This is a genomic window from Pseudomonas sp. GZJR-8, assembly GCF_002916705.1.
GTDB lineage: Bacteria > Pseudomonadota > Gammaproteobacteria > Pseudomonadales > Pseudomonadaceae > Aquipseudomonas > Aquipseudomonas synxantha_A.
Window position 1 is genome coordinate 343435 of sequence record NZ_JXSI01000003.1, and the last position, 57671, is coordinate 401105.

General features: G+C 60.0%; 52 protein-coding genes and 1 tRNA gene (2 of these 53 only partly in view). 19 read left to right on the plus strand and 34 right to left on the minus strand.

The window, feature by feature from the left end:
- From mdoH to pip, 4 genes are all read right to left on the minus strand, one after another.
- Positions 1–749, minus strand: partial view of a glucans biosynthesis glucosyltransferase MdoH gene (mdoH, locus tag TK42_RS07815; RefSeq protein ID WP_103733948.1) — the beginning only. Its footprint begins 1822 nt before the window's first position; the window shows 749 of its 2571 coding nt (coding positions 1–749); the start codon lies at positions 747–749; the stop codon falls past the left edge of the window.
- Complete coding sequence (locus TK42_RS07820) at positions 742–2478, minus strand: glucan biosynthesis protein G (protein WP_032881138.1); 1737 nt, start codon at positions 2476–2478, stop codon at positions 742–744. The genes mdoH and TK42_RS07820 overlap by 8 nt, the downstream gene beginning before the upstream one ends.
- A gap of 266 nt (positions 2479–2744) precedes the next feature.
- Entirely contained in the window at positions 2745–3182 is a 438-nt protein-coding gene (dtd, locus tag TK42_RS07825) for a D-aminoacyl-tRNA deacylase (RefSeq protein WP_005783971.1), read from the minus strand.
- Positions 3179–4150, minus strand: a complete 972-nt coding sequence (pip, locus tag TK42_RS07830; RefSeq protein ID WP_005783969.1) for a prolyl aminopeptidase — start codon at positions 4148–4150, stop codon at positions 3179–3181. The genes dtd and pip overlap by 4 nt, the downstream gene beginning before the upstream one ends.
- 290 nt (positions 4151–4440) lie before the next feature.
- Here pip and TK42_RS07835 point away from each other — a divergent pair, with 290 nt between their 5' ends.
- Positions 4441–5826: a M10 family metallopeptidase C-terminal domain-containing protein gene (locus tag TK42_RS07835; RefSeq protein ID WP_158254342.1), complete on the plus strand. Its 1386-nt coding sequence runs from the start codon at positions 4441–4443 to the stop codon at positions 5824–5826.
- Between the two features lie 140 nt (positions 5827–5966).
- Here the strand turns inward: TK42_RS07835 and hutG are convergent, their stop codons facing one another.
- The 12 genes from hutG to hutC form a co-directional block, all read right to left on the minus strand.
- A complete protein-coding gene (gene hutG / locus TK42_RS07840; RefSeq protein WP_103733949.1) occupies positions 5967–6767 on the minus strand; it encodes an N-formylglutamate deformylase in 801 nt (266 codons plus the stop codon).
- Positions 6768–6778: 11 nt separating this feature from the next.
- Complete coding sequence (gene hutI, locus TK42_RS07845; protein ID WP_032878334.1) at positions 6779–7984, minus strand: imidazolonepropionase; 1206 nt, start codon at positions 7982–7984, stop codon at positions 6779–6781.
- Positions 7985–7999: 15 nt separating this feature from the next.
- On the minus strand, positions 8000–9409 hold the full coding sequence (locus TK42_RS07850) for an amino acid permease (RefSeq protein ID WP_032878336.1): 1410 nt from the start codon (positions 9407–9409) through the stop codon (positions 8000–8002).
- A gap of 158 nt (positions 9410–9567) precedes the next feature.
- A complete protein-coding gene (gene hutH / locus TK42_RS07855; RefSeq protein WP_103733950.1) occupies positions 9568–11100 on the minus strand; it encodes a histidine ammonia-lyase in 1533 nt (510 codons plus the stop codon).
- 32 nt (positions 11101–11132) lie between these two features.
- Positions 11133–12641 (minus strand): histidine ammonia-lyase, encoded by a 1509-nt coding sequence (hutH, locus tag TK42_RS07860; protein WP_032878339.1) that lies wholly within the window; start codon positions 12639–12641, stop codon positions 11133–11135.
- 121 nt (positions 12642–12762) lie between these two features.
- Positions 12763–13587: a glycine betaine/L-proline ABC transporter ATP-binding protein gene (locus TK42_RS07865; RefSeq protein WP_050549364.1), complete on the minus strand. Its 825-nt coding sequence runs from the start codon at positions 13585–13587 to the stop codon at positions 12763–12765.
- Positions 13584–14435, minus strand: a complete 852-nt coding sequence (locus TK42_RS07870; protein WP_032878340.1) for a proline/glycine betaine ABC transporter permease — start codon at positions 14433–14435, stop codon at positions 13584–13586. The genes TK42_RS07865 and TK42_RS07870 overlap by 4 nt, the downstream gene beginning before the upstream one ends.
- A 71-nt stretch (positions 14436–14506) precedes the next feature.
- Positions 14507–15472, minus strand: a complete 966-nt coding sequence (locus TK42_RS07875) for an ABC transporter substrate-binding protein (protein WP_103733951.1) — start codon at positions 15470–15472, stop codon at positions 14507–14509.
- A 69-nt stretch (positions 15473–15541) separates the two neighbouring features.
- Positions 15542–16987, minus strand: coding sequence for a cytosine permease (locus TK42_RS07880; protein ID WP_103733952.1), 1446 nt, complete (start codon positions 16985–16987; stop codon positions 15542–15544).
- Between the two features lie 78 nt (positions 16988–17065).
- A complete protein-coding gene (gene hutU, locus TK42_RS07885) occupies positions 17066–18736 on the minus strand; it encodes a urocanate hydratase (protein WP_032878345.1) in 1671 nt (556 codons plus the stop codon).
- A 406-nt stretch (positions 18737–19142) separates the two neighbouring features.
- The gene (locus TK42_RS07890) at positions 19143–19703 is read right to left on the minus strand and encodes a HutD family protein (RefSeq protein WP_078820072.1); all 561 of its coding nucleotides are present in this window, start codon (positions 19701–19703) and stop codon (positions 19143–19145) included.
- Entirely contained in the window at positions 19700–20410 is a 711-nt protein-coding gene (gene hutC, locus TK42_RS07895; protein ID WP_171905445.1) for a histidine utilization repressor, read from the minus strand. Before hutC ends, TK42_RS07890 begins: the two co-directional genes overlap by 4 nt.
- A gap of 147 nt (positions 20411–20557) precedes the next feature.
- Between hutC and TK42_RS07900 the strand changes: the two genes are divergently transcribed.
- The gene (locus tag TK42_RS07900) at positions 20558–21922 is read left to right on the plus strand and encodes a formimidoylglutamate deiminase (protein WP_103733953.1); all 1365 of its coding nucleotides are present in this window, start codon (positions 20558–20560) and stop codon (positions 21920–21922) included.
- A gap of 111 nt (positions 21923–22033) precedes the next feature.
- Here TK42_RS07900 and TK42_RS07905 read toward each other — a convergent pair whose 3' ends face one another.
- The 4 genes from TK42_RS07905 to TK42_RS07920 all read right to left on the minus strand — a co-directional run bounded on the left by TK42_RS07905 (position 22034) and on the right by TK42_RS07920 (position 26709).
- On the minus strand, positions 22034–22603 hold the full coding sequence (locus TK42_RS07905) for a lipocalin family protein (RefSeq protein ID WP_032878349.1): 570 nt from the start codon (positions 22601–22603) through the stop codon (positions 22034–22036).
- 30 nt (positions 22604–22633) lie between these two features.
- A complete protein-coding gene (locus tag TK42_RS07910) occupies positions 22634–22888 on the minus strand; it encodes a hypothetical protein (RefSeq protein ID WP_005783949.1) in 255 nt (84 codons plus the stop codon).
- Between the two features lie 176 nt (positions 22889–23064).
- Positions 23065–24075: a class 1 fructose-bisphosphatase gene (locus tag TK42_RS07915; RefSeq protein WP_032878350.1), complete on the minus strand. Its 1011-nt coding sequence runs from the start codon at positions 24073–24075 to the stop codon at positions 23065–23067.
- A gap of 183 nt (positions 24076–24258) precedes the next feature.
- A complete protein-coding gene (locus TK42_RS07920) occupies positions 24259–26709 on the minus strand; it encodes a glycogen/starch/alpha-glucan phosphorylase (protein WP_078820070.1) in 2451 nt (816 codons plus the stop codon).
- A 237-nt stretch (positions 26710–26946) separates the two neighbouring features.
- Here TK42_RS07920 and TK42_RS07925 point away from each other — a divergent pair, with 237 nt between their 5' ends.
- The gene (locus TK42_RS07925; RefSeq protein ID WP_003187815.1) at positions 26947–27381 is read left to right on the plus strand and encodes a YkgJ family cysteine cluster protein; all 435 of its coding nucleotides are present in this window, start codon (positions 26947–26949) and stop codon (positions 27379–27381) included.
- A 193-nt stretch (positions 27382–27574) separates the two neighbouring features.
- Here the strand turns inward: TK42_RS07925 and typA are convergent, their stop codons facing one another.
- Together typA and thiI are read right to left on the minus strand one after the other, a co-directional pair.
- Complete coding sequence (gene typA, locus TK42_RS07930) at positions 27575–29395, minus strand: translational GTPase TypA (RefSeq protein WP_005783945.1); 1821 nt, start codon at positions 29393–29395, stop codon at positions 27575–27577.
- Positions 29396–29534: 139 nt separating this feature from the next.
- Positions 29535–30989: a tRNA uracil 4-sulfurtransferase ThiI gene (thiI, locus tag TK42_RS07935; protein ID WP_005783943.1), complete on the minus strand. Its 1455-nt coding sequence runs from the start codon at positions 30987–30989 to the stop codon at positions 29535–29537.
- A 334-nt stretch (positions 30990–31323) separates the two neighbouring features.
- Here thiI and glnA point away from each other — a divergent pair, with 334 nt between their 5' ends.
- The 4 genes from glnA to ntrC all read left to right on the plus strand — a co-directional run bounded on the left by glnA (position 31324) and on the right by ntrC (position 36311).
- Entirely contained in the window at positions 31324–32730 is a 1407-nt protein-coding gene (gene glnA, locus TK42_RS07945; protein ID WP_005783941.1) for a type I glutamate--ammonia ligase, read from the plus strand.
- A gap of 205 nt (positions 32731–32935) precedes the next feature.
- Positions 32936–33472 (plus strand): chorismate mutase, encoded by a 537-nt coding sequence (locus TK42_RS07950; protein ID WP_103733954.1) that lies wholly within the window; start codon positions 32936–32938, stop codon positions 33470–33472.
- 320 nt (positions 33473–33792) lie between these two features.
- Positions 33793–34878 (plus strand): nitrogen regulation protein NR(II), encoded by a 1086-nt coding sequence (gene glnL / locus TK42_RS07955; protein ID WP_005783937.1) that lies wholly within the window; start codon positions 33793–33795, stop codon positions 34876–34878.
- Entirely contained in the window at positions 34875–36311 is a 1437-nt protein-coding gene (gene ntrC / locus TK42_RS07960) for a nitrogen regulation protein NR(I) (protein ID WP_003187806.1), read from the plus strand. Before glnL ends, ntrC begins: the two co-directional genes overlap by 4 nt.
- A gap of 449 nt (positions 36312–36760) precedes the next feature.
- Here the strand turns inward: ntrC and TK42_RS07970 are convergent, their stop codons facing one another.
- A complete protein-coding gene (locus tag TK42_RS07970) occupies positions 36761–37201 on the minus strand; it encodes a hypothetical protein (protein WP_078820069.1) in 441 nt (146 codons plus the stop codon).
- Here TK42_RS07970 and TK42_RS07975 point away from each other — a divergent pair.
- A complete protein-coding gene (locus TK42_RS07975) occupies positions 37200–37655 on the plus strand; it encodes a tRNA (cytidine(34)-2'-O)-methyltransferase (RefSeq protein WP_003171120.1) in 456 nt (151 codons plus the stop codon). The two genes, TK42_RS07970 and TK42_RS07975, sit on opposite strands and share 2 nt — an antisense overlap.
- A 127-nt stretch (positions 37656–37782) precedes the next feature.
- Here the strand turns inward: TK42_RS07975 and secB are convergent, their stop codons facing one another.
- From secB to TK42_RS07990, 3 genes are read right to left on the minus strand one after another with little or no spacing between them, the layout of a single operon-like run.
- Positions 37783–38262: a protein-export chaperone SecB gene (gene secB, locus TK42_RS07980; RefSeq protein WP_005783933.1), complete on the minus strand. Its 480-nt coding sequence runs from the start codon at positions 38260–38262 to the stop codon at positions 37783–37785.
- A gap of 42 nt (positions 38263–38304) precedes the next feature.
- A complete protein-coding gene (gene grxC / locus TK42_RS07985) occupies positions 38305–38559 on the minus strand; it encodes a glutaredoxin 3 (RefSeq protein ID WP_078820067.1) in 255 nt (84 codons plus the stop codon).
- 1 nt (position 38560) lies between these two features.
- On the minus strand, positions 38561–38974 hold the full coding sequence (locus TK42_RS07990) for a rhodanese-like domain-containing protein (protein WP_003187796.1): 414 nt from the start codon (positions 38972–38974) through the stop codon (positions 38561–38563).
- Between the two features lie 151 nt (positions 38975–39125).
- Here TK42_RS07990 and gpmI point away from each other — a divergent pair, with 151 nt between their 5' ends.
- From gpmI to TK42_RS08010, 4 genes are all read left to right on the plus strand, one after another.
- On the plus strand, positions 39126–40652 hold the full coding sequence (gene gpmI, locus TK42_RS07995; protein WP_078820066.1) for a 2,3-bisphosphoglycerate-independent phosphoglycerate mutase: 1527 nt from the start codon (positions 39126–39128) through the stop codon (positions 40650–40652).
- A 258-nt stretch (positions 40653–40910) separates the two neighbouring features.
- Positions 40911–42206, plus strand: a complete 1296-nt coding sequence (locus TK42_RS08000) for a murein hydrolase activator EnvC (protein WP_005783927.1) — start codon at positions 40911–40913, stop codon at positions 42204–42206.
- Between the two features lie 30 nt (positions 42207–42236).
- Positions 42237–43544, plus strand: a complete 1308-nt coding sequence (locus TK42_RS08005) for a S41 family peptidase (protein ID WP_005783925.1) — start codon at positions 42237–42239, stop codon at positions 43542–43544.
- A gap of 2 nt (positions 43545–43546) precedes the next feature.
- On the plus strand, positions 43547–44320 hold the full coding sequence (locus TK42_RS08010) for a divergent polysaccharide deacetylase family protein (RefSeq protein ID WP_103733955.1): 774 nt from the start codon (positions 43547–43549) through the stop codon (positions 44318–44320).
- 143 nt (positions 44321–44463) lie between these two features.
- On the opposite strand, the gene TK42_RS08015 is transcribed toward TK42_RS08010, so the two are convergent.
- The 7 genes from TK42_RS08015 to TK42_RS08045 form a co-directional block, all read right to left on the minus strand.
- On the minus strand, positions 44464–45219 hold the full coding sequence (locus TK42_RS08015) for an ABC transporter substrate-binding protein (protein ID WP_103733956.1): 756 nt from the start codon (positions 45217–45219) through the stop codon (positions 44464–44466).
- A gap of 66 nt (positions 45220–45285) precedes the next feature.
- Positions 45286–46056, minus strand: coding sequence for an imidazole glycerol phosphate synthase subunit HisF (gene hisF, locus TK42_RS08020; protein ID WP_003171107.1), 771 nt, complete (start codon positions 46054–46056; stop codon positions 45286–45288).
- Positions 46057–46065: 9 nt separating this feature from the next.
- Positions 46066–46803, minus strand: coding sequence for a 1-(5-phosphoribosyl)-5-[(5-phosphoribosylamino)methylideneamino]imidazole-4-carboxamide isomerase (hisA, locus tag TK42_RS08025; RefSeq protein ID WP_003171106.1), 738 nt, complete (start codon positions 46801–46803; stop codon positions 46066–46068).
- A 39-nt stretch (positions 46804–46842) separates the two neighbouring features.
- Positions 46843–47100, minus strand: coding sequence for a DUF2164 domain-containing protein (locus TK42_RS08030; protein WP_032878360.1), 258 nt, complete (start codon positions 47098–47100; stop codon positions 46843–46845).
- Entirely contained in the window at positions 47101–47739 is a 639-nt protein-coding gene (hisH, locus tag TK42_RS08035; protein ID WP_005783914.1) for an imidazole glycerol phosphate synthase subunit HisH, read from the minus strand.
- Positions 47739–48335, minus strand: a complete 597-nt coding sequence (gene hisB, locus TK42_RS08040) for an imidazoleglycerol-phosphate dehydratase HisB (RefSeq protein ID WP_003187781.1) — start codon at positions 48333–48335, stop codon at positions 47739–47741. The genes hisH and hisB overlap by 1 nt, the downstream gene beginning before the upstream one ends.
- 232 nt (positions 48336–48567) lie before the next feature.
- Positions 48568–50229, minus strand: coding sequence for an OFA family MFS transporter (locus TK42_RS08045; protein ID WP_005783912.1), 1662 nt, complete (start codon positions 50227–50229; stop codon positions 48568–48570).
- 326 nt (positions 50230–50555) lie between these two features.
- Here TK42_RS08045 and TK42_RS08050 point away from each other — a divergent pair, with 326 nt between their 5' ends.
- The 7 genes from TK42_RS08050 to TK42_RS08080 all read left to right on the plus strand — a co-directional run bounded on the left by TK42_RS08050 (position 50556) and on the right by TK42_RS08080 (position 57034).
- A complete protein-coding gene (locus TK42_RS08050) occupies positions 50556–52778 on the plus strand; it encodes an AsmA family protein (RefSeq protein WP_103733957.1) in 2223 nt (740 codons plus the stop codon).
- Entirely contained in the window at positions 52775–53842 is a 1068-nt protein-coding gene (gene mutY / locus TK42_RS08055) for an A/G-specific adenine glycosylase (protein WP_103733958.1), read from the plus strand. Before TK42_RS08050 ends, mutY begins: the two co-directional genes overlap by 4 nt.
- Positions 53839–54111, plus strand: coding sequence for an oxidative damage protection protein (locus tag TK42_RS08060; protein ID WP_005783905.1), 273 nt, complete (start codon positions 53839–53841; stop codon positions 54109–54111). Before mutY ends, TK42_RS08060 begins: the two co-directional genes overlap by 4 nt.
- A 103-nt stretch (positions 54112–54214) precedes the next feature.
- Positions 54215–54290, plus strand: a tRNA-Phe gene (locus TK42_RS08065).
- A gap of 246 nt (positions 54291–54536) precedes the next feature.
- Positions 54537–54938 carry a TonB family protein gene (locus TK42_RS08070; RefSeq protein WP_103733959.1) on the plus strand — a complete coding sequence of 134 codons (402 nt, stop codon included), beginning with the start codon at positions 54537–54539 and terminating at the stop codon, positions 54936–54938.
- Between the two features lie 65 nt (positions 54939–55003).
- Entirely contained in the window at positions 55004–55675 is a 672-nt protein-coding gene (locus tag TK42_RS08075) for a hypothetical protein (protein WP_005783902.1), read from the plus strand.
- 198 nt (positions 55676–55873) lie between these two features.
- The gene (locus TK42_RS08080; RefSeq protein ID WP_032878370.1) at positions 55874–57034 is read left to right on the plus strand and encodes a Fic family protein; all 1161 of its coding nucleotides are present in this window, start codon (positions 55874–55876) and stop codon (positions 57032–57034) included.
- 22 nt (positions 57035–57056) lie between these two features.
- On the opposite strand, the gene TK42_RS08085 is transcribed toward TK42_RS08080, so the two are convergent.
- A protein-coding gene (locus TK42_RS08085; RefSeq protein WP_103733960.1) for a hypothetical protein crosses the window boundary here: on the minus strand, positions 57057–57671 show its 3' end. It continues 993 nt past the right edge of the window; 615 of the gene's 1608 nt are visible here — the last part of the coding sequence; its start codon lies off the right edge, out of view; the stop codon is at positions 57057–57059.

Consider the following 57671-nt stretch of genomic DNA (forward strand, 5'->3'; position numbering starts at 1 on the left):
AGTGCGGTGCGCGCATCCTTCGGAATTGGCTCGTTACCGGCACTTTTACCGGAGATGCGGTATTTATCGTGACCGGTCAGCAGCTCCAGGAAGCCCATGAGTGCGGTCCAGAAACCGGCCGAGACCCAGCAGAACAGAATCCCGAACATGATCAGGATGCTGGTTTGCAGCGCGTAAGGCATTACCTGAGTGGCGGTTTGCAGCAGGGTCTGGTTGCGGATTTCATCGAAGTCGACCAGCGACCAGCCCTGGTACGGCATGATGCCTTTCATGTACCAGCCGGCGACAATGGTCTGGCCCAGCATCAACACCAGCAGGATATAGCGACGGATCGAGCCCACGGTACGCCAGCGGGCAGCGGGCAGTACGCGCTCATCCTTGGGTGGCTTGGGCGGATTGGTGCGACCCGTCATCCGGCGCCAGCCGCGCACCAGGATGTCGGTGCGCCAGGGCTCGGGCACCACTTTGGTCCGGCGGATCGGCGGCGTGGCTTTAAGACACACGCGACCGCTGGCGTCGAGCGCCAGCATCTCGGCGTCTTGCAGCTCTTCGGCGCTGTTGAGGGTCAAGCGACGGCCGACCGAAGCCTGGGCGGCCTCAGTCGGTGCGTCGAAAGTCGACGACGACAAGCGTTCGTGCAATTCGCTGAACGAGTTGCAGCCCGCCAGCTCGGCGCGCTGCTCAGCGGTCAACGGGAGGTGCGCCAGATACTCGCTCAGAGTCTCTGGCCGGACATTTGAATTACTCATCGGCAGGCAACTGATAGCTCCAGGTTTCGGTCAGGACTTGTTCGGTCTTGGCCGGCTCCGGTGTGGCTGGGGCAGCTTCTGGCTGCGGGTCTTGCTTGTCTTTTGCGTCTTTCTTGGCCTGTTTCTCGTGCTGCTTGGCCAGGACTTTGTCAGCCTTCAACACGTGATTGGAAACCGGCTCAGGCGCTGGTTGCACCACATCCTGCACCAGTGCCGCACGCATTTCGGTTGGTTTGCCTGCGTCCTTGATCTTCATACGCAGGGTCAGGCGCCAGCCTTTGGTGTGTTCGTTGTAGCGCACACTGTTTTCAACCAGTTCGGCGTTGTCGCCCACGCTCACCTGGCTGCGCACCGGGGCGTCCGGCAACAGTTTCTTCAAGGCCGGGCCTTCGAAGTCCACCAGGTAGGCCACGCTGCCATCGGGCTGACGGATCAGGTTGGATTGCTTCACGTCACCGGTAGAACGCAGGGTCTGCTTGACCCAGGCGCTGTCCGGCGAATGGAATGCAGCATCGTCCAGGGTCCAGTGCAGACGGTAGGCGATGTCCAGCGGCTTGCCGACTTCCGGCAGTTCGGCCGGGCTCCAGAACGCCACGATGTTGTCGTTGGTTTCATCGGCAGTCGGGATCTCTACCAGGTCAACGGAGCCTTTGCCCCAATCGCCTTCAGGTTCGATCCAGGCGCTTGGGCGCTTGTCGTAGTTGTCGTCCAGGTCTTCGTAGTGGCTGAAGTTGCGGCCACGTTGCAGCAGGCCGAAGCCACGCGGGTTCTCGACGCTGAAGTTGCTGACCGACAGGTGTTTAGGGTTGTTCAACGGGCGCCAGATCCACTCGCCATTGCCGGCGTGGATCGACAGGCCGCTGGAATCGTGGAGCTCGCGACGGTAGTTAAGCACCTTGGAAGGCTGGTTGGCGCCGAACAGGAACATCGAGGTCAACGGGGCAACCCCCAGCTTGCTGACCTTGTCGCGCAGGAACATCTGGGATTTCACATCGACCACGGTGTCAGTGCCGGGGCGCAGGATCAGGCGATAGGCACCGGTAGCGCGCGGCGAGTCCAGCAGGGCGAAGATCACCAGGTGCTTGTCGCCCGGCTTTGGTCGCTCGATCCAGAACTCGGTGAACCGTGGGAACTCTTCACCGGACGGCAGCGCGGTATCGATAGCCATGCCACGGGCAGACAGGCCATACACCTGGTCCTTGCCGACGACGCGGAAATAGCTCGCGCCGAGCATGGTCATGATTTCGTCTTGCTTGTCGGCCTTGTTGATCGGGAAAAGCACACGGAAACCGGCATAGCCCAGCTGTTCGGTGGCTTTGGGATCAAATTTCACGTCACCGAAATCGAAGCGAGTCGGGTCGTACTTGATTTCATGCACGCTGTCGGCGGTGACTTCATTGATTTTCACCGGCGTATCGAAATGCATACCCTGGTGATAGAAGGACAGCTTGAACGGGGTGTTCTGATCGGCCCACTCGGCTTTTTCGTTGCGGAAACGAATCTTCTGGTAGTCAGCGAATTTCATTTCGCGGAATTCGTTCGGCAGATTGCTGCGCGGAGCTTCGTATTTCTGCCCGGCCAGCTCTTTTGCCTTGGCCGACACATCATCCAGACTGAATGCCCACAGTTGACCCGCGCCGAACAGGCAAAACAGGGCAGAGCCCGTTACCAGTGCGTTTCGTAACCGTTTGGCAGACAATTTTGGTGCATTACAGGGACTAACAATCACGAGCAACCCTCGCCGAAAACAGATCAAAAAACCAACGGCCAGCTATCTATATGCCAGGTTGGCGAGCAATGTTCCGACTCCCCCAAGGCAAAATGATTCCCCAAAGGCTATCGGACAAGGCTCTACCTAAGTCAAAAATGGACCAAACAACGCTGATCCCCGTAGCGCGCGATTATCTAGTAGCCCGCGAGACAACGCATCAGGGACAGCGAAGTATTTGTAGCGAAAACCTGCGTTTTTAGGCATTAAAGTCGTTTTTCATACATTCATGTCTGTAAGAGAAAGGTCACAGGGCCATCATTGACCAAATGCACCTGCATATCAGCGCCAAAACGCCCTGACGCCACCTTGCCATGCAATTGTTGCGCTTGTAACAACAAGTGCTCAAAAAGCGCCGCTCCCAAGGCCGGAGGGGCAGCGGTGGAGAAGCTTGGCCGCAGCCCGCTCTTCGTGTCCGCCGCCAGGGTGAACTGCGACACCAGCAGCAACCCGCCGCCGATATCCTTGAGCGAGAGGTTCATCTTGCCCTCGGCGTCACTGAACACCCGGTAGTTAAGCAGCTTGTGCAGCAGTTTGTCGGCGCTCTCGGGCGTATCTGTAGGTTCGACGGCGACCAGCACCAGCAAACCTTGGTCAATCGCCCCCACGACCTCACCGGCTACTTCGACGCGGGCGCCACGCACCCGCTGCAACAGGCCCTTCATGCTTCTTCAGGCGGCAGATCAAGCAGGCGCCGTGCCATCTCGCCGGTGGCGCGCACCAGCGCGTCGGTGATGCCCGGCTCAGACGCGGCATGGCCAGCCTCGCGAATCACCTGCAACTCACTGTTGGGCCAGGCCTGATGCAGCTCCCAGGCGTTATCCAGCGGGCAGATCATGTCGTAGCGACCATGGATGATGATGCCCGGCAGATGGGCGATCTTGTGCATATCGCGAATCAGCTGGTTGGGCTCCAGGAAGGAGTTGTTGGTGAAGTAATGGCACTCGATACGCGCAATGGACAGCGCGCGTTGCGGTTCGGAAAAACGCTCCACATGCTGCGGGCTCGGACACAGGCCGAGCATGCGCCCTTCCCAACCCGACCAGGCTTTGGCCGCATGCATCTGGGCGATCTGGTCGTTGCCGGTGAGGCGCTTGTGGTAGGCGGCAATCATGTCGTGGCGTTCTTCCACCGGGATTGGCGCCAGGTAGTCCTGCCAGTAGTCCGGGAAAAGACGGCTCGCGCCCTCTTGGTAGAACCAGTGAATATCCTGCGGGCGGGCCAGGAAGATGCCGCGCACAATCAGGCCAAGCACACGCTCTGGATGGGTTTGTGCGTAGGCCAGGGCCAGGGTTGAACCCCAGGAGCCGCCGAACAGCACCCATTTGTCGATGCCCAAGTGCTCGCGGATGCGCTCAAGGTCGGCGACCAGATCCCAGGTGGTGTTGTTCTCAAGGTTGGCGCGGGGGGTGGAGCGCCCGCAGCCACGCTGGTCGAAGGTGACGATGTGGTAGAGGTTCGGATCGAAATAGCAGCGGCTCTGGGCGTCACAACCGGCACCTGGCCCCCCGTGGATGAACACGACGGGCAAGCCCTCGGGAGAGCCACTTTCATCGACATACAGCGTGTGGGTGTCATCGACTGCCAGATCATGCCGGGCGTAGGGTTTGATCTGCGGGTACCAAGTCTGCATTGCGCGCTCCGTAGGGTGTCGGGTTCATCCCTGGGGGGACGTCTATTATTTTGCCGTCTCGCATCATAAACCCGAATTGTGCAATGAGCATGTCATTGAGCGCTTAGACCTTTGTCAGCCCTTCGCTGCTCAGGTAATGCAGCACGTTATCGTCGAGTTGCTGCAATTGCGTCACTGCCCTTTCCTACAAATCAGCGAGCAAGACATCTCACTACTGCGGAAAACTCTTAATTGCGACTGGATTCGACATCGCCAAGCTCAGAGCTCGCCAACTTTGAATAGAGAATCCCATGTCGATCAGCAGACTTCCCCCGCAAGGAAGTGCCACATATCAACAAGTTGAACAGTTCAGGCGTCGTGATGATCGTGGCGGGCACATCGAAATCAACGGCCTGAAGTCCAAGACCGCAGAGGAAGCCACTGCGCGACTGATAAGCCCGAATCCGATCTGGAAGGATAAGAACGGCGATGGCGTCATCACCATCACCTATTCATTTACCCCCGGCTCCGATAAACCTGAAGGGCAACATGACAGTTACCAAGGCGTGACTGATGTGTCCGAAGCAAACAAAGCCAAAACCCGCGAGGCACTCAAGCTCTGGGAAGATGTGACAAACGTGAAATTTGTAGAAGGGCCGAGAAATGAACAAAGCGAAGGTCATATCAACTTCGGCAACTTCAAAACCAGACTGAATGACAAAGGTCAGTACACCCCTTTCAACCCCCACGCCTTGCCGCCGACGAAAGACAGGCTAACGGCGCATGTCTGGACCACAGAAAAAGAAAGTGCAGGCCCGAGCGGTATGACGACTCTGATCCATGAAGTCGGCCACACGCTTGGCTTGAAGCATCCAGGAGGCAACTACGGAACAAAATATGAACAGCAAAAACTCGGTTATGTGGAAGATTCCCGTTCCCACACCATTATGAGCAAATACCAGCATGGCTCGGTTGCGAAGTCCCCCCTACAGGATGACATCACCGCCATACAGACCCGGTACGGTGTGAACCACAATACTCGCAAAGAGGACACCGTCTACGGCTTCAACTCCAACGCCAACCGAAACTTCCTCAAGCTCAAGTCCGACAAGGATGAGCTCAGAGGTACCCTTTGGGATAGCGGCGGCAACGACACACTGGATTTATCCGGCTATCAGAAAAACCAAAAGATCAACCTGACGCCTGGCACCTTCACCAATGCCAATGGCCGCGATCGAAACCTCTCTATTGCCCGGGGCGTCATCATCGAAAACGCGATTGGTGGCAAAGGCAATGACCTGATAATCGGTAACGACGCCGACAACATACTCAAGGGTGGTGATGGCGACGACATTATTGATGGTGGCAGAGGCGCGGATAAACTGTGGGGCGGAAAAGGTGCCGACACCTATGTTTATGGTAGTTGGACTGAATCGAACAGCGTGGATGGAACCGACGAAATCATGGATTTTGAAAGCGGCAAGGACAAGGTCGATGTGTCGGGCATACGCAGTAAAATCGGAGACGCCCCGTTGCGATTTGTCGATGGCAAATCGGCGCAGATGCAAAAAGGCGACGCCTCCATATCCTACGACCCACACAAGAACATCAGCACACTGCGGGTCTTCGATGGCCAAGGTCAGCCACTGGAGGTGAAGGTGCACGGCGACCTGAAACAAAGCGATATTGTCCAGTGACGGTCAAACGCGCGTGCAACTCTTAGCAACACCGCCCGCCTGCTCAGCGCTGCTGTCGATTCCTGGCCGAGCCACCGATCACAGCAGTCATCCACAGGCCGGCAACGATCAGCAGGCGCGACTGGCTTGCGGTGGCGATTTCAGCCGTACTGCTTTTTCCCCCAGGCCAAACAACCTTGCAACAACTGCTTCAATACCTCCCGCGTCGGCTCAGCCAAATCCGCCCGATACCGAAACGGCTCAACCTCTTCCATATAAGTGCATTGCCCCAACTCCAACTGCACCGCATGAATATCCTGCGCGGGGTTGCCGTAGTGACGGGTGATATGCCCGCCCTTGAAGCGCCCGTTCAACACATGGCTGTACCGCGGATGCCCGGCGCAGATGGCCTCCAGTTGGCTGGCCAACTCGGGATCACAGGCAGCGCCGTTGAAGGTGCCGAGGTTGAAGTCCGGCAGCTTGCCGTCGAACAGGTGCGGGATCACCGAGCGGATCGAGTGCGCATCGAACAGCAACGCGTAGCCGAATTCGGCCTTGAGCCGTGCCAGTTCCTCCTGCAGCGTGCGGTGATACGGGCCCCAAATCTTCTGCAAGTAACTGGCGCGCTCGGTCTCGTTCGGCTCCAGCCCCTCGCGGAACAAGGGCACACCATCGAACAGCGTCTCCGGGTACAGGCCAGTGGTAGCGCCGGCATAGAGCGGCTTGTTGTCGGAAGGCCGGTTCAAGTCGATGACAAACCGCGAGTACTCCGCCGCCAGGGTGCTGGCGCCCAGTTCTTCGGCAAAGTCATACAGCAGCGGAATATGCCAGTCGGTGTCCGGCAGGCTTTGCGCTTGGGGAATCAACCCGGCCTCGACCGCAGGCGTCAGGCGCACGCCGGCGTGGGGCATGCTGATCAGCAGCGGTACGCGGCCTTGTTTGAATGTCAGAACCTTATCCACAACACCACTCCTTACACAGTGACGTCGGCGCCGTGGCGCACAACGCGTTTATCCAGCTCGCCGCCCAGCCAGTAGGCCAGGTCAGCGGGGCGATCAATCTGCCAGGCGACAAAGTCAGCGACCTTGCCCGCTTCCAGGGAGCCATGGGTGTCGCCCATGCCCAACGCGGTGGCGGCGTGTTGCGTGGCACCGGCCAAGGCTTCTTCGGGAGTCATGCGGAACAGGGTGCAGGCCATGTTCAGCATCAGACGCACCGACAACGCAGGGGAAGTGCCGGGGTTGAGGTCGCTGGCGATGGCGATCTTCACGCCGTGCTTGCGCAGGGCCTCCATGGGCGGCAACTGGGTTTCGCGCAGGAAGTAAAAAGCGCCCGGCAGCAACACGGCGACCGTGCCGGCAGCGGCCATGGCGATGGCATCTTCTTCAGTCATGAACTCAAGATGATCGGCCGACAACGCGTGATAGCGCGCCGCCAGGCTGGAACCGTGCAGCGATGAGAGTTGCTCGGCGTGCAGCTTTACCGGCAAGCCAAGCTGGTGGGCAACCTTGAACACGCGCTCGACCTGTTCGGGGGAAAACGCCAGGTATTCACAGAAGGCATCCACCGCATCCACCAGGCCCTCTGCGGCCAGCGCCGGCAGCATCTCATTGCAGATGTGCTCAATGTAGTCATCGGCGCGGTCCTTGTACTCCGGCGGCAGCGCGTGAGCGGCCAGGCACGTGGCGCGCACGCTGACCGGCAGCGCTTCACCCAAGCGCCGGGCCACGCGCAGCATCTTGCGCTCGTTGGGCAGATCCAGGCCGTAGCCGGACTTGATCTCCACGGTAGTCACGCCGTCACGCAAAAGGCTGCGCAGACGTTTTTCAGCGCTCAGGAACAATTGATCTTCCGTGGCTGCACGCGTGGCACGCACGGTACTGGCAATCCCGCCGCCCTTGGCCGCGATCTCGGCGTAGCTGACGCCTTCGAGGCGCTGCTCGAATTCGCCGCTGCGATTGCCACCAAACACGGTATGGGTGTGGCAGTCGATCAGCCCGGGGGTGACCCACGCGCCTTGCAGGTCATGCACCTGGGCGTAATCGGCCGTAGGTGCCTGGCTGCGCGGGCCGATCCACTCGATCAGCGAGCCCGCTGTCACCATGGCGGCATCCTCGATAATCGAGTATTTGCCTTGGGCCATGGTTGCGACGTGGCAGTGTTGCCAAAGGGTTTTCATCAACGCCTCCCTAAGTTATCGATGAGACAAAGCCTGTTCGTAATGGACCTTGGCCGCTTGCCCGGCAGCGGGCTTGACCCACAGCAGGTACGCGACGATCAGCAGCACGATCCACACAGCGCCGACCATCAAGGCCGCCTGGGTGTCCGGGAAGTAACCGAGCACACCAAACACAAACAGCATGAACACAATGGCCGCTGCCGGCGCATAGGGCCAGAACGGCACCGGGAATTTCAGTTCGGCGACCTGCTCCCTGGTCATCGAGCGACGCATGGCGACCTGGGTAAACAGGATCATCAGCCAGACCCACACGGTGGCAAAGGTGGCGATCGAAGCGATCAGCAGGAAGACGTTTTCCGGGATCAGGTAGTTGAGCACCACGCCGCCGAGCAACGCGGCGCCCATCACCACCACGGTCATCCACGGCACGCCTTGTTTGGACAACTGCGCAAAGCCCTTGGGCGCCTGACCTTGCTGGGCCAGGCCGTACATCATGCGACCGGCGCCGAAGATGTCGCTGTTGATGGCCGAGACCGCCGCCGAGATCACCACGATATTGAGAATGGTCGCCGCCGAGCCTATCCCCAGGTTACTGAAGATCTGCACGAACGGGCTGCCCTGGCTGCCAATTTGCGGCCACGGGTAGATCGCCATCAGCACGAACAGGGTCAGCACGTAGAACAACAGGATACGCAGCGGTACCGCGTTGATCGCCTTGGGGATCACTCGCTGCGGGTCCTTGGCTTCACCGGCAGTGATGCCGATGATTTCGATACCGCCGAACGCAAACATCACCACCGCAAACGAGGCGATCAAGCCACCAATGCCGTTGGGCATGAAGCCGCCGTGCGCCCACAGGTTGCTCAGGCCGCTAGCCTGGGTTTCACCCGCCGAGTGAATGCCGAACAGCATGATGCCGAAACCGCCGAGGATCATCGCCACGATGGCACCGACCTTGAGCAACGACAGCCAGAACTCCATTTCGCCAAAGACCTTGACGTTGCACAGGTTCAGGCCGCCGATCAAAAACACGATGCCCAGCACCCAGACCCAACGGGCTACCTCGGGAAACCAGAAGCCCATGTAGATGCCGAACGCGGTGACGTCGGCCAGGCAGACGATGATCATTTCAAAGGCGTAGGTCCAGCCGAGGATAAACCCCGCCATGGGCCCCAGGTAGGTGCTGGCGTAGTGGCCGAACGAGCCGGACACCGGGTTGTGCACGGCCATTTCACCGAGGGCGCGCATCACCATGAACACGGCGGCGCCGCCGATGAGGTAAGCCAGCAGCACGGCGGGGCCGGCCATCTGGATAGCGGAGGCAGAACCATAGAACAGCCCGGTGCCGATCGCGGAACCGAGTGCCATGAAGCGAATATGTCGGGCGTTGAGCCCGCGTTTCAAACCTTTTTCTGGCTGGTGCATTTCTCTTCCCTATTATTCTTATCCCGAGAAAATCTGAATCTGGCGAAAATCAATGTGGGAGCTGGCTTGCCTGCGATGGCGGACTTCCAGCCAGCCCATCTGGCGCAGACACACCGCTATCGCAGGCAAGCCAGCTCCCACATTGGGTACCGGTGAGCTTAAAGGCTCGGCAGCAACTTGGCCGGTACCAGCTCATTCAGGCAGCGGGTGGCGAGCAGTTCGCTGGCGGCGTTGATGTCTGGGGCGAAGAAGCGATCCTTGTCATAGAACGCCACCTTATCGCGCAGGATGCCGCGGGCTTTTTCAAGTTTCGGCGAGGTCTTCAGGCCGTCGCGCAAATCCAGGCCCTGGCACGCTGCCAGCCATTCCACCGCGAGGATGCCACGGGTGTTCTCGGCCATTTCCCACAGGCGCTTGCCCGCAGCCGGGGCCATGGACACGTGGTCTTCCTGGTTCGCCGAGGTCGGCAGGCTGTCGACGCTATGGGGATGGGCCAGTGCCTTGTTCTCGCTGGCAAGCGCAGCGGCAGTGACCTGGGCGATCATGAAACCGGAGTTCACCCCACCATTGCCTACCAGGAACGGCGGAAGTTGCGACATGTGCTTGTCCATCATCAGCGAGATGCGCCGCTCGCTCAGGGAGCCTATTTCGGCAATCGCCAGGGCCATGTTATCGGCGGCCATGGCCACCGGTTCGGCGTGGAAGTTGCCACCGGAAATCACATCGCCTTCGGCGGCAAATACCAGTGGGTTATCCGACACCGCGTTGGCTTCCACCACCAGCACTTCGGCAGCCTGGCGGAACTGGGTCAGGCACGCACCCATGACCTGTGGCTGGCAACGCAGGGAGTAAGGGTCTTGCACCTTGTCGCAGTTCTGGTGCGACTGCGAGACCTGGCTGCTTTCGCCCAGCAGGTCACGATAGGCCGCAGCCGCATCGACCTGCCCACGCTGGCCACGCGCCGCATGAATACGCGCATCGAACGGCGAGCGCGAACCCAGTACGGCTTCTACGGTGAGGCCGCCGCAGGCAAGGGCGCCGGCGAACAGGTCTTCACCTTCGAACAGGCCGCGCAATGCATAAGCGGTGGACACCTGGGTACCGTTGAGCAGGGCCAGGCCCTCTTTGGCGGCCAGGGTCAGCGGTGTGAGGCCAGCCACTTTCAGCGCTGCGGTCGCGTCCAGCCATTCGCCTTTGTAGCGCGCCTTGCCTTCGCCGAGCAGCACCAGGGACATATGCGCCAATGGCGCCAGGTCACCGGATGCACCGACCGAACCCTTGAGCGGAATGTGCGGGTACACCTGGGCGTTGATCAGCGCAATCAGCGCGTCGATCACCTGGCGACGGATCCCGGAGAAACCACGGCTCAGGCTGTTGACCTTGAGCACCATGACCAGCCGCACCAGCGCATCGCTGATCGGCTCACCGACGCCGGCAGCATGGGACAGCACCAGTGAACGCTGGAGGTTTTCCAGGTCTTCGCTGGCGATACGGGTCGAGGCCAGCAGGCCAAAACCGGTGTTGATGCCATAGGCGGTGCGGTTCTCGGCGAGGATCTGCTCCACGCAGGCAACGCTGGCTTCGATCTGGGCCGAGGCGCTCTCATCCAGGCTGAGGGTTACCGGCTGCTGGTAGATGGCACGCAGTTGGGCGAGGCTCAGTTGGCCTGGAATCAGGTTTAGCGCAGTCACATTCGTTCTCCTTGTGAATTATTCTTAAGTGTTCAGTGCAAATTCGGTAACGCAGTGTCTTTAAGCAACTGGGCAGCGGCGGCAATATCCGGCGCCAGCCAGCGGTCCTGCTCGTAAGCGGGGACCACTTCGCGCAGCAGGCGCCAGGCGTGGTCGGTACCGGCGCCCAAGCGCTGGTCCTTGAGGAACTCGAACGCCTGGGCCGCCAGCAAGTATTCGATGGCAAGAATCTGGGTGACGTTGGCCAATACCTGGTGCAGCTTGAGCGCGGCGTTTGTGCCCATGCTCAGGTGGTCTTCCTGCAGGCCCGAGGTGACGAAGTTGTCGAGCACCGCCGGTTGCGCCAACTGGCGGTTTTGCCCGCACAAGGACGCGGCGACGTACTGCACGATCATCATCCCGGAGTTGACCCCGGGGTTGCTGACCAGAAAGGCCGGCAAGCCGCTGACGTGCGGATTGATCAGGCGATCCAGGCGGCGCTCGGCCACCGAGCCGATTTCGGCCATGGCGATGGCGAGCATGTCGGCCGCCAGCGCCACGGACTGGCCGTGGGGGTTGGCCTGGGACACCACGCGGTAGCTGACCGGCGTGCCGAGCACCAAAGGGTTGTCGGTGGCGCTGTTGAGTTCGGTCTCGATCTGGCGCGTGGCGTGCTCCACCTGATCGCGGGCCGCGCCGTGGATCTGCGGGATCGAGCGAATGCTCAAGGCGTCCTGGGTGCGGATACCTTTGCTGCTGGCGATCACCTCACTGCCGTCGAGCAACGCACGCAGGTTGCTGCCCACTTGCTGCATACCCGGGTGCGGCTTGAGGGCGATGATTTCTTCGTCGAAGGCATCGATCTGGCCGCGCTGGGCTTCGAAACTCATGGCGCCGATCACGTCGGCCCATTGCAACAGGTGGTGCGCGTCGGCCAGGGCCAGGCAACTCAGGCCGGTCATGCACGGCGTGCCGTTGACCAGGCACAGGCCATCCTTGGCACCGAGTACCACGGGCTGCAAGCCTTCAGCCTGCAACGCGTATTGCGCCGTGACGATCCGGCCGCGGTAACTCACATTGCCGATGCCGAGCAAGGCCACACCGACATGGGCCATGTGGGTCAAATACCCCACCGAACCCTGGGATGGCACTTGCGGCGTGATGCCGTGATTGAGCAGCGCCAGCAACGCGTGCACCACCTGCGGGTGCAGGCCGGATTTACCGTGGCTGTAGTTGATGATTGCCGCGCACATGATCGCGCGGGTCTGCTCGTCGCTGAGCACCGGGCCGACGCCGCAGGCATGGCTGAGCAGCGTATTGCGCGACAGTTGGCTCAGTTGCCCGCCCTCAAGCGACACATTGCACAACGCGCCCAGGCCGGTGTTCACACCATAGGCGCGCTCGCCGCTGGCGACGATGCGCTGCACGATGGCCTGGGCATTGTCGATGCGCGCCCAGGCGTGACCCGAGAGTTCGAGCACTGCGCCGTGGCGAGCAACGGCGGCGACGTCCTGCCAGCGCATCGGGGCGTCGGCGATGATGATTTTGGTTGCCTGGGACATCGTTGACCTCTTCATATTCTCTAAACCTTTGGCGGCCTCATCGCGGGCAAGCCCGGCTCCCACATTTGAACTGTGTGAACCCAATCAAATGTGGGAGCTGGCTTGCCTGCGATGGCGTCCGTCAGACCACCGCCGCCCGCCGCTGAACAAACCGATCCACATACTCGTCCGCCGGCGAATGCAAAATCTCCCGCGGCGTGCCGACCTGGATCAACTTGCCGTCCTTGAGGATCGCAATGCGGTTACCAATGCGCACGGCTTCGTCGAGGTCATGGGTGATAAACACGATGGTCTTGTGCAGGGTCTTTTGCAGCTCGAGCAACTGGTCCTGCATTTCGGCGCGGATCAGCGGGTCGAGGGCGCTGAAGGCTTCGTCCATCAGGATGATGTCGGTGTCTGCGGCCAAGGCGCGGGCCAGGCCCACACGCTGGCGCATACCGCCGGAAAGCTGGTGCGGGTATTTGCTTTCGTAGCCCTTGAGCCCCACGGTTTCGATCCAGTGCAGGGCGCGCTCAGCGCATACCTGCTTGGTTTCACCGCGCACTTTGAGGCCGTAGGCGACGTTGTCGAGCACGCTCTTGTGGGGCAACAGGCCGAAGCTCTGGAACACCATGCTGATCTTGTGGCGACGGAATTGGCGCAGGGCTTCCATGTCCAGTTGCAGGATGTCTTCGCCGTCCACCAGGATCGCGCCGCTGGTGGGATCGATCAGGCGGTTGAAGTGGCGCACCAGGGTGGACTTGCCGGAACCTGACAGGCCCATGATCACGAAGATCTCACCCGTGCCGATGCTCAAGGACAGATCGTTCACGCCGACCACGCAACCGGTCTCGGCCAGTACCTGATCCTTGGTCTTGCCCTGGCCGACCATCGCCAGGGCGTCCTTGGAACGGGCGCCGAAGATCTTGAAGACGTTCTTTACTTCGATTTTGCTGACAGTCGTCATTTGCTCGCCTCATGCCGTGGGCGGCCATAAGCCTGGGTAATGCGGTCGATGACCACTGCGAGAATCACGATCGCCAGCCCGGCTTCCAGGCCACGGCCGACGTTGAGGGTCTGGATGCCGACGAGCACGTCTTCACCCAAGCCGCGGGCGCCGATCATCGAGGCGATTACCACCATCGACAGCGCCATCATGGTGGTCTGGTTGATCCCGGCCATGATGCTCGGCAGCGCCAGCGGCAGTTGCACGCCGAACAGTTGCTGCCAGCGGTTGGCGCCAAAGGCGTTGATGGCTTCCATGACCTCGCCATCGACCTGGCGAATGCCCAGGTCCGTCAGGCGAATCAGCGGCGGCGCGGCGTAGATCACCGTGGCGAAAATCGCCGGCACCTTGCCCAGGCCGAACAACATCAGCACCGGGATCAGGTACACGAAGCTGGGCATGGTCTGCATGATGTCCAGCAGCGGCATCAGCACCGAACGCAGGCGATTGCTGCGCGCCGACAGGATGCCCAGGGGAATGCCGATCAGCACCGAGATCACCGTGGCGACCATCATCAGTGCCAGGGTTTGCATCAGCTTGTCCCACAGGCCAACGGCCCCCACCAGGAACAGCAAACCGACGATCACCGCTGTGGTCACCAGCTTGCGCGTGGCGTGCCAGGCGATGCCCCCGACAATGGCCAGCATCAGCCACCAGGGCGCCATGCGCAGCAGGCCTTCCAGGTTGACGATGGCCCATAGCAGGGTGTCGGAGATGTGCCGGAACACATCGCCGTAGTTGGTGACCAGCGAGTCCACCCAACCGTTGACCCAGTCGGCGATGGAAAACGTAAAACTCTCAGGAAACATATCGTGCTCTCGATCCAGTGGGTTGTGGCCAGCCGCTCGGCCACCCCTGAGGGTAGCCGTGCACACTTGACCTACAAGGCCGCTTCGATTTTCTTGGCTGCGTCGTCGCTCACCCAGGCGTGCCAGACTTCAGGATGTTCCTTGAGGAAAATTTTCGCCAGTTTCGGCGACTCGATTCGCTCCTTGGCCATGCGGCCGAGGTTCTGGTTGAGCAGGTCGATGGGCAGGTTGACCTTTTCCAGCACGGCCACCAGTTCTGGCGCTTGTTCGTGGAAGGTCTTGGACAGGCCGACCTTGATGCTTACGCTCTTATCCACGCCGGGCTTTTCTTCCAGCTTGACCAGGTCGACCTGGCCCATCAGCGGTGTCGGTGACCAGTAGTAGAACAGGATCGGTTCGCCGCGCTTGTAGCTCGACAGCACCGCCGCATCCAGCGCCGGGCCGGTGCCTGGGCGGAAGTTGGTGTAGGTGCTTTCCAGGCCGTAGCTCTTGAGCATTTCGCTGTTGTCCAGCTCACAGGTCCAGCCGGCCGGGCAGTTGTAGAAACGGCCCTTGGAGGGCTCTTCCTGGTCCTTGAACACCGAGGCGTATTTGGCCAGGTCGGCGATGCTTTTCAGGTCCGGGGCCTTGGCTTCCAGCTTGCGCTTGGCGTCGCCCTCGATCACATAACGCGGCACGTACCAGCCTTCCACCGCGCCGACCACCGGGGCACCTACACCGACGACTTTGCCGGCCTTCTCGGCCTTGTTCCAGACTTCGCTGCGGCCTACCCACTCTTCGGCGAAGACCTGGATGTCGTTGCTACCCAAGGCGTTTTCCATGGTGATGGAGTTGCCTGGCAGGCTGTCGGTTTTGCAGTCGTAGCCTTTTTCCAGCACGGTTTGCAGGATGTCGGTGAGCAACATGCCACTTTCCCAATTCAGGCCGGCGAATTTCACCGGCTTGCCGGATTCGCACCAGCCGGCCGCCTGGGCGCCGGCGCTTGCCAGCAAGCCCGCTGAGAACAAGGTAGCCAGCAAGGTCTTATTCATAGTCATTGTTGTGACGCTCCCAATCATGAAATGGATTACGGCAGTCAGTAGGCGTCCTGCCCTGTCCACGTCCCATCAGGCTTGTGCAGCCAGCCCGTTTGTTGTGGGTAAAGCGCCCTGCTCTGTCGGCAGGATCAGGTGATCGGGTACCGTGCCGTGCCATTTTTTCGCACACACGTAATACAGGGCCGCCGGCAGTACCAGGCCGATGATCCAGGAGATGTCCACGTTACCCAGCGCGGCCACCAAAGGGCCGGTGTAGAACTTGGTCGAGATGAACGGCAACTGCACCAGCACGCCGAAGACATAGACACTGATACCCAAGAGGTTCCAGCGGCCATAGCGACCGTTCGGGTCGGCCAGTGCCGGCACGTCATAGCGCTCGCGGGTGATGCAGTAGTAATCCACCAGGTTGATCGCGCTCCAGGGCGTGAAAAACGCCAGCAGGAACAGGATGAACGACTTGAACGCACCGAGGAACGAGTGCTGGCCAAGCAAGGCGATCAGGGTTGCCGTACCGACGATGGCGAGCACGAACACCAGGCGTTGCACACGCGTGACCTCCAGGCGACCACGAAAGCCGCTGATGATGGTGGCAATGCACATGAAGCTGCCGTAGGAGTTGAGCGTGGAGATGGTGACCTTGCCGAACGCGATGCTGAAGTACAGCAATGCAGCGGTGGCCCCCGTGCCGCTCAAGCCAACGATGTAGGCCACTTCATGCCCGGCAAATTGGCCATTGGACATGGCCGCAGCGAACACGCCGAGTACCATTGCCACCTGCGCGCCGATGACCGAACCCGCGCCAGCGGCGAGAAAGGTTTTCACCGACGACGTGTTGCTCGGCAGGTAACGAGAATAGTCCGCCACATAGGGGCCGAAAGCGATCTGCCAGGAGGCCGCAAGCGACACGGCCAAAAGAAAACTGCTCCAGCTGAAATGACGGATTTGCAGGAGCGCGCCCACGTCGGTCTGGCTCATCAGGCGGCTGAACAGATACACAAAGGCAATCACGCCAATGACGCTGGCGACACGGCCAATGAAATGGATCACCCGATAACCCAGCACGGTGACCAGCACAATGACACTGGCGAAAATCAGGATACCGACGCTGTCGCTGACCCCGAACAACTGGCCCAGCGCCTGCCCCGACAACACGGTGCCGGTGGCGGTAAAACCCAGGTACATCAAGCACACCAGTACGATCGGGATAGCCGCACCATACACACCGAACTGCACCCGGCTGGAGATCATCTGCGGCAAACCAAGCTTGGGGCCTTGCGCCGCATGCAGCGCCATGACCCCGCCACCGATCAGTTGACCGACCAGCAGGCCGATCAACGACCAGAACACATCACCACCCAGCACCACGGCCAGGGCCCCGGTGACAATCGCGGTGATCTGCAGGTTGGCACCCATCCATAGGGTGAACTGGCTCAATAGACGACCGTGTCTTTCCGCTTCCGGGATGTAGTCGATCGAACGCCTTTCGATCAACGGGGTGGTGTCGTTTGCAGCCATGTTGTTCAACCTCTGATGGATTGTCTTGGGGTTGCCGCCGATCCAATGTGGGAGGGGGCTTGCCCCCTCCCACATGGGTCACTTGATCATCGGCAGGTTGAGGCCCTGCTCTTTGGCGCAATCGATAGCAATCTGATAACCGGCATCGGCATGACGCATCACCCCGGTCGCCGGGTCGTTATGCAGCACCCGCGCAATCCGCTCGGCCGCTTCATCGGTACCGTCGCAGACGATCACCATGCCTGAGTGCTGAGAGAAGCCCATGCCCACGCCACCACCGTGGTGCAGCGAGACCCAGGTCGCGCCGCTGGCGGTGTTGAGCAAGGCGTTGAGCAGTGGCCAGTCGGACACGGCATCGGAACCGTCCTGCATGGCCTCGGTTTCGCGGTTCGGGCTGGATACGGAACCGGAGTCCAGGTGGTCACGACCGATCACCACAGGGGCGGACAGCTCACCGCTGCGTACCATTTCGTTGAAGGCCAGGCCGAGCTTGGCGCGCTGGCCCAGGCCGACCCAGCAGATACGTGCCGGCAGGCCCTGGAAGCTGATGCGCTCGCGGGCCATGTCCAGCCAGTTGTGCAGGTGGGCGTCGTCCGGGATCAACTCTTTGACTTTGGCGTCGGTCTTGTAGATGTCTTGCGGGTCGCCAGACAGCGCCGCCCAACGGAACGGGCCAATGCCACGGCAGAACAGCGGGCGGATGTAAGCCGGTACGAAACCCGGGAAGTCGAAGGCATTTTCCACGCCCTCTTCCTGGGCCATCTGGCGGATGTTATTGCCGTAGTCGAAGGTTGGGATGCCTTGCTTCTGGAATTCCAGCATGGCCTTGACGTGCACGGCCATGGACTGCTTGGCGGCCTTGATCACGGCAGCCGGCTCGGTTTTGGCGCGGGCGCGGTATTCGTCCCAGGTCCAGCCGGCCGGCAGGTAGCCGTTGAGCGGGTCGTGGGCGCTGGTCTGGTCGGTGACCATGTCCGGGCGCACGCCACGCTTGACCAGCTCCGGCAGAATTTCGGCGGCGTTGCCCAGCAGGGCGATGGAAATGGCCTTGCCTTCCTTGGTGTACTTGGCGATGCGCGCCAGGGCGTCATCGAGGTCGGTGGCTTGTTCGTCGACATAGCGGCTGGCCAGACGGAAGTCGATGCTGACCTGTTGGCACTCGATATTCAGCGAGCAGGCGCCGGCCAGTGTCGCGGCCAACGGTTGCGCGCCGCCCATGCCGCCGAGGCCAGCGGTGAGGACCCAACGGCCCTGAAGGTTTGAATCGTAGTGCTGACGGCCAGCTTCGACGAACGTTTCATAGGTGCCCTGGACGATGCCTTGGCTACCGATGTAGATCCAGCTGCCGGCGGTCATCTGGCCGTACATGGCCAGGCCCTTGGCATCCAGTTCGTTGAAGTGCTCCCAACTGGCCCAGTGTGGTACCAGGTTGGAGTTGGCGATCAGTACGCGCGGGGCGTTGCTGTGGGTCTTGAACACGCCGACCGGCTTGCCGGACTGCACCAGCAGGGTTTCGTCATCGTTCAAATGGGTGAGGCTCTCGACAATCTGGTCGTAACATTCCCAGTTGCGCGCCGCACGGCCAATACCGCCGTAAACCACGAGTTCCTTGGGGTTCTCGGCCACTTGTGGGTCGAGGTTGTTCATCAACATGCGCAGCGGCGCTTCGGTCAGCCAGCTTTTGGCGGTGAGCTTGTTACCGCGGGCGGCGCGGATTTCGACGTCACGGTATTTTGTAGACTTGGTCACTGCTAGGACTCCTCGGCGATCGATGCGCGAACATGGATGGTGCGAAGGAAGCTCTTACGCACACATCTTTACTTGTATGTACAAGCATATGCAATCGAGCGGCCAACTTTAGCCGGGAGTGGTTGGGATTTTTTTGCACGGGGCGTGCGAGCCTTGTAAATCAAGGCTTCAACGCTTGATGAAATTTCTTACGGAGGTTTTTTGCAGCAAGGGGAATTTGTCACGGCAGCGAAGCTTTGCATCACGCTGGGGCATTCGGTAACAAATTGGTGCGCGGGTTGGAAACAGATTTTGTGAACAATGCAAAAACAAATGTGGGAGCTGGCTTGCCTGCGATAGCAGTGTGTCAGTCAGCACATCCTAGGCTGATACACCGCTATCGCAGGCAAGCCAGCTCCCACAGTTTTTAACCGAGTGCGGTCAATTCGATTACGCAGCTGCGGCCGCTGACCGAGATATCCAGCAAGCCAGTGTTACCGTCCACTTGCAGGCAATCGTGATGGCCGAGCTTCTCGCCCAACACCTTCACCTCATCCGCCACGCTGAACACCAACACCGTCTGCGCCGTGCTGAAAAACTGCTGCACACCATCCACCCACTGCAACCGTGCATGGTAACGCTCGGGCGAGTAGATCAGGTTGAAGTCGCGGATCGGCCCAGTGATCAAGCGGCAGGAAACCTGGCTTTCACCCTGGAACGCGAACGGCTGCAACGGTAACAAGCCGCGCTGCTCCTCGCCGTCCACGGTCAACACCATGCCCGCGCCCTTGATCACCGTGATCACGCGCTGGTAACCGGCGAAGGTGGAAAAACCACCCGACTCGGCGATATCGGCAATCGACACACGCCAGCCAAATCCATCCAGGCCGGTGCCGGCGTCGCGGCTGATTTCTTCGGTGCTGCCGCCACCGTTTTTCCACGGCATGCGCACGTAGTCGGCGGCGCGCCAGACCTTCACTGTACTCATTTGCTGAAACGTCCTTCCAGGCTGTGACGGGAACCGGGGTGGATCAATCGCGCAGCGGTTACCGGCTGGCGACCCGACCAGGTGCGACGGCGAATCAACAGGCACGGCTCGCTCGGCTCGATCTGCAACAGCTTGCACTCGGCTGCGTCGGCAAGGATCGCTTCGACCACATGCTCACCCTCGGTCAACGGCGCGACCTGGTTCAGATAGGCATAGGGGGTTTGCTGGGTGAAGTCCTGCTGCAAATATTGCGGCGCAACCAGGGCGTTGACGAAACGATCTTCGATTTGCACGGGAATATCGTTCTCGTAATGCACGATCAACGAGTGGAACACGCGCCCACCTTCACGCATTTCCAGGGCGACGGCGCGTTCGGAACCCGCGGCCTCTTCGCCCAGGGTGATGACCTGGCACGTGTGCCGATGCCCGCGGGAAGCGATTTCATCGGCAATGTTGTGCACTTCAAACAGCGCCGACTGGCTCTTCGGCTCGGCCACGAACGTACCCACGCCTTGCATGCGCACCAGCAGACCTTCGGCGGTAAGCTCACGCAGGGCGCGGTTAATGGTCATGCGGCTGAAACCCAGCTGGCTGACCAGTTCGCTTTCCGACGGCACGCGGTAATGGGGCGGCCAGTTGCCGTTGAGGATCTGCTGGCTGATCATCTGTTTGACGCGGGCATACAAGGGCGCCGGACTTTCGTCCATGTGGGCAGCCAGCGAAGACTTGGCAGGCGGAGTCGGCACGAGGAATCCTTGCAGGGGAAAAAGATGCATAGATTGCCGGAGTTTACCGAGCAGGCAAACGTCTGTATATGTATATACAAATAAACACACGACCGGGGTGCCTTGATCATGTCCGCTTTCTTTGCCGAACGCGCGCTGCTGCCTAATGGATGGGCCAACGATGTACGTCTTGAAGTCAGCGCCGATGGCCTGCTGACCCATGTTGAGCCCAATGCCAGTGCAGACGCTGCCGAACGGCTCAGAGGCCCAGTATTGGCGGGCATGCCAAACCTGCATTCCCATGCCTTCCAGCGCGCAATGGCAGGTCTGGCCGAAGTGGCCGGCAACCCCAATGACAGTTTCTGGACTTGGCGCGACCTGATGTACCGCATGGTCGGCAAGATCAACCCCGAGCAGTTACAGGTCATCGCCCGCCAGCTGTATATCGAAATGCTCAAGGCTGGGTACACCTCGGTGGCCGAGTTTCATTATGTGCATCACGATACCAACGGCCAGCCTTATGCCGACCGTACGGAACTGTCACGCCAGATCAGCCTGGCAGCCGCCAGCAGTGGGATCGGCCTGACCTTGCTGCCGGTGCTCTATACCCACGCAGGTTTCGGTGGCCAGGCGCCGAATGAGGGGCAGCGCCGGTTTATCAATAGCACCGAGCACTACCTGGACCTGCAAGCGCGTTTGCAGCCGATCCTGGCGGCACAACCTGCGCAGCAACTGGGCCTGTGTTTCCACTCCCTGCGTGCGGTCACCCCCGAACAGATCCAGCAAGTGCTGGCGGCCAGTGACAAGACCTGCCCGGTGCATATCCATATCGCCGAGCAGCAAAAAGAAGTCGACGATTGCCTGGCCTGGAGCGGCAAGCGCCCGCTGCAATGGCTGTATGACAACGTTGAAGTGGACGAGCGCTGGTGCCTGGTGCACGCCACTCATGCCGATGCTGACGAAGTGACGCGCATGGCCAACAGCCGAGCGATTGCCGGTTTGTGCCTGACCACCGAAGCCAACCTGGGCGATGGGATTTTCCCGGCGGTGGATTTCCTTGCCCAGGGCGGACGCATGGGTATCGGCTCCGACAGCCATGTTTCACTGAGCGTGGTGGAGGAATTACGTTGGCTGGAATACGGCCAGCGTCTGCGCGATCAACGGCGTAATCGCCTGTATCGCAGTGATCAGCCAATGGTTGGCCGCACGCTGTTCGATGCTGCGCTGGACGGTGGCGCACAGGCGCTTGGCCAGCCGATCGGGCGGCTGGAAGTCGGTAAGCGGGCGGATTGGATTGTGCTGGACGGTAGCGACCCGTACCTGGCGACCGCCAGTGAGGATGGGATTCTCAATCGCTGGCTGTTTGCAGGTGGCGATCGCCAAGTGCGCGACGTGCTGGTCAATGGCAAGTGGGTGGTGCGGGATGGGCATCATGCCGGCGAAGAAGGCAGCAGCCGGGCATTCACCCAGGTCTTGAAGGCTTTGTTGGGCTAACGGCCAACACCTAACAAATGTGGGAGGGGGCTTGCTCCCGATAGCGGTGTGTCAGTATCAGATGTACTGGCTGACACACTGCATCGGGAGCAAGCCCCCTCCCACATTTGATTACTGCGAACTCTTGGCCATTTGTTTATCTGAAGTACGCCAGATCAACCGCGTAGTGTCATACCCCTGCTGTCGCGCCCTACTGAGCAAGTCTTCACGCGTCTCGGCACTCACCGTCGGCGTGCGCGACAGGATCCACATATAGCGCCGGCTCGGGCTGCCGACGATGGCGGTCTTGTAGTCATCGCTGACATACAGCACCCAGTAATCGCCCTTGGCAACGCCCGGCAACAGTGACGTAAACCAGTTATTGAATTCCACCCAGAGCTTGTCGGTTTTGCCAGGCACCTGCGGCGTGGCCGTGCCTTTGGCTTCTTGCCACTTCCATTCAGGCGTCAGGCAGCGGTTGAACACCGACATGTCGCCATCCGGCAGCAAGGTGTAACGCGCCTCGGACTGCGCGCAGTTGCGCTGGAAGTACATCGGCAATCGGGCCAACTCATACCAGGTGCCCTGGTAACGCTTGAGGTTGACGTTGGTTGCCGTCTTGGGTTGCAGATCATCGCCAGAATGGCTGGCGCAGCCCGCCAAAAACAGGCTGGCGCAAAGGAACAAAACAAAACGCATCATTCTTCTTCTCCCGCAGGCTCGCGCCCCGGTTTACTTCAGGCCTTGCCCGGAAAACATCAGAACTTTGTCACCGGCGTACTGCACGCTGATAAAGCTGTTTTTATCGCCCCAGGTGCAGCTGGACATGCCCAGCGCACCGGAACAATCGGTCGGCTTACCCAGCAACGACTCCACCTCGGCCTTGGCCATGCCAGCCGACAGTTTCTGGTAGTTTTCTTGAGTGACCTTGCTGCAAGCGGCTAACAGCACGCAAAAAGTCAGCAGGGCGAGACGGCGTAAAGACATGGAAAAGCTCCTGGAGAGACAAAGCAGCTGGGGTATCTGCCAGAAGCTTAGAAGGGAAAAGGGGTGTCTGGTTCCCGACGAGCGAAAACAAAAAAGCCCCGAAAACGCTGAAACGTTTCGGGGCTTCTTCAAGGGTGAACGGCCTCACAACACAGTGGATAACTTATCGCCGTGTATTACTTCTTGTGGTAGCTGGTCACACGCTCAACTTCTTCCTTGGAACCCAGGAACACCGCCACACGCTGGTGCAAACCTTCAGGCTGGATGTCGAGGATGCGCTGGTGGCCATCGGTGGACGCACCGCCTGCCTGCTCAACCAGGAACGACATCGGGTTGGCTTCGTACATCAGGCGCAGTTTGCCCGGCTTGGACGGCTCGCGGCTGTCGCGTGGGTACATGAACAGACCACCACGGGTCAGGATGCGGTGCACATCGGCAACCATCGCAGCGACCCAGCGCATATTGAAGTTCTTCTTCAACGGGCCTTCTTCGCCTTCCATCAACTCGTTGACGTAGCGTTTCACCGGTTCTTCCCAGTGACGCTGGTTAGACATGTTGATGGCGAATTCCTGGGTAGAAGCAGGAATCGAAATGTCTTCGTGGGTCAGCACGAAGCTGCCCATTTCGCGGTCCAGGGTGAAGCCTTTGACGCCATCACCCAGGGTCAGCACCAGCATGGTTTGTGGACCGTAGATGGCATAACCGGCAGCGACCTGCTCGGTGCCCGGCTGCAGGAAGGCCTTTTCGTTCAGGGCTTCGTTCTGGCTCAGGTATTCATTCGGGCAACGCAGTACCGAGAAGATGGTGCCGACCGGTGCATTGATGTCGATGTTGGACGAACCGTCCAGTGGGTCGAATACCAGCAGGTAAGCGCCTTTCGGGTACTTGCCAGGGATCTGGTAGGCATTGTCCATTTCTTCGGACGCCATGCCGGCCAGGTGACCGCCCCATTCGTTGGCTTCGAGCAGGATTTCATTGGAGAGTACGTCGAGCTTCTTCTGCACTTCACCTTGGACGTTTTCAGTGCCCATGCTGCCCAGGACGCCGCCCAGTGCGCCTTTGGAAACGGCGTGGCTGATTTCCTTGCAAGCACGCGCCACCACTTCGATAAGGAAGCGCAGATCGGCAGGCGTGTTGTTGCTGCGGGTCTGCTCGATCAAATAGCGACTCAGGGTAACGCGGGACATGGAAGGCTCCGGAGAATGGGGGGCTGAAAACCCGCGCAGTTTAACGCGAGTCGAGGGTTATTTCCTCTAATCAGAGGATTTAACGCCAATAGAGTTCACGACCTGGCGCCACGACCCTCTCCAACATCGCAGAACCCATGTGGGAAGGGGCTTGCCACCTCCCACATTTTTTAACCGCAGTGGTCAGTCGAGGGCTTTCCAGATCTCGGTGGCGTACTCGCGGATGGTCCGGTCCGAGCTGAACCAGCCCATGCGCGCGGTATTGAGCACCGCCGAGCGCCACCATTCCTTGGAGTCGTGCCAATGCGCTTCGACCCGCGCCTGGGCGTCCCAGTAGGAATCAAAGTCGGCACACACCAGGAAACGGTCGTAGTCGATCAGCCCATCGATCAGGCCCACATAGCGCCCCGGATCATCCGGCGAGAACACCCCGCCACGGATCGCTTGCAACACGTCGTTCAAGCGATGGGACGCGGCGATGTCCGGCCCGGCGTTGAACTCACCGGCGTGCTTGCGGGCTTCCACCTGCTGGGCACTGAGGCCGAAGATAAACATGTGCTCGGCGCCGACCCGCTCGTGCATCTCCACGTTGGCGCCGTCCATGGTGCCGATGGTCAGCGCGCCGTTGAGGCCGAACTTCATGTTGCTGGTACCCGAGGCTTCAAAGCCGGCAGTGGAAATCTGCTCCGACAAATCCGCCGCCGGAATGATGCTCTCCGCCAGGCTGACGTTGTAGTTGGGCAGGAACACCACTTTGAGCAAACCGCGCACGGTCGGGTCGTTGTTGACGGTGCGGGCGATGTCGTTGGTCAGCTTGATGATCAGCTTGGCCTGGTGGTAGCTGGCTGCAGCCTTGCCGGCGAAGATCTTCACCCGCGGCACCCAGTCGGTGCCCGGCTCGGCGCGGATCGCCTGGTACAGCGCCACGGTGTGCAGCAGGTTGAGCAGTTGGCGCTTGTATTCGTGGATGCGCTTGACCTGCACATCGAACATCGCCGCCGGGTTGATCGCGATACCCAGGCGCTCATGGATGATCTGGGCCAGTGCACGCTTGCTGTGCAGGCGCTGTTCAGCGAAGGACTTGCGGAAAGCCTGCTTCTCGGCGAACGGCTCCAATTCGATCAAGCGCTGCTCAGGCTGGTCGAGAATATCCGGCCCCAGGGCTTCCACCAGCATATCGGTCAGCTTGGGGTTGGCCTGGTACAACCAGCGGCGGAAGGTGATGCCGTTGGTTTTGTTGTTGATGCGCTCGGGATACAGCTTGTGCAGCTCGGAGAACACCGTGCTGCGCATCAACTGGGTATGCAGGCCCGATACACCGTTGACGCTATGGGAGCCGAGGAATGCCAGGTTGCCCATGCGCACGCGGCGGCCGTTGTCCTCTTCGATCAGCGAGACGGCGCGCAGTACGTCGAAGTCGTGGATGCCCTTGGCGCGCAGCGAGTCGATGTGTTGGGCGTTGATCAGGTAGATGATCTGCATGTGCCGGGGCAACATGCGCTCCATCAGACCTACGGGCCAGGTTTCCAGCGCTTCGGGCAGCAAGGTGTGGTTGGTGTACGACAGGGTTTCGACGGTGACATCCCACGCGGCTTCCCACGGCACGTCATGCAGGTCGACCAGTTGGCGCATCAGCTCGGCCACGGCGATGGACGGATGGGTGTCGTTGAGCTGGATCGCGGCGTGTTCGCCCAGGCTCAGCACCGAACCGTGCATGTTCTTGTGGCGGCGCAGCAGATCCTGCAAGGACGCCGAAACGAAGAAGTACTCCTGGCGCAGGCGCAGTTCCTGCCCCGCTTCAGTGCTGTCGGCCGGGTAAAGCACGCGAGAGATGCTTTCGGCACGGGCCACCTCGGCGACGGCGCCCAAGTGGTCACCGGCATTGAAGCGCTCCAGGTGCAAGTCTTCCACAGCCCGTGCACGCCAAAGGCGCAGGGTGTTGACGCTGGCGCCACGCCAGCCGACTACCGGGGTGTCATAGGCAACAGCCCTGACAGTTTCGTTGGGCGACCACACCTGGATCATCTTGCCGGAGGCGTCCGCCAGGGTTTCGACGCTGCCGCCAAAGCCGATCGGGTAAATCACTTCGGCGCGTTCGAACTCCCAAGGGTTACCAAAATCCAGCCAGCGTTCGGTCTGCTCCTGCTGCCAGCCATCAACGATGGCCTGGCGGAACAAGCCGTGCTCATAGCGAATGCCATAGCCATGCCCGGCAATCCCCAAGGTCGACATGCTTTCCATAAAGCACGCCGCCAGACGGCCCAGGCCACCATTGCCGAGCGCCGCGTCGGGCTCAAGCAGGCGGATGCGCTCCAGATCGACGCCCAACTCCGACAGCGCTTCACGGGCGATCTCCAACACGCCCAGATTGCTCAGGCTGTCGTACAACAGACGGCCAATGAGAAATTCCAGCGAGAGGTAATAAACGCGCTTCTGGCCTTTGCGATAAATACGCCGCGTGTGGTCCATCCAGTGATCGACCATCTGGTCGCGGGCGGCCAGGGCAATGGCTTCGAACCAGTCATGGTCAAAGGCGTGATCCGGGTCTTTGCCCACCGCGTAGGTGAGTTTGGTCAAGACAGCATCGCGGAATGCGGCTACCTCTGCTTCTCGTGCAAGCGGTTCCTGAGACATCGGTGCGACCTCGGGCGAGATTGAAGGAGTTGCTAGAGCCTAGTCGGTCTGACAGACGGTAGACGTGCTGGTTCGGCAGTTTTTTAACTCATTCACCATTGGCTGAATTTGATGCAGGGGTCGTGCCCGATCAGGCCGCGGCGAAGCCTTTGAGCTGAAACCTGCAAAATATTGTTCAAAAAACCACCAATCCCGGTATGATCCCGCGCCCGTATACCGCCCCACCCTGGAACCCTGATGAAGCCTCAACTGATCGCCGCCGCGGAACTCGACCGTCTCGAAACGTGGCAGAAATATTCCGCCCACATGTGCGGCGGCTGCGTGTCCAGCTGTTGCACCCTGCCGGTTGAGGTGAAGATCAAGGACCTGATCCGCATTGGCATCGTCGACGAGTTCGAGCGCGGCGACCCGCCGAAGAACATCGCCAAGCGTTTGCAGAAAGAAGGCATCGTCGAGCGCTACAACAACAAATCCGAGATTTTTACCCTGCAGCGCATGAGCAACAACGACTGCCTGTATCTGGATCGTAAGACGCGCTTCTGCACTATTTATGACAAGCGCCCGGATACTTGCCGCAACCACCCGAAAATCGGGCCGCGGCCGGGGTATTGCGCTTACAAGCCCAAGGAAGTGGTACGCGAGACCAACTTCAAGACTCTCGATAAATTCTGACTCGGGTTTTGTAGTGTTCTGAAGGGCCTCATCGGGGGCAAGCCCCCTCCCACATTTTGATTTGGGAACACATTCAACTGTGGGAGCTGGCTTGCCTGCGATGGAGCCAGTAAAGACGACACACAAACTGCGGGCACAAAAAAACGCCCCCGGCCTTTCGACCGGGGGCGTTTTTCATTCAGCCTGAGTTAACTCAGTTCTTGGCTTTCTTGGCAGCGCGGGTACGCTCGCCTTCGTCCAGGATCTTCTTACGCAGGCGGATCGACTTAGGCGTGACTTCGCACAGCTCGTCGTCCTGGATGAATTCCAGGGCCTGTTCCAGGGTGAAGCGAACAGGTGGGACCAGAGCGATGGTTTCGTCTTTGCCCGAAGCACGCATGTTGTCGAGCTTCTTGCCTTTGGTTGGGTTGACGCCCATGTCGTTGTCACGGCTGTTCAGACCAACGATCTGGCCGTTGTAGATCTCTTGACCGTGTTCAACGAACAGCTTGCCACGCGCCTGGAGGGTTTCCAGGGAGTAGGTCAGCGCCTTGCCGGTTTCTACCGATACCAGAACACCGTTCTGACGGCCGGACATGTCGCCGGACTTCATGGTGTCGTAGCGATCGAAGATCGAGGTCAGGATGCCAGCACCGTTGGTCAGGGTCAGGAACTGGTTACGGAAACCGATCAGACCACGAGCAGGGATGTTGTATTCCAGACGTACACGGCCTTTGCCATCCGGCACCATGTTGGTCAGGTCGCCCTTACGCAGGCCCATCTCTTCCATGACCTTGCCCTGGGATTCTTCAGGGGTGTCGATGGTGACGTTTTCGAACGGTTCCTGCTTCACGCCGTCAACAGTACGGATGATCACTTCCGGACGACCAACACCCATTTCGAAGCCTTCGCGACGCATGGTTTCGATCAGTACCGAGAGGTGCAGCTCACCACGGCCGGAGACCTTGAACTTGTCAGCCGAGTCGCCTTCTTCAACGCGCAGAGCAACGTTGTACAGCAGCTCCTTGTCCAGACGCTCCTTGATGTTACGGGAGGTCACGAACTTGCCTTCTTTACCGCAGAACGGCGAGTCGTTTACCTGGAAGGTCATGGAAACGGTTGGCTCGTCAACGGTCAGAGGCTTCATCGCCTCAACGTTGTCCGGCTGGCACAGGGTGTCGGAGATGAACAGCGAGTCCATGCCGCTTACGCATACGATGTCGCCAGCGAAAGCTTCTTCAACGTCGATGCGGTGCAGACCGTGGTGCCCCATCAGCTTCAGGATACGACCGTTACGCTTCTTGCCGTCGGCGCCGATAGCGACAACCGGGGTGTTCGGCTTGACGCTACCACGAGCGATACGGCCAACGCCGATAACACCCAGGAAGCTGTTGTAGTCCAGTGCCGAGATTTGCATCTGGAACGGGCCGTCACGGTCAACTTTCGGCGCGGGTACGTTGTCGACGATCGACTGGTACAGCGGGGTCATGTCTTCAGCCATGTCGGTGTGGTCAAGACCAGCAATACCGTTCAGGGCCGAGGCGTAGATGACCTGGAAGTCCAGCTGTTCTTCGGTGGCACCCAGGTTGTCGAACAGGTCGAAGATCTGGTCCAGAACCCAGTCCGGACGCGCGCCTGGACGGTCAACCTTGTTGATGCACACGATCGGACGCAGGCCGGCTTCGAAAGCCTTCTTGGTCACGAAACGGGTTTGCGGCATAGGGCCGTCTTGAGCGTCAACCAGCAGCAGAACGGAGTCAACCATCGACATTACGCGTTCTACTTCGCCGCCGAAGTCGGCGTGGCCCGGGGTGTCCACGATGTTGATGTGGTAGCCGTTCCAGTTGATGGCGGTGTTTTTTGCCAGGATGGTAATACCGCGCTCTTTTTCCTGGTCGTTGGAGTCCATCACGCGCTCGTCGTTGAGCTCGTTGCGCTCCAGGGTGCCGGATTGACGCAGGAGTTTGTCTACCAGGGTGGTTTTACCATGGTCAACGTGAGCAATGATGGCGATGTTACGTAGATTTTCGATCACTTGTGTATCTCGATCAGAGGATTCGGTGTGCTGACAGGTCGTGGCAGCGATTAACAGTAGAGTCAGGCCTTGCCGTTACAGCTTGACGGCAGAGTCGGGGGGCCGGTGACGCAGGCCACAGGCAAACAGCCCCGGGCTCTTAGCTCGGTCGATAAACGCGCACATTGGCATGCCCCTCACTGAGCAAATGGTGGGCATGCAGGCGACTCATCACGCCTTTGTCGCAATACAACAGGTACTGACGGCTGTTATCCAGTTCCTTGAAACGCGCGTTCAGTGCGTAGAACGGCAGCGTTTGCACGTCGATGCCGGCGATTTCCAGCGGCTCATCCTCAGCGGCATCCGGGTGACGGATGTCGATGACGATCTGGCCGGCCAGGGCTTCGCTGACTTCTTCGATTTTTACATCCTGGCCCAACTCGTCGATCACCCGATCGATTGGGACCAGCTTGGCGTTCTCGAGCGCACGCTCCAGAATCGCCATGTCGAATTCTTTCTCTTCATGCTCCACGCGGTGACGCTTGGCGTGGGTCTTGGGGTTCACCGAGATGACCCCACAGTACTCGGGCATGTGCTTGGCAAAGTCGGCGGTGCCGATTTGCTCTGCCAGGTCGATGATGTCCTGCTTGTGGCTGGCGATCAGCGGGCGCAACACCAGCTTCTCGGTGACGCAGTCGATGATCGACAGGTTTGGCAGCGTCTGGCTGGACACCTGGGAAATCGCCTCGCCGGTCACCAGCGCGTCGATCTGCAATTGATCGGCGATTCGGGACGCGGCGCGCAACATCATACGCTTCAATACCACGCCCATATGACTGTTATCGACTTTGCCGAGAATTTCGCCCAGCACTTCCTCGAACGGCACGCTTACAAATAGCACGCGCTGGGAGCTGCCGTACTTCTTCCAGATAAAGTGCGCAACTTCCATCACGCCCAATTCATGGGCACGCCCGCCCAGGTTAAAGAAGCAGAAGTGGCTCATCAGGCCGCGGCGCATGATCTGGTAGGCCGCCACCGTGGAATCGAAACCGCCGGACATCAATACCAGGGTCTGTTCCAGGGCGCCCAGCGGGTAGCCGCCGATGCTGTTGTGCTGGCTGTGGATCACAAACAACCGTTGGTCGCGAATTTCCATGCGCACTTCAATTTGCGGCGCTTTAAGGGAAATTCCAGCGGCGCCGCACTCGCGACGCAGCTTGCTGCCGACGTATTTCTCTACATCCATGGAGCTGAAGGTGTGCTTGCCGGCACGCTTGCAGCGCACCGAAAAAATCTTCCCTTCAAGTGCACTGCCGTAGTGCTGCTTGCACTTTTCGGTGATGTCGTCGAAGTCGCCCAGCGGGTACTCATCCACCTGCAGGAAATGCGCGATGCCCGGCATGCAGCTCAGGCGCTCGGTCATATCCTTCAAGGCTTTGGCGTCAGTAATGCGGGTTTCCAGCTCGAGGTTGTCCCACACACCGTTCACCACCACAGCCGGGTCCAGGTCACGGAGCACGGCACGGATGTTCTTGGCCAACTGACGGATGAAACGCGTCCGTACCGGTCGGCTTTTGATGGTGATCTCGGGGAAGACTTTAACGATTAATTTCATGGAAACAGCGCGCGCCGGGCCTGCTGAAAAAGGGGGGCGCGGATTATAGCGGAAATCGCTCAAGGTTTAACCAGTTAATATGCATCGAACGTGCAACGCACCAAAACGGGTCATTTACACAAATAAACGCTACATTGCAGTGCGCTATTTCTCACACTTTGGCCTATTGCACCGCTATAGGGGCCATTTTGAGGCAAAAAGACCATGTTGGCGCACTGGCATGTAATTTGCTCTCTTGTGAGGCAGGTTGCCTTGGCGGAGTATCCGCGCCGGCATCACCCACATTCTAAGGGCTAACTCCACTACCCAAGCCCGAAGCCACCCGGAGGACACCATGTCGAAGTCGGTTCAACTCATCAAAGATCATGACGTTAAATGGATTGATCTGCGCTTCACGGACACAAAAGGCACTCAGCACCACGTGACCATGCCGGCTCGCGACGCGCTGGATGATGCTTTCTTCGAAGAAGGCAAAATGTTCGACGGCTCCTCCATCGCCGGCTGGAAAGGCATTGAAGCTTCCGACATGATCCTGATGCCGGACGACAGCACTGCCGTGCTGGACCCGTTCACCGAAGAGCCGACCCTGATCCTGGTCTGCGACGTGATCGAGCCGTCGACCATGCAAGGCTACGACCGCGACCCACGTGCGATCGCCAAGCGTGCCGAGGAATACCTGAAGTCCACCGGTATTGGTGACACTGTATTCGTGGGCCCGGAGCCAGAGTTCTTCATCTTCGACCAAGTGAAGTTCAAGTCCGACATCTCCGGCTCCATGTTCAAGATCTACTCCGAACAAGGTTCGTGGATGTCCGACCAGGACGTGGAAGGCGGCAACCATGGCCACCGTCCAGGCATCAAAGGCGGCTACTTCCCGGTTCCACCGTTCGACCACGACCACGAAATCCGTACCTCCATGTGCAACGCCATGGAAGACATGGGCCTGGTCATCGAAGTGCATCACCACGAAGTGGCGACTGCCGGCCAGAACGAAATCGGTGTGAAGTTCAACACCCTGGTGGCCAAGGCTGACGAAGTTCAGACCCTGAAGTACTGCGTACACAACACTGCCGTCGCTTACGGCCGTACCGCTACCTTCATGCCCAAGCCTCTGTACGGCGATAACGGTTCGGGCATGCACGTTCACCTGTCCATCGCCAAAGAAGGCAAGAACACCTTCGCAGGTGAAGGTTATGCCGGCCTGTCCGACACCGCCCTGTACTTCATCGGCGGCATCATCAAGCACGGTAAGGCCCTGAACGGCTTCACCAACCCGTCGACCAACTCCTACAAGCGTCTGGTCCCAGGTTTCGAAGCTCCGGTAATGCTGGCCTACTCGGCGCGTAACCGCTCTGCCTCGATCCGTATTCCTTACGTGTCCAGCCCGCGCGCTCGCCGTATCGAAGCTCGCTTCCCGGACCCGGCTGCCAACCCATACCTGGCCTTCGCTGCACTGGTCATGGCCGGCCTGGACGGTATCCAGAACAAGATCCACCCTGGCGACGCCGCCGACAAGAACTTGTACGACCTGCCGCCTGAAGAGGCCAAAGAGATCCCACAAGTGTGCGGCAGCCTGAAAGAAGCCCTGGAAGAGCTGGACAAGGGCCGTGCGTTCCTGACCAAAGGCGGCGTGTTCAGCGACGACTTCATCGACGCTTACATCGCCCTGAAAAGCGAAGAAGAAATCAAGGTGCGCACCTTCGTACACCCACTGGAATACGAGCTGTACTACAGCTGCTGATCCGGTAGCGTTGCTAAGGTAGCGTGATGAAAAAGACCTCCTTCGGGAGGTCTTTTTTTTGCCTGGGCGTTATGCAGCTTCAAATCTGCAAACCCAATCAAAAAGGTGGGAGGGGGCTTGCTCCCGATGGCAGAGTGTCAGGCAATATGTGTGTTACTGACACACCGCCATCGGGAGCAAGCCCCCTCCCACAAGGAGATCTGCGTTGAAACATAAATTCGTGTTCGCCCTGCTGTTCGTCAGCGCCGGTGTTTACGCCGCCCCACCTACCTTGGAGCCACTGCTCAACAGCATCGCCGAACGCCTGGAGATTGCCGATCAGGTGGCCTTGAGCAAATGGGACAGCCACAAACCCGTCGAAGACAAAAACCGCGAGCAGGAAGTGATCGCCAGCGTCGTCGCCCAAGCCCCGAGCTACAAGCTTGACCCCGCCGCCGCCGAGCAGTTTTTCTCGGCGCAGATCGAAGCGAACAAACTGGTGCAATACACCCACCTGTCCGACTGGCAGTTCCAGGGCAAGGCCCCCGACGATCCGCGCCCGGATTTGGTCAAGCAGATCCGCCCGCAACTGGACGAGTTGCAAAAACGCTTGCTGCAACAGTTGGCCGACTTCACCCCGCAACGCACCGACCCGCAATGCCCGCAATGGCTGGCCACCGCCGTGCATGAGCCGCTGAATGATCCGCTGCGCCAACTGGCAATGATCCGCGCCACCGCCGAACTCTGCATCTACAAAGGTTAATGACTGCAAACAAGGTAAAAATGTGGGAGCAAGCCCCCTCCCACATTTGGACTGTATGCATTCAGGGCCATCTCTGGCAGCTTCCTGAACAACCTTCACAAAACCGCACTATATTGGTGCGATAGGTTGCACCCTTACTCCAGCCACAGCCCATTTTGGTTCGAATCTTCCCGACAAAGCTGGCAGAACGCCACAGTTTCGCGCCACAACCCCCTATTTCAGGGCTTTAACGCTTCTTTTCGGAGCCTTGGTTTGGTTTTTGCATTTTCCTTGTATCAGCGTGTGCCTCAAGCCTGCGCCTTGCTCCAAAAGAGGTCCCGATGACCATCAGCGATGCACTGCACCGTTTGTTACTCGACAACCTGACCACCGCGACCATCCTGCTCAATGCCGATCTGCGCCTTGAGTACATGAACCCGGCGGCGGAGATGCTCCTGGCCATCAGCGGCCAGCGCAGCCATGGGCAGTTCATCAGCGAGCTGTTCACCGAGTCGGCCGAAGCCTTGAGCTCGTTGCGCCAGGCCGTGGAGCAGGCACATCCGTTCACCAAGCGCGAAGCGATGCTCACCGCCCTCACCGGCCAGACCCTGACGGTCGATTACGCCGTAACCCCCATTCTGAGCAATGGCGCCACGCTGCTATTGCTCGAAGTACACCCCCGCGACCGCCTGCTGCGCATCACCAAGGAAGAGGCGCAGCTGTCCAAGCAGGAAACCAGCAAGATGCTGGTGCGCGGCCTGGCTCACGAGATCAAGAACCCGCTCGGCGGGATTCGCGGCGCCGCGCAGCTGCTGGCCCGCGAGCTGCCCGAGGAGCATCTCAAGGACTACACCAACGTCATCATCGAAGAAGCCGACCGCCTGCGTAACCTGGTGGACCGGATGCTCGGCTCCAACAAGTTGCCGTCATTGGCGATGACCAACGTGCATGAGGTGCTGGAGCGCGTCTGCCAACTGGTCGAGGCCGAAAGCCAGGGCTGTATCACCCTGGTACGCGACTATGACCCAAGCATTCCTGATGTATTGATCGACCGCGAGCAGATGATCCAGGCGGTGCTCAATATCGTGCGCAACGCCATGCAGGCCATCAGCAGCCAAAACGAGCTGCGCCTGGGCCGCATCAGTTTGCGCACCCGCGCCCTGCGCCAGTTCACCATCGGCCATGTGCGCCATCGCCTGGTGACCAAGGTCGAGATCATCGACAACGGCCCCGGCATTCCCGCCGAACTGCAGGAAACCATCTTCTTCCCCATGGTCAGTGGCCGCCCGGACGGTACCGGGCTGGGCCTGGCCATTACTCAGAACATCATCAGCCAGCACCAGGGCCTGATCGAATGTGAGAGCCATCCCGGCCACACCACGTTCTCGATCTTCCTGCCATTGGAACAAGGAGCCCCCACGACATGAGCCGTAGTGAAACTGTCTGGATCGTCGATGACGACCGTTCTATCCGTTGGGTCCTGGAAAAAGCCTTGCAACAGGAAGGCATGACCACCCAAAGCTTCGACAGCGCCGACGGGGTGATGAGCCGCCTGGCACGCCAGCAGCCGGACGTGATTATCTCCGACATTCGTATGCCCGGCGCGAGCGGCCTGGACTTGCTGGCGCGCATCCGCGAGCAGCACCCGCGCTTGCCGGTGATCATCATGACTGCGCACTCGGACCTGGACAGCGCTGTCGCGTCCTACCAGGGCGGCGCCTTTGAATACCTGCCCAAGCCATTCGACGTGGATGAGGCGGTGGCGCTGGTCAAGCGCGCCAACCAGCACGCCCAGGAACAACAGAACCAAGAAGCCCCGCCAACCCTGACCCGCACCCCGGAAATCATCGGTGAAGCGCCGGCGATGCAGGAAGTGTTTCGCGCCATCGGGCGCTTGAGCCACTCCAACATCACTGTGCTGATCAACGGCGAGTCGGGCACCGGTAAAGAGCTGGTGGCCCATGCCCTGCACCGTCACAGCCCACGGGCGGCTTCGCCGTTTATCGCGCTGAACATGGCGGCGATCCCCAAGGACCTGATGGAGTCCGAGCTGTTCGGCCATGAGAAAGGCGCGTTCACCGGCGCGGCCAACCTGCGGCGCGGGCGCTTTGAACAGGCCGACGGCGGCACGCTGTTTCTCGATGAGATCGGCGACATGCCGGCCGATACCCAGACCCGCTTGCTACGGGTGTTGGCGGACGGTGAGTTCTATCGTGTCGGCGGGCACACACCGGTCAAGGTTGATGTGCGCATCATTGCGGCCACCCACCAGAACCTCGAAACCCTGGTACACGCGGGCAAGTTCCGTGAGGACTTGTTCCACCGCCTCAATGTGATCCGCATCCATATCCCGCGCATGTCGGACCGTCGCGAAGACATCCCCACCCTCGCCCGCCACTTCCTCAGCCGCGCCGCCCTGGAGCTGGCGGTGGAGCCCAAGCTGCTCAAAAGCGAGACCGAGGAATACCTCAAGAACCTGCCGTGGCCCGGCAACGTGCGCCAGCTGGAGAACACGTGCCGCTGGATCACCGTAATGGCCTCCGGGCGTGAAGTGCATATCAGCGACCTGCCGCCTGAGCTGCTGAGCCTGCCGCAGGATTCGGCACCGGTAACCAACTGGGAACAAGCGCTGCGTCAATGGGCCGACCAGGCACTGGCGCGCGGCCAGTCGAACCTGCTGGACAGCGCCGTGCCGGCATTCGAGCGGATCATGATCGAGACCGCGTTGAAGCATACCGCCGGCCGCCGTCGCGATGCGGCCGTGCTACTGGGTTGGGGGCGCAATACCCTGACGCGCAAGATCAAGGAGTTGGGGATGAAGGTGGATGGTGGGGATGATGATGAGGGTGATGAGGCCTGATCACACCTCCCAATTCCACTGAAAGTCTAATGTGGGAGGGGGCTTGCTCCCGATAGCAGTGGGTCAGACACAGATGTGGTGACTGAACTACTGCTATCGGGAGCAAGCCCCCTCCCACATTTGGATCTCTGCAATTCCACGACTGTGCACCGCTTCAATGCACCATGAACCGGCATCGGGCACGGGCTGGATACGTGGAAGACCGTTATCGCGGGACAACTCTCGCAAGCTGAAACCACCAAAGCCCCGGATTACGGGGCTTTGCGCTTTTTGGAAAAATTTTATGGGTGAAATTGCAAACTCTGGCACGCGCCCTGCAATAACCCTCGTACAACCCAGTTTCGGGGACCTTGGTACAGGCAGGCCGAGAATCCCCTCTTTAACACCGAAGCCTTAGGCTTCACCCCGTTTTGGGAGCCCTGGTACAGGCAGGCCGGGAACTCCCTCTTTTATTGCTCCTGGAGATGGACCTCCAGCCGCCAGCGGTCATCGACCTGCTCGCCTTTCCACTCCCCACGCAACGGTCGCGCCGCCACCAGGTTCAGCAGCAAACCGCCATCGGTCTTGCGCACACGCCAGTTCACGTCCTTGTCATTGACCTTGAGCTGCCCGCTGGCCGCCTTGCCCTGGGCGTCAAACAGCAGCGCCACGGTGCCGTCGATATGCTCACCGTGCAGCTTGGGCTCACGGTTGAACCACACCGCTACACCGTCGACAGCAGGCACCACCTCCAGTAACTGGACTGGGTCTGGCGTGGTCAGGCGACCGATCATCAAACCCACCATCAAGCCGACAATCGCCAACGAGCCCAAAACCCTCGGCAATAGCTTCGGCCTCGGGTCTTCTTCAGGGGTAGAATGCAGCGCATCTTTGCCTTCGGAGCCGTGCATGTTTCACGTCATCCTTTTTCAACCAGAAATTCCGCCGAATACCGGCAACGTTATCAGGCTGTGCGCCAACAGTGGCTGCCACCTGCATTTGATCGAGCCGTTGGGCTTCGACATGGACGACAAGCGCCTGCGCCGCGCCGGGCTGGACTACCACGAGTACGCCACCCTCAAGCGCCATGCAGACCTGGCCAGCTGCCTGGAAAGCCTGGGCCATCCACGCTTGTTTGCATTCACCACCAAGGGTTCGCGGCCATTTCACGACGCCAGCTTTGCCGAGGGCGATGCCTTCCTGTTCGGCCCGGAAAGCCGTGGCCTGCCGGCCGAGGTGCTCGACGCCCTGCCCGATGGCCATCGCCTGCGTTTGCCGATGCGTGAAGGCTGCCGCAGCCTGAACCTGTCCAACACCGTAGCCGTCGCCGTCTATGAAGGCTGGCGCCAGCTTGGCTTTAAATAACACCGCATAACAAATGTGGGAGGGGGCTTGCTCCCGATGGCGGAGTGTCAGTCGACATCTAAGTGACTGTTCCACCGCTATCGGGAGCAAGCCCCCTCCCACATTGAGTGCTGCGTCGGGTTCGAGATTACTGAACCGTCGGCGCGCCTTCCTGTTGCATGCGCTGCAGCTCTTGGGCGTACAGGGCATCGAAGTTCACCGGAGCCAGCATCAGTGCCGGGAACGAGCCACGGGTGACCAGGCTGTCCAGGGTCTCACGGGCGTACGGGAACAGGATGTTCGGGCAGAACGCGCCCAGTGTGTGGCTCATGGACGCTTCGTCCAGGCCCTGGATCAGGAAGATACCGGCCTGTTGCACTTCAGCGATGAAGGCCACTTCTTCGCCGTTCTTGACGGTGACCGACAGGGTCAGCACTACTTCGTGGAAGTCGCCTTCCAGGGCTTTCTGACGGGTGTTCAAGTCCAAGGCAACGCTTGGGGTCCATTCCTGACGGAAGATCGCCGGGCTTTTCGGCGCTTCGAACGACAGGTCACGCACGTAGATACGCTGAAGCGAAAATTGTGGGCCTTGGTCTTGCGCTGCTTCGGTGTTCTGTTGATCAGTCATCGCAGATCCTTCTTTATCTTGGGGTTCTTAAGGGGTTAGCAGTCAGACGGACAGCAGCGCATCAAGTTTACCGGCGCGCTCCAGGGCGAACAGGTCATCGCAACCACCGATGTGCTTGGCGCCGATCCAGATCTGCGGGACCGACGTGCGGCCGGCCTTCTGGGCCATTTCGGCACGCACCTGGGGCTTGCCATCGACCTTGATCTCTTCGAAGGCAACACCCTTTTTCTCAAGCAGGGCCTTGGCCCGCATGCAGTAAGGGCACCAATCGCTGGAATACACGACAACCTTATTCATGTCACTTCACCAACGGCAGGTTATCGCCACGCCAGCTGCTGATACCACCTGACAGCTTGGCGGCGGTGAAGCCGGTCTTGAGCATCTCGCGGGCGTGGGTGCCGGAGTGCTGGCCTTGGGCGTCGACCAGAATGATGGTCTTGGCCTTGTATTTTTCCAGCTCGGCCAGGCGTGCAATCAGCTTATCCTGCGGGATGTTAAGGGCACCAACGATATGGCCGGCGGCATAATCCTTGGCCGGGCGAATATCGACGACAACGGCCTCATCCTTGTTGACCAGCGCGGTCAGCTCCGACGTGCTCAGGCTGCGACCACCGCGGCTCAGTTCATGTGCGATCAGCAACGCCAGCAGGATGACGAAGGCACCCACGAGCAGGTAGTGGGCAGTGGCAAATGCAATCAGGTGATCAACCATCAAGGAGGTTCCAGGGCGTTAAAATGGCGGTAAGTATACACAGCCGCCAAGGAGGGCCAACCCCCGTAAAGCGGTGACGCGCTCGGAACTTCGCTTTAAACTGCCACTCCCTTTTCCATTGTCTTCCTTTATTACCGCCGCGAGAGGATCTATGACTACCACGCCTAAACCTTTGGTCCTGATAATTCTCGATGGCTTCGGACACAGTGAAAGCCACCACGACAACGCCGTGTACTCGGCCAACAAGCCCGTGCTGGACCGCCTGAGCGCTACCGTCCCCAACGGATTGATCTCCGGTTCCGGCATGGACGTGGGCCTGCCGGACGGCCAGATGGGCAACTCGGAAGTCGGCCACATGAACCTCGGCGCCGGACGAGTGGTATACCAGGACTTCACCCGCGTCACCAAAGCGATCCGCGATGGCGAGTTTTTCGAGAACCCGACCATCTGCGCCGCGGTGGATAAAGCCGTGGCCGCCGGCAAGGCCGTGCACTTCATGGGCCTGCTGTCGGATGGCGGTGTACACAGCCATCAGGACCATCTGGTGGCAATGGCCGAACTGGCCTTCAAGCGCGGCGCCGACAAGATCTACCTGCACGCCTTCCTCGACGGTCGCGACACCCCGCCGAAAAGCGCGCAATCATCCATCGAACTGCTCGACACCACCTTCGCCGCCCTCGGCAAGGGCCGCATCGCCAGCCTGGTGGGCCGTTACTTCGCCATGGACCGCGACAACCGCTGGGACCGCGTGTCCCAGGCCTACAACCTGATCGTCGACGGCCAGGCCGAATTCAATGCCGCCACGGCCCAGGAAGGCCTGGAAGCGGCCTACGCCCGTGGCGAAAGCGACGAGTTCGTCAAGGCCACCACCATCGGCGAGCCGGTGAAGGTCGAAGACGGCGACGCCGTAGTATTCATGAACTTCCGTGCCGACCGTGCCCGCGAGCTAAGCCATGTGTTCGTCGATGAAGGTTTCAAGGACTTCGAGCGCGCACGCCAGCCGAAAGTCGAGTTCGTCATGCTCACCCAGTACGCCGCCAACATCCCGGCCCCGTCGGCGTTCGCCCCGGGCAGCCTGGAAAACGTGCTGGGTGATTACCTGGCGAAAAACGGCAAGACCCAGCTGCGCATCGCCGAGACCGAGAAGTACGCCCACGTGACGTTCTTCTTCTCCGGTGGCCGTGAAGAACCGTTCCCGGGCGAAGAGCGCATCCTGATCCCGTCACCAAAAGTCGCCACCTACGACCTGCAGCCGGAAATGAGCGCGCCGGAAGTGACCGACAAGATCGTCGATGCCATCGACAACCAGCGTTACGACGTGATCGTCGTCAACTACGCCAACGGCGACATGGTCGGCCATAGCGGTAACCTGGAAGCGGCGGTCAAGGCCGTTGAATGCCTGGACCTGTGCGTTGGCCGCATTGTCGACGCCCTGGAAAAAGTCGGAGGCGAAGCGCTGATCACCGCAGACCATGGCAACTGCGAGCAGATGTCCGACGAATCCACCGGCCAGGCACACACCGCCCACACCACCGAGCCGGTGCCGTTCATCTATGTCGGCAAACGTGACCTGAAAGTGCGTGAAGGTGGCGTGCTGGCGGATGTGGCGCCGACCATGCTGATGCTGATGGGGCTGGAGAAGCCTGAAGAGATGACTGGGACCTCGATCCTGGTCTGATCCAAAGTACGCCACAAAACAGTGTGGGAGCGGGCTTGCCCGCGATAGCGGCTAATCAGTCGACATCTATGTCGCTGACCCACCGCAATCGCGGGCAAGCCCGCTCCCACATTGGTTTTGTGGTGTTTGATAGATGTCTTTTTGCCATATCACCGCCACTCGGCACCTATCTTGCCGTAACTCCCCAATTGGGCGTTTTTTTTGCCGCGCTTGGCGGGCATACTAGGCCGTCCTTTTCCCCTGGTGTCGCCCGCCTCTATGCTTCGCGCCTTGATAACCCTTGCTCTTGTCTGCCTGCTCCAACCGGCGTTTGCCGATGAGCGCGCACAAACCCAACAACAGTTGGACGCTACGCGTCAGGACATTACCGAGCTGAAAAAGCTGCTCGGCAAGCTCCAGGAAGAAAAATCCGGGGTGCAGAAAGACCTGCGCGGCACCGAAACCGAAATGGGCAAGCTTGAGAAGCAGGTCCAGGAGCTGCAAAAAGAACTAAAGAAGAGCGAGTCGGAACTGGAGCGACTCGACGCTGAGAAAAAAAAACTCCAGAGCGCACGCGTTGAACAGCAACGCCTGATCGCGATCCAGGCCCGCGCCGCCTACCAGAGCGGCCGCCAGGAATACCTCAAGCTGCTGCTCAACCAGCAGAACCCGGAAAAATTCGCCCGCACCCTCACCTATTACGATTACCTGAGCCAGGCGCGCCTGGCGCAATTGAAGGGTTTCAATGAAACCCTGCGCCAATTGGCCAATGTCGAGCAGGAAATTGCCGACCAGCAGTCGCAACTGCTCGACCAGAAAAGCGCCCTCGACGTTCAGCGCGACCAGTTGGACAAGGTGCGCAAGGAGCGCCAGCAGGCTCTGGCCAAGCTCAACAGCGATGTAAAAGCCCGCGACGCCAAGCTCCAGGCCCGCGAGCAGGATCAGGCCGACCTGGCCAAAGTGCTCAAGACCATCGAAGAAACCCTGGCCCGCCAGGCACGCGAGGCCGAAGAAGCGCGGCAAAAAGCGCTGATCGCCCAGCAGGAAGCGGAAAAAAAGCGTCAGCGTGAGGCCGAACTGGCTGCCACCAGCGACGCGCCGGCACCGCGCAAACCCGCGCGCGCCAGCCCCGGCCCGCTGGTTTCCAGCAGCGGCGAGTCGTTCGGCGGCCCTTTTGCTTCAGCGCGGGGCAAACTTCCATGGCCGGTTGATGGTCGACTATTGGCACGCTTTGGGGAAACCCGTGGCGATGACACCCGCGCCAAGTGGGATGGGGTGATGATCAGCGCCTCAGCCGGCAGCCAGGTCCATGCCGTTCACGGTGGGCGCGTGGTGTTTGCCGATTGGCTGCGGGGCGCCGGTTTACTGGTGATTCTCGACCATGGAAATGGCTATTTGAGCCTTTACGGCCACAATCAGACATTACTCAAGTCGGCAGGTGATGTTGTAAAAGCCGGTGAATCCATCTCCACTGTCGGTAACAGTGGCGGCCAGGACACCCCGGCGCTGTACTTCGCTATTCGTCAGCAGGGTCGCCCGAGCGATCCCGCACAATGGTGCCGTTCCCAAGGATAGGGCCGCATCTACATTAGGAGTTCGTTCGACATGCTGCATTTGTCCCGCCTCACTTCGCTGGCCCTGACGATCGCCCTGGTGATCGGCGCGCCTCTGGCTTTTGCCGACCAGGCTGCACCCGCTGCAATGGCCGCGACCACCAAGGCGCCGTTGCCGCTGGATGAGCTGCGCACCTTTGCCGAGGTCATGGACCGGATCAAGGCAGCGTATGTCGAACCCGTAGACGACAAGGCCCTGCTGGAAAATGCCATCAAGGGCATGCTCAGCAACCTCGACCCGCACTCCGCCTATCTGGGCCCTGAAGATTTCGCCGAGCTGCAGGAAAGCACCAGCGGCGAGTTCGGTGGCCTGGGCATCGAAGTGGGCTCCGAAGACGGCCAGATCAAAGTGGTCTCGCCCATCGACGATACCCCTGCGTCCAAGGCCGGTATCCAGGCCGGCGACCTGATCGTGAAGATCAACGGCCAGCCGACCCGTGGCCAGAGCATGACCGAGGCCGTCGACAAGATGCGCGGCAAGCTCGGCCAGAAAATCACCCTGACCCTGGTACGCGACGGCGGCAACCCGTTTGACGTGACCCTGGCCCGCGCGACCATCACGGTCAAGAGCGTGAAGAGCCAGTTGCTGGAGTCGGGTTACGGCTACATCCGTATCACCCAGTTCCAGGTCAAGACCGGCGACGAAGTGGCCAAGGCCCTGGCCAAGCTGCGCAAAGACAATGGCAAGAAACTCAACGGCATCGTGCTCGACCTGCGCAACAACCCCGGCGGCGTATTGCAGTCGGCAGTTGAGGTGGTCGACCACTTTGTCACCAAGGGCCTGATCGTTTATACCAAAGGCCGTATCGCCAATTCCGAACTGCGCTTCTCGGCCACCGGCAACGACCTGAGCGAAAACGTGCCACTGGCGGTGCTGATCAACGGCGGCAGTGCCTCAGCGTCGGAAATCGTCGCCGGCGCGCTGCAAGACCTCAAGCGCGGCGTGCTGATGGGCACCACCAGTTTTGGCAAAGGTTCGGTGCAGACGGTGTTGCCGTTGAACAACGAACGCGCATTGAAAATCACCACAGCGCTGTATTACACACCGAACGGCCGCTCGATCCAGGCCCAAGGCATCGTGCCGGACATCGAAGTGCGCAGGGCCAAGATCACCAACGAGATCGACGGCGAGTACTACAAGGAGGCCGACCTGCAGGGTCACCTGGGCAATGGCAACGGCGGCGCCGACCAGCCTACCGGCAGTGGCGCCAAGGCCAAGCCGATGCCGCAGGACGATGACTACCAACTGGCCCAGGCACTGAGCCTGCTCAAGGGCCTGAGCATCACGCGCAGCCGTTGATCATGCGTTTTGCCCTGATCATCGCTGTGCTGTGCAGCCTGGCAGGGGTCGCTCACGCGGCCCCTGCCGGCGACCCCCACAAAGCCTACCTGACTCTCATCATCGACGACCTGGGGCAAAACCTGCCGCGCGATCGCCGTGTACTTGCGCTGCCCGGCCCGGTGACCACCGCGATCATGCCCGACACGCCCCATGCCGCCGAATTCGCCCGCGAGGCGCACAAGGCCGGCAAGATCGTGATCCTGCACATGCCCATGGACCCGGCCACCGGCCCCTTCGCCTGGCACCCCGAGCTACCGGTGGAAGAACTCGGCAAGCGCCTGGACGCCGCGTTCCAGGCTGTGCCCTATACCGCCGGCATCAACAACCACATGGGCAGCCGCATGACCGCGCAGCCGCAGGCGATGGCGTGGTTGATGGCCGAGCTACAACGGCGCCACAAGTTCTTCGTGGACAGCCGCACCAGCGCGCAGACCGTCGCAGCCGCCGAGGCGCAGAAAATCGGCTTGGCGCATGTTTCGCGGGATGTGTTCCTCGATGACGAACGCACCGAGGCAGCAATTACCACCCAACTGCAAACCGCAATCAAGCTGGCGCATAAGCAGGGTTCGGCGGTGATGATCGGGCACCCTTACCCACAGACCCTGGCGGTGCTGGAGCGCGAGCTGCCCAAGCTCAAGGCCCAGGGTATCGACTGGATCGATATCAAGCTGATGATCAGCGTGCGCAGTAATCGGGCCATGAGTGCCCACGGCAAAAACGGCATTTACCGCTAAATGAAGGCAGCGAAGATCCAATGTGGGAGGGGGCTTGCCCCCGATGGCGGTGTGTCAGCTGAAAATGTATTGGCTGATCTACTGCTATCGGGGCAAGCCCCCTCCCACATTTTGACCGCGTTTATTCTGCGCAACTGCCAACTTCAGAGGTAACGCGCCATGATTTCGTCTACACGACCGCTCTTGCGCAACTCATCCAGCGCCGCCTGAAGCCTGGCCACCCATTCGTCCGGCACCTCTTTGTTCAACGCGAGATAAAGCTGCGCGCTATTGAACCGCAACACGGTCTTAAGCCCTGTTACACCAACCTGTCGCGCCAGATAACGCCCGGCGGGATCGCCGGTGGCCCACAGGTCGATCTGGCCGTCCATGAGCTTTTGCGCATTGTCCTGATCGCGCAGAGCGACAACCGGGTTAAGCCCCTGTTTCCCCAAGGTTTCCGCAATCGCATCGCCCTTGTAAGCACCGATCTTGTAGCGGCGGGCGTGCTCAAGATCGTTGAGCTGGATTGTGCTGTCGGCCTTGGCCAGTAATACCCAATCGTCCGGCCCGATGGGGCCGACCCATTTGAACAAGGCTTCACGGTCCGGCAGCCGCGCCATCACAAATACACCGTAACCAGGCTTTTCCAGGGCGAGCTTGTAGATTCGCTCCCAAGGAAAACGCAACGTAAGGTTGTAGGAAATGCCGGCGCGCTGGAAGGTTTCGCGCACAATGTCCACGGCGATGCCTTCGATGTTCTCGTCCTTGGCGAAGTTCTTGCCGTTTTTCGCCATGTTGTAGGGCGGGAAATTTTCCGTCAGCAGCACCAGGGAGGCGTCAGACGGCTCTTCGGCTTGGGCCGTACCAGCCATGAGCAGCGAGGTACTGGCAAGGGCGAGCAGCAGGTGTTTGAACATGAAGGCTACCGGAATCCATGGCAAGCGCAGAGAGTGCCGCGAGCCTGCCATGGTGTCCAGCAGCGTTTAGCGAACGACGATACCGCGCGCTGCCATGTAGGCCTTGGCCTCAGGTACGGTGTATTCACCAAAGTGGAAAATACTCGCCGCCAGCACTGCGCTGGCATGGCCTTCGATAACACCGTCGGCCAAATGCTGCAGGTTACCGACGCCACCGGAGGCGATCACCGGGATACCCAGTGCATCGCTGATAGCGCGGGTCACGCCCAGGTCGAAGCCGTTTTTCATGCCGTCCTGGTCCATGCTGGTCAGCAGGATTTCACCGGCGCCCAAGCCTTCCATCTTCATCGCCCACTCCACCGCGTCCAGCCCGGTAGGTTTGCGCCCGCCGTGAGTGAAGATCTCCCAGCGCGGGGTTTCGCCCGGGCCGGAGACCTTCTTGGCGTCGATGGCGACCACGATGCACTGCGAGCCAAAGTGTTGCGCGGCTTCACCGACGAACTCGGGGTTGAATACCGCGGCAGTATTGATCGAGACCTTGTCCGCGCCGGCATTGAGCAGGTTGCGGATGTCTTGCACAGTGCGCACGCCACCGCCCACGGTCAGCGGAATAAACACCTGGCTGGCCATGCGCTCGACGGTATGCAATGTGGTGTCGCGGCCATCGACGCTGGCCGTGATGTCGAGAAAGGTAATCTCGTCGGCACCTTGCTCATCGTAGCGACGGGCGATTTCCACCGGGTCGCCGGCATCGCGGATGTTCTCGAACTTGACGCCCTTGACCACCCGACCGTTGTCGACGTCCAGGCAAGGGATGATGCGTTTGGCCAGCGCCATGGTCAGTCCTCAGCCGTTGTAGGCGTCGCAGTAAGCCTGGGCTTGCGCAACGTCCAGGGTGCCTTCGTAAATCGCACGGCCAGTGATGGCGCCGATGATGCCAGGCGCCTTGGCGTCCAGCAGCGACTTGATGTCACCCAGGTTGTGAATGCCGCCGGAAGCGATCACCGGAATCTTCGTGGCCGCTGCCAAGGCTGCGGTGAACGGCACATTGCAGCCCTGCATCATGCCGTCTTTGGCGATATCGGTATAAACAATGGCGGACACGCCGTCGGCTTCGAACTGCCTGGCCAGGTCGATCACCTGCACGGTGCTGATCTCAGCCCAGCCGTCGGTAGCAACGAAGCCGTCTTTGGCATCCAGGCCAACGATGACCTTGCCAGGAAACGCACGGCAGGCTTCGGCGACGAAGGCCGGGTCTTTCACGGCCTTGGTGCCGATGATCACGTAGCTCACGCCAGCTTTGACGTAATGCTCGATGGTTTCCAGGGAGCGAATGCCGCCGCCGATCTGGATCGGCAGGTTCGGGTAGCGCTTGGCAATCGCGGTGACCACCTCACCATTGACCGGCTGGCCTTCGAAGGCACCGTTCAAGTCCACCAGATGCAAACGACGGCAGCCACCTTCCACCCATTTGGCGGCCATGCTCACCGGGTCATCGGAGAACACCGTGGAATCTTCCATGCGGCCTTGGCGCAGGCGGACACAAGCGCCGTCCTTGAGATCGATAGCGGGGATAATCAGCATCTGGCAAACCTTATTCGATATTCAGCAATGCTTGGGAAATCAGGGCTTCTCAAGCGACCACAAGTCGCTTTCGATGCTTTCGAACCTTTCCTTAAGGAGCGTCTGCGTGTCGAAAATCGCCCTGTTGTAATAGTGCGGTGCCACTTCGGTGGTGAACAGCTCAAGAATCTCGGCGACCTCGAACGAGCCCAGCTTGAGCTCGAAGCGGTCTTCCATGAAACGCTTGATCTTGTCGGTTGCCTCACGCTCCTGCTCGGGCGTGAGGTTCAAGATCGGCGGCTTCGGTTTCCTGGCCATTTACCAGCGACCATCCCACGCGGCGAAGTTCTGCAGCAATTGCAGGCCATGGGTATGGCTCTTTTCCGGGTGGAATTGCACGGCAAAACGCGAACCTTCGGCCAGCGCTGCGGCGAAGTCGACACCATAGTGCCCGCCACCCACCACCTGGCGCGGGTTACCGGCAGCGATGTAGTAGCTGTGCACGAAGTAGAAACGCGCCATGTCCGGGATTTCGTGCCACAGCGGGTGGTCGACGGTGCGGCGCACCTCGTTCCAGCCCATGTGCGGGACCTTCAAATGCTCACCGTCTTCATGCAAGTCTTTGCCGAAGAACTTCACCTGGCCGGGAAACATACCGATGCAATCGACGCCGCCGTTCTCCTCACTGCTGTCGAGCAAGGCTTGCATGCCGACGCAGATACCGAGGAATGGACGATCCTGGCTGACCTCGCGCACCAGGCTGTCAAAGCCCAGGCGGCGGATTTCGGCCATGCAATCACGAATCGCACCGACGCCTGGGAACACCACTCTGTCGGCTTCGCGAATCACGTTGGCATCGCTGGTGATCAGCACCTTGCCGGCGCCTACGTGCTCGAGGGCCTTGGCCACCGAGTGCAGGTTGCCCATGCCGTAGTCGATAACCGCGACCGTCTGCATTACAGGACGCCCTTGGTCGACGGCATTTGCCCGCCCATGCGCTCATCGACTTCCACAGCCATGCGCAACGCGCGGCCGAAAGCCTTGAACACGGTTTCGATCTGGTGGTGGGTGTTGGTGCCGCGCAGGTTGTCGATATGCAGGCTGACAAGTGCGTGGTTGACGAAGCCCTGGAAGAATTCCTGGAACAGGTCCACATCAAAGCCACGGCCCACGTTGGCGCGGGTGTAGGGCACGTGCATCTGCAGGCCTGGGCGGCCGGAGAAGTCGATCACCACACGCGACAGCGCTTCATCCAGCGGAACATAGGCATGACCGTAGCGACGGATGCCTTTCTTGTCGCCGATGGCCTTGGCAAATGCCTGGCCGAGGGTGATGCCCACGTCTTCCACCATGTGGTGGTCGTCGATGTGCAGGTCGCCCTTGCCGACGATATCCAGGTCGATCAGCCCATGACGGGCGATCTGGTCCAGCATGTGCTCAAGAAAAGGGACACCGATATCAAATCGGGCCTTTCCGGTGCCATCCAGGTTGATCGAGGCTTTGATCTGGGTTTCCAGAGTGTCGCGCTCGACAGACGCCTTACGTTCGGCCATCACCAGCTCCGCAAAATCATTGGGCGAAAAAGGCAGCCATTATAGGGGCGCGGGCGCCAAACAGAAACATCGAAGGGGATAAGACTGACGGCGTGTCGGGGATAGACATGTGCGTACATGCATAACCAATGTGGGAGGGGGCTTGCTCCCGATAGCGGTAGATCAGTCAACAATGCACTGACTGATGCGCCGCCATCGGGAGCAAGCCCCCTCCCACAAGGGTTTTGCAGTGTTAGTGGAACAGTACTGCGGTTTTCTGCAGGGTCACCCACACACCCCACGCCAACGGAATACCCACCACCAGCCAGGCGGCGATCGCCAACGGCTTGCTGGCGGCGGAGGCCTTCCACTCCAGCACGGTGGACGCATCGGCACCCTTGTCATGCCCGAGCGCCTGTTCGGCGGCCAGTTCGGCATCGGTCATGAAGTACTTGTCGGCCACCGGGCGTACCAGCAGGTTGCAGATGAAACCCAGCACCAGCAGACCGGCAAGGATGTACAAGGTGATGTCATACGCCGCGGCGCGTTCAACGCCGATGCTCAGCTGATATTCACGCAGGTAGTTCACCAGTACCGGGCCCAACACGCCCGCAGCAGCCCAGGCGGTCAACAGGCGACCGTGAATAGCACCGACCATCTGGGTACCGAACAAGTCGGCCAGGTAAGCCGGAACCGTCGCAAAACCACCGCCGTACATCGACAGGATGATGCAGAACGCCGCCACGAACAGCGCCACGTTGCCCAGATGCCCCAGGTTCGGGATCAGCGCGTACAGGGCAAAGCCCAGGGCGAAGAACACAAAGTAGGTATTCTTACGTCCCAGGTAGTCGGAGAACGACGCCCAGAAGAACCGGCCACCGATGTTGAACAGGCTCAACAGGCCGGTAAAACCAGCGGCAATGGCTGCAATGGAGGCAAGCTGACCGGCATCCAACTGGCCAAATGGCACATCAACACCCAGCAACTTGCCGCCGAACACTTCCTGCAACAGTGGCGAGGCCATGCCGAGGATGCCGATACCGGCCGATACGTTCAGGCACAGCACCAGCCATACCAGGCGGAATTGCGGGGTTTTCCACGCGACATTCACATGCACGTGACGGTGAGTGATCATCGCGTTGCTGGCTTTTTTCGCCGGCGCGGTCCAGCCCTCAGGCTTCCAGCCGGTCGGCGGAACGCGATACAGCAGTGCGCCACCGATCATGAACACGAAGTAAATCGCCGCCATGACCACAAAGCTCTGCCATACACCTACGCTGGTCGGCGAAGAGAAATGGCCCATCAGTGCCGCAGCCAGGGGCGCACCCACCATCGCGCCGCCGCCAAAGCCCATGATCGCCATGCCGGTAGCCATGCCGCGCTTGTCCGGGAACCACTTGATCAGGGTCGATACGGGCGAGATATAGCCCAGGCCCAGGCCGATACCGCCAATGACCCCGGAACCGATCCACATCAGCCAGATCTGGTGGGTATAGATGCCCAGCGCCGAGATCAGCAGGCCACCGCACCAGCACAACGCCGAGACGACACCGGCCTTGCGTGGCCCGGCATGTTCCAGCCAGCCGCCCCAGATCGCGGCCGAGCAGCCCAGAAAGATGAAGAACAAGGTGTAGATCCAGCCCAGCATGGAGATGGGCCAGTCGCATTGGGACGAGAAGACCTGGGCGATAAAGCTCATGTCTGGCGCGCAGGCGACCGGTGCGGTGATACCCAGCGCTTTGGACAACGGCAGCCAAAACACCGAGAAGCCGTAGGCCATGCCGATGCACAGGTGGATGGCCAGGGCGGCCGGTGGAACCAGCCAGCGGTTGAACCCCGGCTTGGCGATGATGCGCTCCTTGGACAGGAACGCAGGCTGTGCGGCGGCGGTGCCGGCCACAGTGCTAGTGCTCATTGGTGTTTCCCCCAGTTATTGGTATGCGTCCGTCAGGCGCTCTCCTCCTCGGCCTTGCACGCAAAGCGTGGCCGTTTTTTTGAGTGAAGCTCCATTTAAAGCGCGACGATACGTCGCAGAAGGCGGACGAACGTGCAGAGATTAGCATCAGTGGATGACAGAAAAATCAAACTGCCACTACCTTTTTTGGATTATCTGTACTTTTCTGACGTCAAAATCCCATTTCCGAGCCCCTGGATACAATGTAACGATCCGTGAACTGACGCAGGCCGTCGGGCGTTATACTCTTCGGCTAAATTTTGAAATCGACATACAAGGACTCGCCCATGAAAGCGTTCGGCAAAATCCTGGGTCTGGTACTTCTCGGGCTGTTGCTGATCATTGTGGCGCTCGGCTTTGCCCTGACCCACCTCTTCGATCCCAACGACTACAAAGAAGAAATTCGCCAGATAGCCCGCGACAAGGCCCACATCGAGCTGACGCTCAATGGCGATATCGGCTGGAGCCTGTTCCCCTGGCTGGGCCTGGAGTTGCACGAGGCCAGCGTCGCGACCCTGACCGCACCGACTCAACCTTTCGCCGATTTGCAGATGCTCGGCCTGTCGGTACGCGTACTGCCGCTGCTGCGCCGCGAAGTGCAGATGAGCGATGTGCGTGTCGAGGGCCTGAACCTGCGCCTGAACCGCGACAAGCAGGGCCATGGCAACTGGGAAGACATCGGCAAGAACGTACCCGATGCGACTGCCGAGGCCCCCGCAGCCGCGCCTGCGCCAGTGGAACCGGTGGCTGAAACCAAGCCGGAGAAACCGCCACAACCGATCCGCCTGGACATCGACAGCCTGACCATCAACAACGCTCGCGTTGAATACACCGATGAACAGACCGGCAAGCAATTGAGTGCCGAGAGCATCCAGTTGAGCGCCGGGGCCATCCACGAGGGCGCCAGCATTCCGCTCAAACTCACCGCGTTCCTGGGCAGCAACCAGCCACTGATGCGCGTCAAGACCGAGCTGAACGGCAACTTGCGCATCCAGCGTGCCCTCAAGCGCTACCAGTTCGAAGACATGCGCCTGAGCGGCGAAGCCACCGGCGAGCCGCTGCAAGGCAAGACCGTGAGTTTCTCCACCCAGGGCCAATTGTTGGTGGATCTGGCGGCCAACGTCGCCGAATGGACCAACCTGAAACTGTCGGCCAACCAGTTGCGCGCCTTGGGCGAACTGAAGGTCAACGACCTGGACAAGACCCCGCAGGTCAGTGGTGCGTTGTCTGTGGCCCAGTTCGATCTGGCCAAGTTCCTTGAGAGCGTCGGCCACCCGCTGCCGGCCATGGCCCCAGGCAGCCTGAGCAAGGTCGAGCTGGTGAGTCGCCTCAAGGGCACGCCTAACAGCGTCGCCCTGGAAAACCTGAACCTGAAACTCGACGAAAGCACCTTCAGCGGCCGTGTCGCTGTCGATGATTTCGCCAAGCAGTCCCTGCGCGTACAGCTCAAGGCCGATACCTTCAATGCCGACAACTACTTGCCGGCCAAATCAGAAGCAGCCAAAGGCGCAACCGCCGCTCGCCAGGCCGAAGTGCAGAACAGCGAGGCCGGTGCGATGGCAGCCGGCGGCAACACGCCACTGCCGGACGCCCCGACCAAAGGCGCCTGGAGCACCGACAAGCTGCTGCCGCTGACCCGCCTGCGCAGCCTGGATATCGACGCCGACCTTGCGTTCGGCCAATTGACCCTGAGCCAGCTGCCGATCCAGAACGCGGCGCTGAAAGCCTCCGGCATCGACGGCCAGCTCAAGCTCGACACCCTGAGCGGCGGTCTCTACAACGGTACCTTCCAGGCCAATGGCACGCTCGATGTGCGCCAGGATCTCCCGCTTCTGGCCATGCAAACCCATATCAAGCAAGTACCGGTTGAGAAAATCCTGCAGGCCCAGGGGAAGAACCCGCCGGTCAAAGGCCAGGTCACCCTGGACAGCAACCTGACCGGGCGTGGCAACAGCCAGAAGGCGTTGATCGACAGCCTCAACGGCACCGCCAGCTTTGTGATCAATAACGGTGTGTTGCTCAACGCCAATATCGAGCAACAGGTCTGCACCGGTATCGCCCTGCTCAACCGCAAGACCCTGGCCAGCACGCCACCGGGCAAGGACACCCCCTTCCAGGAACTGCGCGGCAACCTGACGTTGCGTAACGGCGTGGCCAGCAACCCTGACCTGAAAGTGCGTATCCCGGGGCTGACGGTCAATGGCAACGGCGATGTCGACTTGCGCGTGCTGGGCATGGACTACCGCGTCGGCATCATTGTCGAAGGCGACAAGCGCGAGGTGCCGGACCCGGCCTGCCAGGTCGGCGCCAACTTCCAGGGCATTGAAGTGCCGCTGCGCTGCCGTGGCCCGCTGGAGCTTGGCGCCAAGGCCTGCCGTCTGGACAAGGACGGCCTGGGCCAGGTCGCCCTCAAGGCTGCCGGCAATCGCCTGAACGAGAAGCTGGAGGAGAAGCTCGACAAGGTTAATCCCAAGCTCAAAGACGCATTGAAAGGCCTGTTCAACCGATGAGAAACGAGCAGTTTTCAGCGGCGGTACTCGATTGGTACGACCGCCACGGCCGTCATGACCTGCCCTGGCAACAGGGCATCACCCCGTACCGGGTGTGGGTGTCGGAGATCATGCTGCAACAGACCCAGGTCAGCACTGTGCTCAATTACTTCGACCGGTTCATGGCATCCCTGCCGACGGTCGAAGCCCTGGCCGCCGCACCGGAAGACGAAGTGCTGCACCTGTGGACCGGCCTGGGCTACTACACCCGGGCGCGCAACCTGCAGAAGACCGCCAAGATCGTGGTGAACGAGTACGGCGGCGAGTTTCCCCGCGATGTGGAAAAACTCACCGAGCTGCCCGGCATCGGCCTGTCCACCGCTGGCGCGATTGCCAGCCTGAGCATGGGCCTGCGCGCGCCGATCCTCGACGGCAACGTCAAGCGCGTGCTGGCGCGCTTTACCGCCCAAGAGGGTTACCCGGGCGAGCCCAAAGTGGCCAAGCAGCTGTGGGCCACCGCAGAGCGCTTTACACCCTTTGAGCGCGTCAACGCCTACACCCAGGCGATGATGGACATGGGCGCCACGCTCTGCACCCGCAGCAAACCCAGCTGCCTGCTGTGCCCGCTGGAAAAAGGCTGCGAAGCCCACATGCTCGGCCTGGAGACGCGTTACCCGATCCCCAAACCGCGCAAGACCATCCCGCAAAAGCGCACGCTGATGCCCATGCTGGCGAACGCCGAGGGCGCGATCCTGCTTTACCGTCGCCCTTCCACGGGCCTGTGGGGCGGTTTGTGGAGCTTGCCCGAGCTGGATGACCTGAGCGACCTCGACCACCTGGCCAACCAGCACGCCCTCGCACTGGGCAAGCATCAGGAACTGCCGGGGTTGATCCACACCTTCAGCCACTTCCAACTGTCCATCGAACCCTGGCTGGTCCAGGTCGAGGAATCCGCCCATCACGTGGCCGAGGCCGACTGGCTTTGGTATAACCTCGCCACCCCGCCGCGCCTGGGCCTTGCCGCCCCGGTGAAAAAACTGCTGAAGCGCGCGGCGCAAGCATTGAACGCAGGAGTTTCGTCATGACCCGCACCGTTATCTGCCGCAAGTACAAAGAAGAACTGCCAGCCCTGGAACGCCCTCCGTACCCAGGTGCCAAGGGCCAGGACATCTACGACCACGTCTCCGCCAAAGCCTGGGGTGACTGGTTGAAACACCAGACCCTGCTGATCAACGAAAAACGCCTGAACATGATGAACGCCGAAGACCGCAAATACCTGGCCGGCGAAATGGATAAGTTCTTTTCCGGCGAGGAATACGCCCAAGCCGAAGGTTACGTGCCACCTGCTCAATAATTGATCAAAAACCGGGGTCGGCACGTAAGCGACGGTAATAATTAAATATTTTTTGAAAACTTGCTTGACGACCCCCTGAAAAACCCGTTTAATGCGCCCCGTTGCCCAGATAGCTCAGTCGGTAGAGCAGGGGATTGAAAATCCCCGTGTCGGCGGTTCGATTCCGTCTCTGGGCACCAAAATACCGAGAAACCCCAAGGAACAATGTTCCTTGGGGTTTTTTATTGCCTGCGATTTAATGGGCTCTGGATCACCTTGGACCCGGATGCCGAGCAGGAGCGCCTTGAATAAAGGCAATCACGATACCGGCACCGATCAAGCCCATCGGCAAAGCCGTCGAGGGAGTGAGCCTTCCAAGCGCCTGGATTTGAAATACTCTGTGGCGCCAGATAGTACGGACGCAAAAAATGCTCAAGGAAATATGTATGAAGTATTGCTGGATCGCACTTGCCCTGCTGCTTGGCGCTTGCGCAAGAACCCCTTCCCCAGAGCAACTGGCAGAACAGCAGTTATGGGAACAACAGTTGATAAGCCATATACAGCTGTTCAAATTTTACCCGGCAAACGCCCAGGCGCAGCGGCTGGAAGGCCAGGTCAATATTGAATTCGCCATCGATGCCCATGGCAACTTGTTGCGTCAGCGCGTGATCAGTCACTCAGGCTCTGAGCTTTTTGTTGCTGCCGTGCAGGCATCTCTTCCAGCAGCATCGCCAATGCCTGCTCCGCCTGCGTCAGTTCTCAAGGATGGTGAAGTCGAGGTGCGCGCACCCTTTGTGTTTTGCCTGACCCCATCCTGCGCAGGCCAAGCTAAGCCCCAGAGCGATTGAGGCTTGTTTTTCACTGGCTTCAATCGTCCACCCTTTACCCCATTCACAGCTGTAAGGTTTCTTTCATGACACGCCTCTTGCTCTGCTCGCTATTACTGCTGACTGCACTACTCAGTGGATGCGCCACGCAAATGGACGTAGCGATCAACGCGACACCCGATCCGGACTATCACTTCGACCGCCAGGCAACCGTACTGGTGACGTCTGTCGGGGGCAGCGACGAAAACGCACTCAATGCCCGGTACTACCTGCGCGACATGGTCAGCGCCATGAAGGACCAGGGCTTTCGCAATGTCTTTACCGACACCACGCTGCCCAAGAACCATGCACCGATCAAAATGACCATCACCCTTGATGTCGAAAGCAAGCAGGTCACTTACCGCTACACCGCTACCGAGTATGGCCAGGTAGCAAACAGCACCACCACACAGTGCAAGAAGAACAAGAAAAAGACCGATCAACTGACCTGCACCAGCACCCCGAACACCTCCTATGGCCCGGTAGGCACATCGGAACGCACCGGCTACACCACCCTCACCACCTTCCGGGCTACCGCTCGGGACGAGGCAAGCAGGCGCGCGGTGTATGTGCTTCGAGTATCGTCCTATAACGACGATTGCCAGGCGGCGAAGGTCGAAGCCTTCCTGGTACAGCAGGGCCTGCAGAACCTGAACTTCCAGGACCGCGTGCAGCGCAATTACACGGTGACGATGCCTGAGGGGTATCGCTGCAAATAGCTTGCTCCCGTCCGGATACAGCTTGGGCACCCTGACCAAAGCCAACCGGACCTAGTTTCATTTGGGATATTTTTCACTTATCCGAACTGTTTTTTTGAGATAGTGTAGGGCCTCATCAGGCCCCTAACGCCTTCCCTACGGGCATCAAATCAGCCTGCTTTCGAGATAATCAAAATATCAATTGGAGATACTTTCCATATGCCCGAGTTTGCTCATCACGATCTGGAGCTATTGAACCCCTCGTTCGACTCGGGCCTGGTTGATGTTCTGAGCGAGCTGGAACACCTGCGCCGCCTGCAACTGGGTGGCGATACACCGCCTGCTGTTTTTTTCCAGTTGAAAGCCCTGTTTCATACGCTGGAAAGCCTGGGCTCTGCACGTATCGAGGGCAACCACACGACACTGGCCGACTACATCGAAAGCAAAGTCGAAGGGGCAGCCGAGGCTTCAGATCCGTTGCGGGAAATTGCGAACATCGAAAAGGCCATGGACTACGTCGAAAGCATCATGCAGACCGGCGCTGATCTCACGGAGTTTGCGATTCGAGAGCTTCACTCAATCACCGTCCAGGGACTGCAACGCGAAGGTGATCGTACGCCAGGTGCTTACCGCGAGTCCGGGGTCAGCATTGCCCAGTCCGATCACCTCCCGCCCGAGGCGGTGATGGTGCCAGGCTACATGCAAGAACTCGTCGCCTTTGTGAATAAGCAGGATGCCCCCAAGTACGATCTGATGAAAGTCGCGCTGGCCCACCACCGGTTTGGCTGGATCCACCCATTTGGCAACGGCAATGGCCGCGTCGTGCGCCTTCTGACGTACGCAATGTTGATGAAGTACGGCTTCAACGTGAGCGCTGGCGGCCGAGTCCTGAATCCGACGGCAGTCTTCTGTATCGACCGCGAAAAGTATTACTCGATGCTTTCCACCGCTGACACAGGCACCAAGGAAGGCCTTGAGGCTTGGTGTACGTATGTGCTGGCAGGCATTAGAGATGAATTAGAGAAAGTCAGCAGGCTGACGGACTACCGCTACCTGACCAGGCACATTCTTGCCCCCACCATTGCATTGGCGAAAGACCGCGCATGGATAACGCCTCTTGAAGAGAAAATTCTGAGCACGGCGATCCAACTGAAGGTGGTCAAGTCGGGCGATATCGCTGACGCTCTACCGACACTGTCCGCCGCCCAAAGAACCTATCAAATAAAAAAACTGGTCGACCAAGGGATGCTGCTTCCCATCAGTCCAGGCGCTCGGCAGTACACAATCGGGTTCTCAAATAATTATTTGATCAGAGGGGTTATCAAATCCCTGCGCGAAGAAGGCTTTATCCCTGAGCAGCTGGACAAACCTTATCCATGAGGAGGCCCGCCAAGTTGCCCCCTCACTTCAGCAAAAACACCATCAACGGATTGTCATTCAACCGCCCCGCAAAGCTTGGCGCCAATTGCTCCACCGGCGAGCCCTTCAACAGCGCAGTCTCCTTGCGCGACACAATCACCCAGCATGGTCGCGGCAGCGCACTCAGTTTCTCAAGCTGGTGACGCCCGACAAACAGTGGCTGCTCATCGTGATCCAGGTTCATCATGTAGCGCACCGCCCAGGTGTCTCGGGCCAGGTCGACAAATACCAAAGGGCCCGGCTGTGATTCCCGCAGCGCCTCCACCTGGCTGACAAACCGTCGGGTGTCGAATTGCAGGTCCTTGGCCGGTTCTATCACCGCTACCAGCAGCAACCATTGCGCCGCCAGTGCGATCACGCTGAGCCATACCAGACGCAACGGCCGGCGCCAGGCAATCAACGCCGCGAGTTGCAACACCACCAACACACCAATCATCAGCGGCAGGGAAATATCCGGCCAATAGCCCTGCTTGTGCCAGGCGTTCCGACACACAAACAACACAACCACGCACAACGCCGGTAACGCTGCGACAAGCCCTTCGTAACAACGGCGCACGCCCAACAGCCAGCCTTGCGCCTGGAGCAGCCCATAGGCCGC

What these genes read in the sequence shown, in the direction of transcription:
- TK42_RS08050 (WP_103733957.1), top strand. Translation starts at nt 50,556, where the DNA reads ATGAAAGCGTTCGGCAAAATCCTGGGTCTGGTACTTCTCGGGCTGTTG.
- pip (WP_005783969.1), bottom strand. Translation starts at nt 4,150, where the DNA reads ATGCAGACTTGGTACCCGCAGATCAAACCCTACGCCCGGCATGATCTG.
- hisH (WP_005783914.1), bottom strand. Translation starts at nt 47,739, where the DNA reads ATGCAGACGGTCGCGGTTATCGACTACGGCATGGGCAACCTGCACTCG.
- TK42_RS08010 (WP_103733955.1), top strand. Translation starts at nt 43,547, where the DNA reads ATGCGTTTTGCCCTGATCATCGCTGTGCTGTGCAGCCTGGCAGGGGTC.
- TK42_RS07835 (WP_158254342.1), top strand. Translation starts at nt 4,441, where the DNA reads ATGTCGATCAGCAGACTTCCCCCGCAAGGAAGTGCCACATATCAACAA.
- TK42_RS07900 (WP_103733953.1), top strand. Translation starts at nt 20,558, where the DNA reads ATGTCCGCTTTCTTTGCCGAACGCGCGCTGCTGCCTAATGGATGGGCC.
- hutH (WP_032878339.1), bottom strand. Translation starts at nt 12,641, where the DNA reads ATGTCCCAGGCAACCAAAATCATCATCGCCGACGCCCCGATGCGCTGG.
- TK42_RS08070 (WP_103733959.1), top strand. Translation starts at nt 54,537, where the DNA reads ATGAAGTATTGCTGGATCGCACTTGCCCTGCTGCTTGGCGCTTGCGCA.
- TK42_RS08015 (WP_103733956.1), bottom strand. Translation starts at nt 45,219, where the DNA reads ATGTTCAAACACCTGCTGCTCGCCCTTGCCAGTACCTCGCTGCTCATG.
- TK42_RS07910 (WP_005783949.1), bottom strand. Translation starts at nt 22,888, where the DNA reads ATGTCTTTACGCCGTCTCGCCCTGCTGACTTTTTGCGTGCTGTTAGCC.
- secB (WP_005783933.1), bottom strand. Translation starts at nt 38,262, where the DNA reads ATGACTGATCAACAGAACACCGAAGCAGCGCAAGACCAAGGCCCACAA.
- TK42_RS08075 (WP_005783902.1), top strand. Translation starts at nt 55,004, where the DNA reads ATGACACGCCTCTTGCTCTGCTCGCTATTACTGCTGACTGCACTACTC.
- hisF (WP_003171107.1), bottom strand. Translation starts at nt 46,056, where the DNA reads ATGGCGCTGGCCAAACGCATCATCCCTTGCCTGGACGTCGACAACGGT.
- dtd (WP_005783971.1), bottom strand. Translation starts at nt 3,182, where the DNA reads ATGAAGGGCCTGTTGCAGCGGGTGCGTGGCGCCCGCGTCGAAGTAGCC.
- TK42_RS08005 (WP_005783925.1), top strand. Translation starts at nt 42,237, where the DNA reads ATGCTGCATTTGTCCCGCCTCACTTCGCTGGCCCTGACGATCGCCCTG.
- glnL (WP_005783937.1), top strand. Translation starts at nt 33,793, where the DNA reads ATGACCATCAGCGATGCACTGCACCGTTTGTTACTCGACAACCTGACC.
- TK42_RS07870 (WP_032878340.1), bottom strand. Translation starts at nt 14,435, where the DNA reads ATGTTTCCTGAGAGTTTTACGTTTTCCATCGCCGACTGGGTCAACGGT.
- thiI (WP_005783943.1), bottom strand. Translation starts at nt 30,989, where the DNA reads ATGAAATTAATCGTTAAAGTCTTCCCCGAGATCACCATCAAAAGCCGA.
- TK42_RS08045 (WP_005783912.1), bottom strand. Translation starts at nt 50,229, where the DNA reads ATGAGCACTAGCACTGTGGCCGGCACCGCCGCCGCACAGCCTGCGTTC.
- gpmI (WP_078820066.1), top strand. Translation starts at nt 39,126, where the DNA reads ATGACTACCACGCCTAAACCTTTGGTCCTGATAATTCTCGATGGCTTC.
- TK42_RS07915 (WP_032878350.1), bottom strand. Translation starts at nt 24,075, where the DNA reads ATGTCCCGCGTTACCCTGAGTCGCTATTTGATCGAGCAGACCCGCAGC.
- hisA (WP_003171106.1), bottom strand. Translation starts at nt 46,803, where the DNA reads ATGCTGATTATCCCCGCTATCGATCTCAAGGACGGCGCTTGTGTCCGC.
- glnA (WP_005783941.1), top strand. Translation starts at nt 31,324, where the DNA reads ATGTCGAAGTCGGTTCAACTCATCAAAGATCATGACGTTAAATGGATT.
- TK42_RS07975 (WP_003171120.1), top strand. Translation starts at nt 37,200, where the DNA reads ATGTTTCACGTCATCCTTTTTCAACCAGAAATTCCGCCGAATACCGGC.
- hisB (WP_003187781.1), bottom strand. Translation starts at nt 48,335, where the DNA reads ATGGCCGAACGTAAGGCGTCTGTCGAGCGCGACACTCTGGAAACCCAG.
- TK42_RS07880 (WP_103733952.1), bottom strand. Translation starts at nt 16,987, where the DNA reads ATGGCTGCAAACGACACCACCCCGTTGATCGAAAGGCGTTCGATCGAC.
- ntrC (WP_003187806.1), top strand. Translation starts at nt 34,875, where the DNA reads ATGAGCCGTAGTGAAACTGTCTGGATCGTCGATGACGACCGTTCTATC.
- hutC (WP_171905445.1), bottom strand. Translation starts at nt 20,410, where the DNA reads ATGGACGAAAGTCCGGCGCCCTTGTATGCCCGCGTCAAACAGATGATC.
- TK42_RS07875 (WP_103733951.1), bottom strand. Translation starts at nt 15,472, where the DNA reads ATGACTATGAATAAGACCTTGCTGGCTACCTTGTTCTCAGCGGGCTTG.
- TK42_RS07925 (WP_003187815.1), top strand. Translation starts at nt 26,947, where the DNA reads ATGAAGCCTCAACTGATCGCCGCCGCGGAACTCGACCGTCTCGAAACG.
- mutY (WP_103733958.1), top strand. Translation starts at nt 52,775, where the DNA reads ATGAGAAACGAGCAGTTTTCAGCGGCGGTACTCGATTGGTACGACCGC.
- TK42_RS07990 (WP_003187796.1), bottom strand. Translation starts at nt 38,974, where the DNA reads ATGGTTGATCACCTGATTGCATTTGCCACTGCCCACTACCTGCTCGTG.
- TK42_RS08080 (WP_032878370.1), top strand. Translation starts at nt 55,874, where the DNA reads ATGCCCGAGTTTGCTCATCACGATCTGGAGCTATTGAACCCCTCGTTC.
- TK42_RS08030 (WP_032878360.1), bottom strand. Translation starts at nt 47,100, where the DNA reads ATGGCCAGGAAACCGAAGCCGCCGATCTTGAACCTCACGCCCGAGCAG.
- TK42_RS07850 (WP_032878336.1), bottom strand. Translation starts at nt 9,409, where the DNA reads ATGCACCAGCCAGAAAAAGGTTTGAAACGCGGGCTCAACGCCCGACAT.
- TK42_RS07905 (WP_032878349.1), bottom strand. Translation starts at nt 22,603, where the DNA reads ATGATGCGTTTTGTTTTGTTCCTTTGCGCCAGCCTGTTTTTGGCGGGC.
- TK42_RS07970 (WP_078820069.1), bottom strand. Translation starts at nt 37,201, where the DNA reads ATGCACGGCTCCGAAGGCAAAGATGCGCTGCATTCTACCCCTGAAGAA.
- hutI (WP_032878334.1), bottom strand. Translation starts at nt 7,984, where the DNA reads ATGAAAACCCTTTGGCAACACTGCCACGTCGCAACCATGGCCCAAGGC.
- TK42_RS08060 (WP_005783905.1), top strand. Translation starts at nt 53,839, where the DNA reads ATGACCCGCACCGTTATCTGCCGCAAGTACAAAGAAGAACTGCCAGCC.
- TK42_RS07890 (WP_078820072.1), bottom strand. Translation starts at nt 19,703, where the DNA reads ATGAGTACAGTGAAGGTCTGGCGCGCCGCCGACTACGTGCGCATGCCG.
- TK42_RS07865 (WP_050549364.1), bottom strand. Translation starts at nt 13,587, where the DNA reads ATGACGACTGTCAGCAAAATCGAAGTAAAGAACGTCTTCAAGATCTTC.
- grxC (WP_078820067.1), bottom strand. Translation starts at nt 38,559, where the DNA reads ATGAATAAGGTTGTCGTGTATTCCAGCGATTGGTGCCCTTACTGCATG.
- TK42_RS07920 (WP_078820070.1), bottom strand. Translation starts at nt 26,709, where the DNA reads ATGTCTCAGGAACCGCTTGCACGAGAAGCAGAGGTAGCCGCATTCCGC.
- TK42_RS08000 (WP_005783927.1), top strand. Translation starts at nt 40,911, where the DNA reads ATGCTTCGCGCCTTGATAACCCTTGCTCTTGTCTGCCTGCTCCAACCG.